This is a genomic window from Microcoleus sp. CAWBG27, assembly GCF_020883145.1.
Classification (GTDB): Bacteria; Cyanobacteriota; Cyanobacteriia; order Cyanobacteriales; family Microcoleaceae; genus Microcoleus.
Genome location: NZ_JAHREU010000024.1, coordinates 1 through 57,671, shown reverse-complemented (window position 1 = coordinate 57,671; position 57,671 = coordinate 1). Strand labels below are relative to the sequence as shown.

General features: G+C 45.5%; 43 protein-coding genes (1 of these 43 running past the window's edge). 26 read left to right on the top strand and 17 right to left on the bottom strand.

The features are described 5' to 3' along the window. From QZ938_RS15485 to QZ938_RS15475, 3 genes are all read left to right on the top strand, one after another. Positions 1 to 204, top strand: the 3' portion of a protein-coding gene (locus QZ938_RS15485; RefSeq protein WP_293354347.1) for a type II toxin-antitoxin system ParD family antitoxin. The gene continues 54 nt to the left of window position 1, outside the view; 204 of the gene's 258 nt are visible here — the last part of the coding sequence; its start codon lies off the left edge, out of view; its stop codon occupies positions 202 to 204. A 106-nt stretch (positions 205 to 310) separates the two neighbouring features. Further along, positions 311 to 520: a toxin-antitoxin system, antitoxin component, Xre family protein gene (locus QZ938_RS15480; RefSeq protein ID WP_293147427.1), complete on the top strand. Its 210-nt coding sequence runs from the start codon at positions 311 to 313 to the stop codon at positions 518 to 520. Next, the gene (locus QZ938_RS15475; protein ID WP_293147429.1) at positions 507 to 851 is read left to right on the top strand and encodes a type II toxin-antitoxin system PemK/MazF family toxin; all 345 of its coding nucleotides are present in this window, start codon (positions 507 to 509) and stop codon (positions 849 to 851) included. Before QZ938_RS15480 ends, QZ938_RS15475 begins: the two co-directional genes overlap by 14 nt. A 92-nt stretch (positions 852 to 943) precedes the next feature. Here the strand turns inward: QZ938_RS15475 and QZ938_RS15470 are convergent, their stop codons facing one another. Together QZ938_RS15470 and QZ938_RS15465 are read right to left on the bottom strand one after the other, a co-directional pair. Then, on the bottom strand, positions 944 to 1,303 hold the full coding sequence (locus tag QZ938_RS15470) for a DUF5615 family PIN-like protein (RefSeq protein ID WP_293147430.1): 360 nt from the start codon (positions 1,301 to 1,303) through the stop codon (positions 944 to 946). Continuing rightward, positions 1,287 to 1,538, bottom strand: coding sequence for a DUF433 domain-containing protein (locus QZ938_RS15465; protein WP_293147432.1), 252 nt, complete (start codon positions 1,536 to 1,538; stop codon positions 1,287 to 1,289). Before QZ938_RS15465 ends, QZ938_RS15470 begins: the two co-directional genes overlap by 17 nt. 233 nt (positions 1,539 to 1,771) lie before the next feature. Between QZ938_RS15465 and QZ938_RS15460 the strand changes: the two genes are divergently transcribed. After that, positions 1,772 to 2,095 carry an addiction module toxin RelE gene (locus QZ938_RS15460; RefSeq protein ID WP_293354345.1) on the top strand — a complete coding sequence of 108 codons (324 nt, stop codon included), beginning with the start codon at positions 1,772 to 1,774 and terminating at the stop codon, positions 2,093 to 2,095. Beyond that, a complete protein-coding gene (locus QZ938_RS15455) occupies positions 2,092 to 2,349 on the top strand; it encodes a type II toxin-antitoxin system Phd/YefM family antitoxin (RefSeq protein ID WP_293354343.1) in 258 nt (85 codons plus the stop codon). Before QZ938_RS15460 ends, QZ938_RS15455 begins: the two co-directional genes overlap by 4 nt. 361 nt (positions 2,350 to 2,710) lie before the next feature. On the opposite strand, the gene QZ938_RS15450 is transcribed toward QZ938_RS15455, so the two are convergent. After that, positions 2,711 to 8,446, bottom strand: a complete 5,736-nt coding sequence (locus QZ938_RS15450; RefSeq protein ID WP_293365575.1) for an Ig-like domain-containing protein — start codon at positions 8,444 to 8,446, stop codon at positions 2,711 to 2,713. A gap of 626 nt (positions 8,447 to 9,072) precedes the next feature. After that, positions 9,073 to 9,957, bottom strand: coding sequence for a 4-hydroxybenzoate solanesyltransferase (locus QZ938_RS15445; RefSeq protein WP_293147442.1), 885 nt, complete (start codon positions 9,955 to 9,957; stop codon positions 9,073 to 9,075). A gap of 226 nt (positions 9,958 to 10,183) precedes the next feature. Between QZ938_RS15445 and QZ938_RS15440 the strand changes: the two genes are divergently transcribed. From QZ938_RS15440 to QZ938_RS15430, 3 genes are all read left to right on the top strand, one after another. After that, positions 10,184 to 11,800 (top strand): Ppx/GppA phosphatase family protein, encoded by a 1,617-nt coding sequence (locus tag QZ938_RS15440; protein ID WP_293348368.1) that lies wholly within the window; start codon positions 10,184 to 10,186, stop codon positions 11,798 to 11,800. A gap of 269 nt (positions 11,801 to 12,069) precedes the next feature. Then, positions 12,070 to 12,621, top strand: coding sequence for a transposase (locus tag QZ938_RS15435; RefSeq protein ID WP_293348365.1), 552 nt, complete (start codon positions 12,070 to 12,072; stop codon positions 12,619 to 12,621). Between the two features lie 262 nt (positions 12,622 to 12,883). Next, positions 12,884 to 14,317 (top strand): YdiU family protein, encoded by a 1,434-nt coding sequence (locus QZ938_RS15430; RefSeq protein ID WP_293348362.1) that lies wholly within the window; start codon positions 12,884 to 12,886, stop codon positions 14,315 to 14,317. A 211-nt stretch (positions 14,318 to 14,528) separates the two neighbouring features. Here the strand turns inward: QZ938_RS15430 and QZ938_RS15425 are convergent, their stop codons facing one another. The 3 genes from QZ938_RS15425 to QZ938_RS15415 all read right to left on the bottom strand — a co-directional run bounded on the left by QZ938_RS15425 (position 14,529) and on the right by QZ938_RS15415 (position 19,463). Further along, positions 14,529 to 16,859 carry a serine/threonine-protein kinase gene (locus QZ938_RS15425; protein WP_293348359.1) on the bottom strand — a complete coding sequence of 777 codons (2,331 nt, stop codon included), beginning with the start codon at positions 16,857 to 16,859 and terminating at the stop codon, positions 14,529 to 14,531. Positions 16,860 to 16,864: 5 nt separating this feature from the next. Further along, entirely contained in the window at positions 16,865 to 17,026 is a 162-nt protein-coding gene (locus QZ938_RS15420; protein WP_293348356.1) for a hypothetical protein, read from the bottom strand. A gap of 238 nt (positions 17,027 to 17,264) precedes the next feature. Next, complete coding sequence (locus QZ938_RS15415; protein WP_293348353.1) at positions 17,265 to 19,463, bottom strand: tetratricopeptide repeat protein; 2,199 nt, start codon at positions 19,461 to 19,463, stop codon at positions 17,265 to 17,267. Between the two features lie 790 nt (positions 19,464 to 20,253). Between QZ938_RS15415 and mnmE the strand changes: the two genes are divergently transcribed. Then, positions 20,254 to 21,639, top strand: a complete 1,386-nt coding sequence (gene mnmE / locus QZ938_RS15410; RefSeq protein WP_293348350.1) for a tRNA uridine-5-carboxymethylaminomethyl(34) synthesis GTPase MnmE — start codon at positions 20,254 to 20,256, stop codon at positions 21,637 to 21,639. A gap of 378 nt (positions 21,640 to 22,017) precedes the next feature. Here mnmE and QZ938_RS15405 read toward each other — a convergent pair whose 3' ends face one another. Next, on the bottom strand, positions 22,018 to 23,556 hold the full coding sequence (locus QZ938_RS15405) for a SagB/ThcOx family dehydrogenase (RefSeq protein ID WP_293348347.1): 1,539 nt from the start codon (positions 23,554 to 23,556) through the stop codon (positions 22,018 to 22,020). 229 nt (positions 23,557 to 23,785) lie between these two features. On the opposite strand from QZ938_RS15405, the gene QZ938_RS15400 reads away from it, so the two are divergent. The 4 genes from QZ938_RS15400 to QZ938_RS15385 all read left to right on the top strand — a co-directional run bounded on the left by QZ938_RS15400 (position 23,786) and on the right by QZ938_RS15385 (position 29,183). Beyond that, positions 23,786 to 24,307: a pentapeptide repeat-containing protein gene (locus tag QZ938_RS15400; RefSeq protein ID WP_293348344.1), complete on the top strand. Its 522-nt coding sequence runs from the start codon at positions 23,786 to 23,788 to the stop codon at positions 24,305 to 24,307. Between the two features lie 294 nt (positions 24,308 to 24,601). Then, positions 24,602 to 24,943, top strand: coding sequence for a hypothetical protein (locus QZ938_RS15395; protein WP_293348341.1), 342 nt, complete (start codon positions 24,602 to 24,604; stop codon positions 24,941 to 24,943). Positions 24,944 to 25,084: 141 nt separating this feature from the next. After that, a complete protein-coding gene (locus QZ938_RS15390) occupies positions 25,085 to 27,163 on the top strand; it encodes a dynamin family protein (RefSeq protein WP_293348338.1) in 2,079 nt (692 codons plus the stop codon). Between the two features lie 334 nt (positions 27,164 to 27,497). Continuing rightward, positions 27,498 to 29,183: a dynamin family protein gene (locus tag QZ938_RS15385; protein WP_293348335.1), complete on the top strand. Its 1,686-nt coding sequence runs from the start codon at positions 27,498 to 27,500 to the stop codon at positions 29,181 to 29,183. Here QZ938_RS15385 and QZ938_RS15380 read toward each other — a convergent pair. Together QZ938_RS15380 and QZ938_RS15375 are read right to left on the bottom strand one after the other, a co-directional pair. Then, positions 29,150 to 29,476: a hypothetical protein gene (locus QZ938_RS15380; RefSeq protein ID WP_293147466.1), complete on the bottom strand. Its 327-nt coding sequence runs from the start codon at positions 29,474 to 29,476 to the stop codon at positions 29,150 to 29,152. The genes QZ938_RS15385 and QZ938_RS15380 overlap by 34 nt on opposite strands. Positions 29,477 to 29,578: 102 nt before the next feature. Further along, complete coding sequence (locus QZ938_RS15375) at positions 29,579 to 29,968, bottom strand: VOC family protein (protein ID WP_293335052.1); 390 nt, start codon at positions 29,966 to 29,968, stop codon at positions 29,579 to 29,581. 354 nt (positions 29,969 to 30,322) lie between these two features. On the opposite strand from QZ938_RS15375, the gene ilvC reads away from it, so the two are divergent. Further along, on the top strand, positions 30,323 to 31,321 hold the full coding sequence (gene ilvC, locus QZ938_RS15370) for a ketol-acid reductoisomerase (protein WP_293147470.1): 999 nt from the start codon (positions 30,323 to 30,325) through the stop codon (positions 31,319 to 31,321). 315 nt (positions 31,322 to 31,636) lie between these two features. Here ilvC and QZ938_RS15365 read toward each other — a convergent pair whose 3' ends face one another. Together QZ938_RS15365 and QZ938_RS15360 are read right to left on the bottom strand one after the other, a co-directional pair. After that, complete coding sequence (locus tag QZ938_RS15365; protein ID WP_293147472.1) at positions 31,637 to 31,855, bottom strand: hypothetical protein; 219 nt, start codon at positions 31,853 to 31,855, stop codon at positions 31,637 to 31,639. A gap of 665 nt (positions 31,856 to 32,520) precedes the next feature. After that, positions 32,521 to 34,179, bottom strand: a complete 1,659-nt coding sequence (locus QZ938_RS15360) for an alpha/beta hydrolase (RefSeq protein ID WP_293348332.1) — start codon at positions 34,177 to 34,179, stop codon at positions 32,521 to 32,523. A 278-nt stretch (positions 34,180 to 34,457) separates the two neighbouring features. On the opposite strand from QZ938_RS15360, the gene QZ938_RS15355 reads away from it, so the two are divergent. After that, positions 34,458 to 40,187, top strand: a complete 5,730-nt coding sequence (locus QZ938_RS15355; protein ID WP_363318777.1) for an AAA family ATPase — start codon at positions 34,458 to 34,460, stop codon at positions 40,185 to 40,187. 71 nt (positions 40,188 to 40,258) lie between these two features. Here QZ938_RS15355 and QZ938_RS15350 read toward each other — a convergent pair whose 3' ends face one another. Beyond that, positions 40,259 to 41,656 (bottom strand): amidase, encoded by a 1,398-nt coding sequence (locus QZ938_RS15350; protein WP_293348329.1) that lies wholly within the window; start codon positions 41,654 to 41,656, stop codon positions 40,259 to 40,261. Between the two features lie 658 nt (positions 41,657 to 42,314). Beyond that, a complete protein-coding gene (locus tag QZ938_RS33055) occupies positions 42,315 to 42,662 on the bottom strand; it encodes a hypothetical protein (RefSeq protein WP_363318776.1) in 348 nt (115 codons plus the stop codon). Between QZ938_RS33055 and QZ938_RS15345 the strand changes: the two genes are divergently transcribed. After that, on the top strand, positions 42,637 to 43,686 hold the full coding sequence (locus tag QZ938_RS15345) for a type IV pilus twitching motility protein PilT (protein ID WP_363318775.1): 1,050 nt from the start codon (positions 42,637 to 42,639) through the stop codon (positions 43,684 to 43,686). The two genes, QZ938_RS33055 and QZ938_RS15345, sit on opposite strands and share 26 nt — an antisense overlap. Before the next feature lie 590 nt (positions 43,687 to 44,276). After that, entirely contained in the window at positions 44,277 to 45,080 is an 804-nt protein-coding gene (locus tag QZ938_RS15340) for a circadian clock KaiB family protein (RefSeq protein WP_293147484.1), read from the top strand. 10 nt (positions 45,081 to 45,090) lie between these two features. Here the strand turns inward: QZ938_RS15340 and QZ938_RS15335 are convergent, their stop codons facing one another. Beyond that, the gene (locus QZ938_RS15335; protein ID WP_293348326.1) at positions 45,091 to 45,630 is read right to left on the bottom strand and encodes a hypothetical protein; all 540 of its coding nucleotides are present in this window, start codon (positions 45,628 to 45,630) and stop codon (positions 45,091 to 45,093) included. 319 nt (positions 45,631 to 45,949) lie between these two features. Between QZ938_RS15335 and QZ938_RS15330 the strand changes: the two genes are divergently transcribed. Then, positions 45,950 to 46,207, top strand: coding sequence for a hypothetical protein (locus tag QZ938_RS15330; protein ID WP_293147488.1), 258 nt, complete (start codon positions 45,950 to 45,952; stop codon positions 46,205 to 46,207). Between the two features lie 263 nt (positions 46,208 to 46,470). Here the strand turns inward: QZ938_RS15330 and QZ938_RS15325 are convergent, their stop codons facing one another. Next, positions 46,471 to 47,682, bottom strand: coding sequence for a lipid-A-disaccharide synthase-related protein (locus QZ938_RS15325; RefSeq protein ID WP_293348323.1), 1,212 nt, complete (start codon positions 47,680 to 47,682; stop codon positions 46,471 to 46,473). A gap of 566 nt (positions 47,683 to 48,248) precedes the next feature. Here QZ938_RS15325 and QZ938_RS15320 point away from each other — a divergent pair. Beyond that, positions 48,249 to 49,412 (top strand): GuaB3 family IMP dehydrogenase-related protein, encoded by a 1,164-nt coding sequence (locus QZ938_RS15320; RefSeq protein ID WP_293147492.1) that lies wholly within the window; start codon positions 48,249 to 48,251, stop codon positions 49,410 to 49,412. 549 nt (positions 49,413 to 49,961) lie between these two features. On the opposite strand, the gene QZ938_RS15315 is transcribed toward QZ938_RS15320, so the two are convergent. Next, positions 49,962 to 51,116 carry an RNA-guided endonuclease TnpB family protein gene (locus QZ938_RS15315; protein ID WP_363318774.1) on the bottom strand — a complete coding sequence of 385 codons (1,155 nt, stop codon included), beginning with the start codon at positions 51,114 to 51,116 and terminating at the stop codon, positions 49,962 to 49,964. Positions 51,117 to 51,429: 313 nt separating this feature from the next. Here QZ938_RS15315 and trxA point away from each other — a divergent pair, with 313 nt between their 5' ends. The 7 genes from trxA (at position 51,430) to QZ938_RS15280 (ending at position 57,186) form a co-directional block, all read left to right on the top strand. Then, positions 51,430 to 51,753, top strand: coding sequence for a thioredoxin (trxA, locus tag QZ938_RS15310; protein WP_006631199.1), 324 nt, complete (start codon positions 51,430 to 51,432; stop codon positions 51,751 to 51,753). Positions 51,754 to 51,941: 188 nt separating this feature from the next. After that, on the top strand, positions 51,942 to 53,003 hold the full coding sequence (locus QZ938_RS15305) for an LOG family protein (protein WP_293348320.1): 1,062 nt from the start codon (positions 51,942 to 51,944) through the stop codon (positions 53,001 to 53,003). A 295-nt stretch (positions 53,004 to 53,298) separates the two neighbouring features. Further along, positions 53,299 to 53,565 carry a hypothetical protein gene (locus QZ938_RS15300; protein ID WP_293213954.1) on the top strand — a complete coding sequence of 89 codons (267 nt, stop codon included), beginning with the start codon at positions 53,299 to 53,301 and terminating at the stop codon, positions 53,563 to 53,565. 156 nt (positions 53,566 to 53,721) lie between these two features. Continuing rightward, a complete protein-coding gene (locus QZ938_RS15295; RefSeq protein ID WP_293147497.1) occupies positions 53,722 to 54,969 on the top strand; it encodes a transposase in 1,248 nt (415 codons plus the stop codon). A gap of 30 nt (positions 54,970 to 54,999) precedes the next feature. Continuing rightward, positions 55,000 to 55,365, top strand: a complete 366-nt coding sequence (locus QZ938_RS15290; protein ID WP_293348317.1) for a hypothetical protein — start codon at positions 55,000 to 55,002, stop codon at positions 55,363 to 55,365. A gap of 167 nt (positions 55,366 to 55,532) precedes the next feature. Further along, positions 55,533 to 56,738, top strand: a complete 1,206-nt coding sequence (locus QZ938_RS15285) for a sulfite exporter TauE/SafE family protein (protein ID WP_293335081.1) — start codon at positions 55,533 to 55,535, stop codon at positions 56,736 to 56,738. Continuing rightward, positions 56,713 to 57,186, top strand: coding sequence for a hypothetical protein (locus tag QZ938_RS15280; RefSeq protein ID WP_293348314.1), 474 nt, complete (start codon positions 56,713 to 56,715; stop codon positions 57,184 to 57,186). Before QZ938_RS15285 ends, QZ938_RS15280 begins: the two co-directional genes overlap by 26 nt. Positions 57,187 to 57,671: the final 485 nt, after the last annotated feature.

Genomic DNA, 57,671 nt, shown 5'->3' with positions numbered 1-57,671 from the left:
CAAGGTGGTTACAGTACAGCTAGCGAGTATTTCCGCGAGTTAATTCGCCAAGACCAAAAACGCAAAGCTTCAGAACGTTTGGAAGCGATGTTATTAGAGGGCTTGGAATCTGCAAATCCTACGGCGATGACGGAGGAAAATTGGATGGAGATTCGTCAAGCTGTGCGATCGCGCATTTCCCAGAATCAGGGGTTGCAGGAATAAAAATGACCTCGTTCCAAAAACGTCCGCAAGTTATCCGCGAGTTGATTGAATTAGCTACTTACCTTAAAGTATATGCTATGTTGTCATTAAAAAAGTGAAAAATAACATGAGTGTCGCCCAAAATCCTGAAACAAAGCTGATGGAAAAAATCCGCAGTTTACCGCCAGATAAAATCACGGTATTAGAAGATTTTATCGACTTCCTATTAACGCGAAGTGAAGCTCGTCTTCTCGTTTATACAGCGACTAAACTCTCAGAAGCAGCTTTTGCTAAAATTTGGGATAACCCAGAGGATGCGGAATATGACGAGTTATAATTTTGGTGATGTGGTTTTAGTTCCGTTTCCTTTTACCGATCAAACTACAAATAAAAAACGTCCAGCAGTTGTGATTAGTTCTGACGTTTATAATGTAGAATATCCCGATCGCATTCTGATGGGTATAACGAGTCAAGTTAGCAGTAGCCCGAAAGTCGGTGATATCACGATCGCAGATTGGCGAGGGGCTGGGCTTCTAAAAGCGTCTATGATTAAGCCTGTTATTACGACAATTGAGGTGCAACTGATTATCAAAAAACTGGGAAGGCTTCAAGATGTAGATATCCAGTCTTTGAAAGAGGGATTGATTGGAATTATAGGTAATAATTGAGCGATCGCCCTTCTGAATTGTTAGAAAGGGCGATCGATCTTTTTTAACCGCAGATGGACGCAGATTAACGGGGATGTCAGAAGGGCGATCGATCAAGGACTAATGGAAACAACATCCCCAGCATCATTAATGCGAACTGCGGAACCTGCTGGCAGCGACGATATCATAGTGCTAACTTGTCTCATTAAAGGTACAAGATGGTCGGGTCTCGTACTGCTAGAATCTAACACCACAATTGTAATAGCACGATTTGCTAAATTTTGTTGATAGGGAAGATTTTTATCAGCCGTGATAAAAACATCAAAAGGATGATTCTCCGATCGATCCAGAATTTCCCTGTCTTTTAGCCCTCTCCACCCCATATCATAAACATTGCTGATTGAATGACCCTCGTCTAAGAAAGGCTGCTTGAGTTTTTGACTCAAAAGATTTTCATCAAGCAATATAAGCATTTGAATCACTTTCTAGCGAGAGCATCATCTTAGTGAGATTTTCTAGCACTTTAATTGCTTGACTTTCTAGGTAAGGAAAATCATTAATAAATTCTGTGAAACCGCTTTCACCTTCTAGGTAATCGAAAAAAGTTTTTAAGGGAACGCGAGTTCCGACAAATACGGGGACACCGCTCATAATTTCTGGATCGCGGTGAATAATTCCTTTTCTTTGCAGTAATTCTTCTATTTTCACGGGCTTTACTCCTTTATATCAAAAGAAGTGGGCAAGTCTAGCTGTAACTGATCGGTAATTATATCATAATTTAGAAAAAGAGATCGCCATTCTGAATTATTAGAAAGGGCGATCGATCTTTTTTGACCGCAGATTAACGCGGATTAACGCTGAGGTAAGAAGGGCGATCATTCATTTTATGAATGACGATCGCCCTTTTGGTCTAATATGAATGATCATGACCTTAACTAAGCATGACACCTCAGCAGAAGTTTGAAATTATCTTTACACGGCCAGTATTCCAGCATCTCGCAGCGATCGATCGCAAGTATTATTCATTAATCCGCAGTACAGTAGAAGAGCAGTTAAGCTATGAACCAGAGGTAGAAACGCGCAACCGCAAACCGCTAGTCGAACCTTCTGAACTAGGTGCTACTTGGGAGTTGCGATTTGGACCGAGTAATCGGTTCCGAGTGTTTTATGAGACTAACCTTGATACCTATGAGGTTTATATCTTGGGAATTGGGGTAAAAGTTGGCAATCAGTTATTCATAGGAACAGAGCAGACTGAATCATGAAAATAGTTTCTTTAGCTGAAATTATAGCAAAATTTGCTGATTACTTGAGTGCCGATCGCGGAGAGCCAATTTTAATTACTGAAAATGGTCAACCAGTAGCGGCAATGACTTTAATTAAAGATCCTGAAGCTCTGGAGCGTTTCTTGTTGGCTAACAATCCAAAATTCAATCAAATTTTGGATAAATCTCGGCAAAGTTTGAAAGAAGAGGGAGGATTGAAGTCGGAGGATTTCTGGAATTTAGTGGATGAATGAGCTTTGTTGGAGACTCAAAAAAGTAAACTTAAGAAAGATCGATCGCCCTTCTGAATTATTAGAAAGGGCGATCGATCTTTTTTGACCGCAGATGGACGCAGATTAACACAGATGCAAGAAGGGCGATCGATAGTTTGATGAATTATGGGCGATCGCCCTTCTGAATCTAGCTGAGAAAGGACGATCGCCTTTGTCTGCCATATTCCGCACCCTCAACAGTCAGAATAGCTATACAAATAAAGTCCGACAGGAAATTAATTCCCTGTCGGACTTTATCAAAACCGGATTTCTTAGCTACTTTTTCCCGTTTGGATTGACAGATCGTACTTATATAATGCAGCGCCAATCCTTCAGGTTATTGTTAGATAAAGAAATTCGTAACGGGAATGCTGCCCAAAGCGGGTAACGTCCCGGTAGATCCGGTTAAGTTGATAACTAAATCGTTACCAGCCTGAAAACCAGCAGTACCATCATTAATCACAAGGTAAGTACCGGCGATCGAAGCCGTTGTGACTGTAACTAAAGCAGCGCTATTAATTCCGAGAGCTTGGTTTCCGGCTAATGCTCCATTAGCATCGGTAAACACTTGAGTTACAACATTTTGTAAGGTAGTAGCAGCGCTGTTAGCAGCACGGCTAAAGCTACTGGGCGCATTCATCGCGGCTCCACCTTGAGTCAGCAAGTCGATTTTATCACTGCCGATCGCTAAATCGGTAATGCGATCGCTCCCGGATACAGGGGATTGTCCAAACTGGAAGAGGAAGGTATCCGCACCCGTACCACCCGTTAGAGTATCTTGACCGGCCCCCCCGTTGAGCGTATTATTGGCCGCGTTACCTGCAATAGTGTTGCCTAAGCCGTTGCCCGTGCCGTTAATCGCCGTAGTGCCAGTTAAGGTAAGGTTTTCCACTTCTGCCGGTAAGGTGTAGGTGACAGAAGATTGCACCAAGTCGGTTCCTTGAGCTGCAAGTTCAGTGACGACATCTCCGACACTATCGACAACATAAATATCGTTCCCCAATCCACCTTTAAGTTGGTCGTTTCCGAGCCCTCCATCTAAAAGATCGTTATCATTGCCACCATCTAGGGTGTCGTTTCCTGCACCCCCGTTGAGGGTGTCGTTGCCGGCTAATCCATTGATGATATCTGCATTGGCAGTTCCGGTTAAGTTATCAGCGCCAGCAGTGCCATTAATAGCCGCGGTCCCCTGAGTTTTGAAATTCCAAGTGCTATTTCCGGTAATACCAGCATAATTGTTGCCAGCAATATCTTTAATTGCACCGTTGGCAATTTCCACGTAATAATCAGTGCCTTGCCCTAAATCTGCTGTGGGATTAATCGTGAGTTGAGTACCGCTAACTGTGACATTAGCAGCAGTTGCCGCGATGGTTTCTACAACTGAATTATCAGACAGTTTCTTGATAACAAGATTGCCAGTGCCTTTTTTAATGGCTTCGCTGAAGTTGACAACTAAGTTAGCACCAACGGCAACGCCTGTGGCATTATCGACGGGAGTGAAACTGCTGGCTGTGGGTGCGATGGTATCGGCTGGTGCAACAGTTTTGAAATTCCAAGTGCTATTTCCGGTAATACCAGCATAATTGTTGCCAGCAATATCTTTAATTGCACCGTTGGCAATTTCCACGTAGTAATCAGTGCCTTGCCCTAAATCTGCTGTGGGATTAATCGTGATTTGAGTACCGCTAACTGTGACATTAGCAGCAGTTACCGCGATGGTTTCTACCACAGAATTATCAGACAGTTTCTTGATAACAAGATTGCCAGTGCCTTTTTTAATGGCTTCGCTGAAGTTGACAACTAAGTTAGCACCAACGGCAACTCCTGTGGCATTATCGACGGGAGTGAAACTGCTGGCTGTCGGTGCGGTTGTATCGGCAGTAATAACTGTTCCTGTTCCTTGGAAGGTATAACCAGGAGAAGTATTTTTACTACTAAAGTTGACCTTGGCATTACCTGTAGTAAAAGTAGGTAACGCAGTGAAGTTGGCTTTGTATAGGGTGGTCGGTGAAGCCACGTTTGGCCAAGCTGCACCAGAGAAATTCAGCCAAGCCACATTAATTACTTTATCAGTGGAGGCGTCGTTATCTTCATCCAGGGTGTCTGTTTCTGGAGTACCGATAGTAGGTGCTACGGGAGTTGACAATACCCCTGGATTCGCAAAATTGACAAAATTAAGCTTAGAAGAGTCGTAGTGCAGTTTAAATCCGAAGGAGGATGCCAGGGTGCTGTTGTTATCCGATGTAGAATACCTGGCATCAATTGCAACGGAACTACCCGGAGCTACATTCTGAGTGGTGGCGATCGCGGTAATATTTTGGGTAGCGCCACTATTAGTAATTACGCTATTACTAGATGCAGGGGCTGTGGGCAGATAGGAGCTTAAGAATTGCTGAATCTGAGTCGCAGTAGTGCGAGTAGCACCAGTACCAATGACTCCATTAGTTAGGGTAGTACCAGTAAAACCAAACAGATATCGAGCAATCAAAACCCCGTCCGTGGCTCCCTGTGCAGTACCGTTGCCATCGGCATCTAGCATCGTCGTCCGACCATTTTCTAGGTAAGTTTGTATGTCTGTAGCAGTAGTGCGAGTAGCACCAGTACCAATCGCCCCATTCGTGAGGGTAGTACCAGTAAAACCAAACAAATGGCGTGCAATCAAAACCCCGTCGCTGGCTCCCTGGGCTGCATTATTACCATCAGCATCTAAACTGACCGGTGGTGCCAGAGTCAAGACTGCGGATGTGGGTGAAAAGCTATATCCAGGGGAGGCGTTATTACTGCTAAAGTTAATGTTTGTGCCTGTGTAAGTGGATGATGCCGTGAAGTTAGCTTTGTATAAGTTAGCGGGTAGAGGAGTATTCGGCCAAGCCGTACCAGAGAAATTCAGCCAAGCCACATTAATTACTTTATCGGTGGCGGGGTCATTATCTTCGTTCCCGGTGTCTGTCTCTGGAGTACCGATAGTCGGCGTTACGGGAGATGACAGCGGATTCGTAAAATTGACAAAGTTGAGTTGTGAGGAGTTGTAGTGCAGCTTAAATCCGAAGGAGGATGCTAGGGTGCTGTTGTTATCGGATGTCGAATATTTGACATCGACTCCAACGGAGTTATTTGGCCTGAAGCCTTTGGTAGTTTGATTTCCGGCGGTAGCACTATCAAAATCAGGTGTAATTGTCTGTAGTAGCCCGCCGACGGTTTTGAAATTCCAGGTGCTATTGCCAGTAATACCAGCATAATTGTTGCCAGCAATATCTTTAATTGCACCGCTGGCAATTTCCACGTAGTAATCAGTGCCTTGCCCTAAATCTGCTGTGGGATTAATCGTAAGTTGAGAGCCACTAACTGTGACATTAGCAGCAGTTGCCGCGATGGTTTCTACAACTGAATTATCAGACAGTTTCTTGATGACCAGATTGCCAGTGCCTTTTTGGATAGCTTCGCTGAAATTGACAACTAAGTTAGCGCCAACGGCAACTCCTGTGGCATTATCGGCGGGGCTGAAACTGCTTGCTGTGGGTGGGGTGATATCGGCAGCGGTGGCAGTTGTGAAATTCCAAGTGCTATTTCCGGTAATACCAGCATAATTGTTGCCAGCAATATCTTTAATTGCACCGTTGGCAATTTCCACGTAGTAATCAGTGCCTTGCCCTAAATCTGCTGTGGGATTAATCGTGAGTTGAGTACCACTAACTGTGACATTAGCAGCCGTTACCGCGATGGTTTCTACAACCGAATTATCAGACAGTTTCTTGATGACCAGATTGCCAGTGCCTTTTTGGATAGCTTCGCTGAAATTGACAACTAAGTTAGCACCAACGGCAACTCCTGTGGCATTATCAACTGGAGTGAAACTGCTAGCTGTGGGTGGGGTTGTGTCTGAAGGGGTTGTGGCGTTTTTGTACAGTTTAGAGATGTTGCCTGAACTTGAGTAACCAGTCAACAGGAAATCCTGTTTGCCGTCTCCGCTGTAGTCTGCCCAGGCCACGGAACTGCCGTAAACACCAGGAAGGGAAATACTGGTATCTTCAGTAAAACCACTGCCCGTGTTTTTGTACAGTTTAGAGATGTAGCTGCCTGAACTTGTGTAACCAGTCAACAGGAAATCCTGTTTGCCGTCTCCGCTGTAGTCCGCCCAGGCCACGGAACCGTAGCCAACACCAGGAAGGGAAGTACTGGTATCTTCAGTAAAACCACTGCCCGTGTTTTTGTACAGTTTAGAGATGTAGCCTGAACTTGAGTAACCAGTCAACAGGAAGTCCTGTTTGCCGTCTCCACTGTAGTCTGCCCAGGCCACGGAACTGCCGTAAACACCAGGAAGGGAAATACTGGTATCTTCAGTAAAACCACTGCCCGTGTTTTTGTACAGTTTAGAGATGTAGCCTGAACTTGAGTAACCAGTCAACAGGAAATCCTGTTTGCCGTCTCCGCTGTAGTCTGCCCAGCCGACGGAACCGTAGTAAACACCAGGAAGGGAAATACTGGTATCTTCAGTAAAACCACTGCCCGTGTTTTTGTACAGTTTAGAGATGTAGCCTGAATTTGAGTAACCAGTCAACAGGAAATCCTGTTTGCCGTCTCCGCTGTAGTCTGCCCAGGCCACGGAACTGCCGTAAACACCAGGAAGGGAAATACTGGTATCTTCGGTAAAACCACTGCCCGTGTTTTTGTACAGTTTAGAGATGTAGCCTGAATTTGAGTAACCAGTCAACAGGAAATCCTGTTTGCCGTCTCCGCTGTAGTCTGCCCAGGCCACGGAACCGTTGCTAACACCAGGAAAGGAAATACTGGTATCTTCAGTAAAAGAGCCTGAACTTGGGTTGCTACTCAAAGCATTATTAACGTTTAACCGACCTCCTGAAACAGTCTTACCACTCAAAGCGGAAATAGGATCGGTTGTTTGCAGCAGCTTGTCTTTAACTTGCTGTGCTGTCCAAGTGGGATTTTGAGACCATAGCAACGCCGCCGCCCCGGTGACATGGGGAGATGCCATTGATGTCCCAGAGATAGTATTGTAGGTAGAGTTAGGCCAGGCGCTATAGATATCAGAACCGGGTGCTCCTAAATCAACACTGGTGGCTCCATAGTTGGAGAAATAGGAGAGTCCATCGGTGCGGGTGGTTGAGGCAACAGAGATAATATTAGATAGGTTGTAGCTGGCAGGATAAACAGGAGCTGCATCATTGTTATTTCCATAATCATTACCTGCTGCTGCAATAAATAAAGCTCCCTGTTGTCCGGCAGTATTGATGGCATCGGATAGGGCTTGACTGTTGCCTCCGCCACCCCAAGAGTTATTAGTAAGTTTGACTCCCTTCGCCGTTGCATAGTTAATTGCCAAAATCGCGCCGGATGTATCGCCCGAACCAGCATCACTGAAAAACTTAAGTGGCATAATCTTGGCATTCCAAGCAACCCCTGTCACTCCAACGCCATTATTCCCTTTTCCGGCAATGGTTCCCGAAACATGGGTACCATGTCCGTTCACATCCATTGGGTTATTATCGTTATTGCCAAAATCCCAGCCACGAGTGTCATCTATATATCCGTTATTGTCGTTATCGATGCCATCTCCGGCGATTTCCCCTGGATTTGTCCAGATATTGCCCACTAAGTCGGGGTGGTTGTAATCAACCCCCGTATCAATAACGCCGATAACTAAGTTGGGGTTTCCTTTTTGAATATCCCAGGCTTCCGGGGCATCGATGTCTGCATCGGCTGTTCCCCCACTTTGACCTGTGTTGTTGAGTCCCCATAATTGGGAATAGCTAGGGTCATTGGGAGTTGTGGCTTGGGGTGTAATTGTGGCTAATTTTTCTTGAGCAGGACTCGTTTTTTGGATATCTTCAAGGGTGATGATATAATCCGGCTCTATGTATTCAATGCGGGGATCGTTCTTATAAGCGGATATTGTTTGTTCAACCTTTCCTGAAGGAATCTGCCAAATGTCAATCCCAAGTTCTGAGGCTTTGGTGACGTTGGTCACTCCGATTTCTGCATACAAGCTGGTAATTTGAGTTGAATTTGTGGTGGGTCTCAGTTTGACTATTACACGATTGGGGTTAAAATTTGTAGCCATGATATCGTATTTTTTCCTTTTTTTCTGGGTGGTGGTTACTTTTGTCTCGCGTTTACAAATGCACGCAAATTCAACTGAAGAGCCAAAGTTTAGAAAGTCGTTAAACTCGCTTCACTTTCGGTCGCTATGTATCTATGAGCACTGCCCCGGAGTCTTGACATTTAGTTGCAAAACTTTACACAGGGTGTGCGATCGCCCGTAGAACATGACACTGTGAGAATTTTATTTTGTAAATATAAAATTTATACCGCTCAATTTTCTAGAACCACCGCACATTGGCGTAGTTTTTCATACTCATGTATGTAGTTAAGTTTTGCTTACTTCACAAGAATAATATTCGTTATTAGAAGCCACCACATCAGCAATATGTCTAAAGAGTCTAGGCCAATTGGCTTAGTAGGTAAGTATATTTACGTAGCTGAAGCGTAAAAAAGGAGGAAGAAGCGATCGCTCCTCCCCCCGGGATGTACGCAGGGCTGTTTCATTCTCAGGTAAATCATCGTTTTGTAGGGGCGGTGGATGGTGCGTGCCCGCCCTCATGGCTTAAATCGATGTGAATCTCTTCTGTCAAGCTTCAATCATTCGAGTTTCACATCAATTACCTGCGGAACAAGCCCAACAATCAACTAAAAAATCTCCCCAACAATCATTCCCGCCAATATCACAAATCCCACCCAAACATTTTGGCGAAAGATTTCACCGTAAACAGGCTTGGGAATATCGGCTTTTCGCAGTTGACTGTACTGCAAAAACCACAAAATTGCCGCCACACAAATTGCTATCCAAAAACCGACGTGCAAGTGCAGATTGATTCCCATTGCTGCCAATAAACCTACAGTACCAACAAAGAAAAAACCCACAGCATTAGTTACGTTATCCCCGAAAAAGATAGCGCTGGAATTGACGCCCACACGCAAGTCATCTTCTTTGTCGCTCATGGCGTAAACTGTATCAAATCCCATCGTCCACAACACTACAGCGCCCCACAGCAACCAAGTTGCTAATTCTAATTTATTAACGGCGGCACTCCAACTAATTAAAACTGCAAATCCCCAGGCAATTGATAACACTAATTGCGGCACTGGGAAAAATCTTTTTGCTAGCGGGTAGCAAATAATTACTGGTACGGCGCCAACGCATAGCCAGAAGCTTAAAGGATTGAGATAAAATGCGAGAATCGCGGCGCAAGCAAAGGAGATTAAGGCAACTCCTATTCCAGTTTGCACTGTTAGGGCGCGGGATGCTAGGGGGCGCGATCGCGTTCTTTCTACTTCAGGATCGATATCGCGATCCCACAAGTCGTTGATCACGCATCCCGCCGCACTTGTTGCTAAGGTGCCCAACACTATCACACCTACCAATGCTGCGGGCGGCTTTCCCTCTGCTGCTAAAAAGACGGCCCACAGGGCTGGAAGCATTAAAATTAGCCGCCCTGCTGGCTTGTCCCACCTCAAAAGCTTCACGACGGTTAGTAATGTGGATTCGGTTTGGCGATCGGGCTCTTGAAGCATTTTAATTTTAGGTTTTAGATTTTTAACATTAAATGTTATCAAATTTTAGGCAAAATCACCTACTATAGCGGTTCTCAAAAAAGTGATGTATGTCCCGATGCCCTCTTTGCCCCATGCCCGATGCCCGATGCCCGATGCCCTAATTCCCGATTTTTGCTGATTTAATATCCTGCTTAACTGGATTCGTGAAATAATTATAAATATCTGTCAACCCCGATACACTCCAATGGTTAATTCACTTGCTGCTGCGGAGTCAAATCGCATTATTGCCGCTATTGATATGGGTACTAACTCGTTTCACATGGTGGTGGCGCGGATCGATCCGAAATTGCCTGCGTTTGCGATTATTGCTAGAGAAAAAGATACGGTTCGGTTGGGCGATTGCGAGGCTAAAACAGGGTGTTTGAAGTCAGAGGTTATGCAAAGGGCGATCGCAACTTTGCGCCGTTTTCAAGGTATTGCTAAAACTTTTAATGCAGAACAAGTTATAGCTGTGGCTACCAGTGCGGTTCGAGAAGCTCCTAACGGGCGGGATTTTCTCAAACAAGTTGCTGATGAGTTAGACTTGAATGTGAGCTTAATTTCCGGACAAGAAGAAGCCCGGAGAATTTATCTCGGCGTACTTTCGGGTATGGAATTTAACAATCAATCGCAGGTGATTATTGATATTGGTGGCGGTTCTACGGAGTTGATTTTAGGAGATAGTTCTGAACCGCGCTGTCTGACGAGTACCAAAATTGGTGCTGTGCGCTTAACAGGAGAATTTGTCAAAACTGACCCGATTAGCCGAGAAGAGTTTGCTTATTTGCAAGCTTATATTCGGATTTCGTTGGAAAGACCGATCGACGAATTGCGATCGCAATTCAAGATAGGCGAAGATCTGCGCTTGATCGGCACTGCGGGAACCATCGAAACTCTGGCTGCAATTAACGCTCGCGAAAAGTTGGGAACAGTTCCGAGTCCGCTGGCTGGATATCAGCTAAGTTTAAAAGATTTGCGCGAGCTAGTCAATCGTTTCCGCAAGCTTTCCTACTCCGAAAGGCTGGCGATTCCCGGAATGTCGGACAAGCGGGCGGAAATTATTCTCGCCGGGGCGTTGATTTTGCAAGAAGCGATGGCACTATTAGGCATGGAATCGCTCACGGTGTGCGATCGATCTTTAAGAGAAGGCGTCATTGTTGACTGGATGCTAAGTCGCGGTTTGATTGAAAACCGCTTGCGCTATCAAGGTTCAATCCGCCAGCGCAGTGTTCTGCACATGGCCCAAAAATATCAAGTTAACTTACAACAAAGCGAAAGAATCGCAGAATTTGCCCTAAATTTGTTCGACCAAACCCAAGGAATTCTGCACAATTGGGGAAGTGAAGAAAGTGAGTTACTGTGGGCGGCATCGATTCTCCACAACAGCGGTTTGTACGTCAGCCATTCGGCCCACCACAAGCATTCCTACTATTTAATTCGCAATGGTGAATTATTGGGATACACTGAAACTGAGATTGAAGTAATTGCCAATATAGCTCGCTATCACCGCAAAAATCCTCCGAAAAAGAAACACGAAAATTTTGTCATTTTGCCTAAAAGATACCGAGAAGTCGTTAGTAAATTGCATCCATTCTTGCGGTTAGCTGTGGCTTTGGATAGGCGGCAGATTGGGGCGATCGCTGATTTCAAATGCGAACACCGCCCGGAAGTTCGAGAATTTCACCTGCGGCTGCAACCACTCAATCCTGGTGACGATTGTGCTTTGGAACTTTGGAGTTTAGATTATAAAAAACCGTGTTTTGAGGATGAGTACAATCTCAAATTAGTAGCGACTTTAGAACCGACTCTCGTTCCTGTTTAAATACAAGGTAGAGCAACTATAGGGTGCGTCAGACGAAAATTATCTGTCTGTCGTCAAAATATTCCGTCTTGACGCACCCTACAATAATTAACACGCCCGTAGGGTGCGTCAGTCGCAGATTATCTATCTCTTGTCAAAAAAATCAGTCCTGACGCACCCTACAATAACGATAATAACCGTAGGGTGCGTCAGGCGAAAAAATTAGCAATGTCAGAAAACATTCAGTCCTGACGCACCCTACAATAACTAACGACTACTAACTCAATATTATGTCGAACTACCGGAGAGCCACCATAGACGGAGCAACCTACTTTTTTACCCAAGTCACTTATCAAAGAATTCCTTGGCTGTGCAGCGATATTGCTCGCGAATCTTTACGAAAATCCATACTCCGAGTCCAGCAACTTTACCCTTTTTCAATTGAGGCAATTGTTTTATTGCCAAATCACATACATTGTATTTGGACACTACCAGAGGGTGATAACAATTATGCAACTCGTTGGAGATTTATTAAAACTTTTGTCACACATGAATGCGCTGATAAATTAGGAATACAAGCCGAAATTAGCGAATCTAGACAAAAACGGAAAGAAAGAAATCTTTGGCAGCGAAGATTTTGGGAACATTTAATTAGAGATGAAACAGACTATGCTAATCATTGCAATTATATTCATTACAATCCAGTCAAACATGGTTTATGCCAGTCCCCCAAAGATTGGCAATATTCTAGCTTCCATCGATTTGTTGCCGAAAGCATTTATCCTGAAGATTGGGGAGCAAATGACATCCCAGATATTCCGGCACATATTGGTCACGAGTAGTGAGTCCGTAGGGTGCGTCAGCCGAAGATTTTCTGTCTATCGTTTACAATTTTTACAACTGACGCACCCTACAATAACTAACCGTAGGGTGCGTCAGCCGAAAATAATCTGTCTCTTGTCAAAAAAATCAGTCCTGACGCACCCTGCAATAACTAACCGTAGGGTGCGTCAGTCGCAGATTCTCTGTCTCTCCTTCCAATTTTTACAACTGACGCACCATACAATAATTGCCAATTTGAACATTTTAATATAAAATAGACAAATGTCAAATCCCTTGCTTTCCCTCAACTACGAACCCGCCCTCGAATCCCTCGGTGGCGACTACTTTGATGAAGTCCCGGCGGCAGATTTTCCGCAGCACATCCTCCGTTTCCGCAACGATCGATTATTGCCGACATTGGGCTTAGATCCCGCACAAGTAACCGACGATGATTTCATTCAAGCATTCGGCAAATTTCACTGCGTGCGTCCCTTTCTCGCACTCCGCTACCACGGCTATCAATTCAACGAATACAACCCTAATTTAGGCGACGGTAGAGGCTTTTTGTACGGCCAAGTTCGCGGCACTGATGGTAGGCTTTACGACTTCGGCACTAAAGGTTCCGGCCGCACTCCCTACTCGCGCAGCGCTGATGGTAGACTCACTCTCAAGGGGGGAGTTCGCGAAGTTTTGGCGGCTGAAGCTTTGCACCGATTGGGAGTTCGCACGTCTCGCTGTTTTAGTTTAGTTGAAACGGGTGATGCTTTGTGGCGGGGCGATGAACCTTCTCCGACGCGATCGTCCGTGATGGTGCGTTTTAGCCACTCTCACATCCGCTTTGGCACTTTTGAAAGGCTAAATTATATCCGTCGCCCGGACTTAATTAAAAAACTTTTAGATTTTGTCATTGAATATTATTATCCTGAACTGCATCTAGAAGCTAGCAATTCTGGTATTTCACCGGAAGAAAAGTATGCGCTATTTTATGCGGATTTAGTCAAGCGTGTAGCCGAATTGGTCGCTCAGTGGATGGCGGCAGGTTTTTGTCATGCGGTGCTGAATACTGATAATATGTCGATTACTGGTGAAAGTTTTGATTACGGGCCTTTTGCGTTTATTCCGACTTATAATCCGAAGTTTACAGCAGCTTATTTTGACTATTACGGTCTTTATGCTTACGGCAATCAACCGTTTATTTGTCACGGAAATTTGGAGAAGCTTCAGCAACCGCTAGCTGCGGCGATTCCTCAAGTTGATATGGATGCTGCTTTGGCTAAGTTTGGTGGGTATTATAATGCTACTTACCGACAGTTGATGCTCAATAGGTTGGGATTTGAGGATTTGTCTGAGGCTGATGGTGATGAGCTTTTGAAGCTGACAATTAAGATGCTGGCGGAGTCTCAAGTTGATTATCATGATTTCTTTTTTCAATTGCGAAGACAGTTCGATCGCACTTGGCGAGATGATGTCAATCAAATCTTTAGCGAGGCGGAACCCGCGGAGTTGTTAGCACCTTGGCGGGAGTTTTATTTTCACGTTTTGCAAGGTTTGTCGGCGGATGATATGGATAAGATGGCGGATAGGTTGCGGAAGCACAATCCGGAACAATCGCTTTTGAGGCCGACGATTGAGGCTGTTTGGGAACCGATCGCTCTTGAGGATAATTGGCAACCTTTTTATGATTTGGTTGAGCGAATTCAAAATCCAGAAGGTTAGTAAGGTACGTTGTTGCGATGAAAGCGCTCTTTGCATATATCTATGAAAGAGCGGATTAAAATCTTCACAAGGTACGTAGTTGCGCTTTAGCGCTCTTTTGGATATATACAAGAAAGAGCCGACTAAAGTCTTCACAAAATATGTTATTGCGATAAAAGCGCTATTTGCATATATAAGAAAGAGCGCTGAAGCGCAACTACGTACCTAATAATTATTTGAGTTTGTCAATCTCAAATTGTGCGTCTTTGTAACCGCCGGTAAGTCCTTGATCGAGAAAGATTTTGCCCGCTTTTTCTAAGTCGCTAATTGCTCCTGCTTTGTCTCCTAAGGAGCGGCGTACCATGCCTCTACCGTAGTAAGCACCAGCATAATTCGGATTGATCCGAATGGCTTGCACGTAATCGCCGATCGCACTATTGGAATTATTTAACTGCTGGTAAACCTTGGCCCGATTGGCGTAAGCTTCAGCATCGTTGGGATTGAGCCCGATTGCTGCGGTAAAATCTGCGATCGCCCCCTGTGTATCCCCCCCGGCACTGCGAGCTAAACCGCGATTGCTAAAAGCATTATAATCCTTGGGATTTAGTATTGTCGCTTGAGTGCAATCGGCAATTGCTTTCGGGTAATCCTTCAAATTTAAATAAGCAATACAGCGATTGTTATAGGGAACCCCATCTTCTTCGCTTAGCGAAATTGCCTGAGTGCAATCGTCAATTGCCGCTTGATGAGCTCCCAAATTCAACTGCGTGCTGCAACGATTCGCGTAAGCATCTCCACTCTTGGGATCGATCGCAATTACCTGACTGTAATCCGCCAATGCTCCCTGATAATCTCCTAGGTGAAAGCGCGCTCTCCCCCGACTGTAGAAAGCATCCACATTCTGAGCATCGAGCTTAATTGCCTCAGTATAATCTCCAATCGCCCCCTGCAAATCGCTGCTCCCAGCCCGAGCCAACCCCCGTGAATGATAAGCTTTAACCAAGTTCGGCTGCAACCGAATTACTTCGCTTAAATCCCCAATTGCCGTCTTGTAATCTTGCATTTCTAAATAAGTCACTCCTCTTTCATAGTAAGCATCAACATCGTTGGGCTGGAGCTTCAAAACCTGAGTGTAATCCTCAATCGCTCCGCGCTTGTCGTTGAAATCGCGACGGGCCAGCCCCCGGTTAAAATAAGCCTTAAAATATTGAGGATTGAGAGCGATCGTCTGAGAATAATCGGCAATTGCTTCTTGATATTTTTTTAAATCATAATTAGCATTACCCCGCTGATAAAAACTCTCACCATTGTTAGGATTTAATTGGATTGATTTGTCAAAAGCCTGCAAAGCTGCTGCCGCATCTTGATTGCGAGACTTTGCTACTCCCTTTTCGTAATATTCCTTGGCTTTGATCGGATTCGGGCGGCTGCAATAATTAAACAGAAATACCATAGCAATCGCCCCGCAGCCAGCGAATATCAGCCACCAAAACCGACTTCCCAAACCTGAAGAAAAAGTATTGGAAGACAGTAAGCTCGACGGAGAAATATTTTTATTTTGAGCCGTATTTCCAGGCTCTTGGCGGTGTTTCAGCTTGCTGAGAGCGGCCAAAACTTCCTCAGCCGATGGATAGCGTTTGCTAAATTGGTGGCAGACCATTTTGTCAATTATATTTGCCAGTGCCGGAGAACATTGAGTTCGGTTTCGCCAAACAATTTCCCCAGTGTGAGAAGGACTCGGATCTTGCAATTTTGGCAAATCCGTACCGGGCAAACCAGTGATAGCTTGGATCGCCATCATCCCGACGGCATAGAGGTCGCTGCTAAATTGCGGGTTGCCTTGAAATTGTTCGATCGGCATATAAGCCGGAGTTCCCGTCGCAATTGTGCGCGGAAATTCTGTATCGTACTCGCTGACGTGATTGGCAACTTCTTTAACCGAGCCGAAGTCAATTAAAACTAATTTGCCGTCTGGTTTGCGGCGGATTAAGTTGGACGGGTTAACATCGCGGTGAATCACTCCCTGAGAGTGTACGAAGGCGAGAACTTTTAACACTTCTTCCAACAGATCCAGCACTCTTTCTTCCCGCCAAGGTTGACCGGCCACAATTTCCCGATTGAGGGCGTGACCGGGTACAAATTCTTCTACGAGGTAGAATTGATTGCCTTCTTCAAAATAAGCGAGTAAAAATGGAATTTGATCGTGTTTTCCCAGTTTTTCTAATATTTCTGCTTCTTGTTTAAATAATCGGTAAGCTGTTTTGAGAACTGTGGAAGTGTTGCTGGGAGGGCGCAGTTGTTTGACTACACATTGAGGGTGACCGGGGCGGCGAGTATCGACTGCTAAATAAGTTTGTCCGAAGGCTCCCGAGCTGAGGATTTGGACTACGCGATAACGCCTGTCTAAAAGTTGACCAACCATGTTCATATCGGAATTTGAGAAGTGGTAATTGGTAATTGGTAATTGGTAATTGCGAATTGGTAACTGGGAAGGAGGAGTTGGTAATGGGTATTTCGTAATTGGTGATTTTGGCTGTTTCCTTTTTTGTTCTTGATTTTTCATTTTTGCTAATCACAGTTGGCAGTTGGCAGTTGGCAGTTGGCAGTTGGCAGTTGACGGTTGACGGTTGACGGTTGACGGTTGACGGTTGACGGTTGACTGATAACGGTTGACGGTTGACGGTTGACGGTTGACGGTTGACTGATAACGTTCGCGAGCTGGGACAGCACTACTGACTAATGACTGATTACTAATGACTGATAACGTTCGCGAGCGGGGACAGCACTACTGACTAATGACTGATTACTAATGACTGATAACGTTCGCGAGCGGGGACAGCACTAATGACTAATGACTAATGACTAATGACTAATGACTAATGACTAATGACTAATAACCAATAACCAATAACCAATAACCAATAACCAATAACCAATGACTAATGACTAATGACTAATGACTAATAGTTTATTTAGAATCTTTGATCTGTGCTTGTGCGTTTTGAAAACCATCGGCTCTTCCTTGTTCTAGAAACAGTGTTGCAGCTTTCTGAAAATCCTCGATCGCCCCAGCCCGATCTTTGAGTTGGCGGCGGACGAGACCTCGGCTGTAAAAAGCGCTAGCATTGTTGGGGTTGAGCCGTAGCGACTGAGCGAAATCCTCAACCGCTAAAGGGTAATTTTTGAGATCTGAGTAAATAGTACCGCGATTGCTGTAAGCTACGGCATCGCTGGGGTTGAGCTTAATTGCTTGAGTGAAATCTTCGACAGCCCCCTGCTTGTCTCCCGAAGCCTCGCGAGCTAATCCTCGATTGCTGTATGCTTTGGGATTGTTGCTGTTGAGTCCGATCGTCAAACTGCAATCTTCGCTGGCCTTTTGAAATTGCTTTAAATTCAGATGAGCAATGCAGCGGTTGTTGTAAGCTGCTTCATCTTTGGGATCGAGGCGAATTGCTCGGCTGCAATCTTCAATCGCTTTGTCGTAGGTTGCTAAATTTAAGTAAGCGCTGCACCGATTGGTATAAGCATCAACTTGGTTTGGTTCCAATTCGATCGCCCTACTGTAATCTTCCATCGCTCCTTGATAATCTGCTAGATTAAAGCGCGATCGACCGCGACTGTAGTAAACCCCAGCTTCCTTGGGGCTAATTTGAATCGCTTGGGTAAAATCCGCCATTGCTCCGGTTTTGTCGCCGTCGGCCGATCGAGCTAAACCCCGATTGCTGTATGCTGTAGCATCGTTGGGATTGAGCCGAATTGCTTGGGTGTAGTCTTCAATTGCCGCGCGGTAGTCGGCCAAATCGTAATAGGCTAAACCCCGCTGATAATATATGTCACCGTTGTTAGGATTGAGCCGCAATACTTGGGTAAAATCTTCCACAGCCCCCCGCTTGTCGCCGGTGTCGCGGCGGGCCAGAGCTCGATTGTAGATGGCTTTGGTGTGGCTGGGATTGACTTTAAGTGCTTGGGTGTAATCGGCAATTGCTTGCTCGGTGGCGCCCATGTCGTAGCGAACGTTAGCCCGCTTGTAGAAAGTTTCGGCATCGCTGGAATTGAGGGCGATCGCTTGAGTATAATCGGCGATCGCGCCTGTTTTGTCACCTTGCTGCGCCTTCACAACACCGCGGGCGAACAATTCTTTGGCCCTCGCCGGACTTTGACTGTGCCAAAAGTAAATTATCAGTGCTGTCAATATCGAAGCTGCGGCTATGGCTGCAAACAGCAACAGTTTGGTTGGGCGCTGTCTCGGCTGAAATTGATTTATCGTGTCGGTGATGATGGTGGCTGGCGATCGCCCAGACTCGGATTTTACCGTGATTTGTTGGAGGTCTGCCAAAACTTCGGTGGCTTCGTGATAGCGTTCCTCGCAGTCGGAGCGCACCATTCGATCGATAATATCTGCTAGAGCCGCCGAACAAGTCGCCCGATCGCGCCAGGAAATTTTGCCTTGGCTTTTCAAGGCACTCAGTTCCTCGGGCGATAGTCCCGTTACCGCAAGCTGGGCGATCGTACCTAGAGCGTAAATGTCGCTATTGTAGCGGGGGTTGCCTTGCGATTGCTCGATCGGCACATATAATGTTTCAGCAGCCAACTCCGGTTTTTTTCCCAAAGGCTTTTTAACAGAGTTTGGGGATGTTGGCGCCAACAAATGAGAATTAACGAGCTCCGGGTTAATTTCTTTGTCTAAGCTAAAGTCAACCAACACAAATTTGCCGTCTGACTCGCGTCGAATTGTTCTGTCTGGTTGAATTCGGCGGTGGATGAAACCGTTGGAGTGTATAAACACCAAAACTTCTAATATGCATGATAGCAAAGCAATTACTTGGTCTTGTGCCCAAGGTTCACCAGGTATTAGTTCTTGGCTTAAAGGTTGACCGGCAATAAATTCTTCTATTAAGTATAAACTTTGGTTTTCCTCAAAATACGCCAATAATTCGGGAATTTTGTCGTGTTTGCCCAATTTTTCTATTATTTCTGCATTTCTTTGAAATATAATTTTGACTAATTCTGGAGTTTGCGAATTTGTGCCGAGGAGCCGCATTTCTCTAACCGTGCATTGCGGATAACCGGGACGGTGAGTATCTGCTGCTATATAAGTTTTTCCCACTTCACTTGAGTCTGTGACTTTAATGATGCGGTAACGTCTGTCGAGAAGTTGACCAATCATGCTCTGCCCTCTACCCTGTTAATGTTCGATTATCGCATGAAACCAGGATAGCAAAAAGATTTGGCGGACTAATTTTTTAAGTTCGATCGCGTCGTCACTCGCGCCCAAAAACGGAAGGAGCATCTCATTTTTGTAAAAAGCATTTTTTCTTTGAGCGCAAGCGTCCCCGCTCGCGTATTGTACAATACGCGAGCTCCCGACAGCACTATAAATACAAAAAATACAAAACTGAGATGCTCCCAAAAACGGATACTTGCTTTCGGACACTCGTCGCCCGCTGCTCAAAATTTCCGACTTTTGTTCAATCTGTAGATTCACTGCGCCGCAAGTCAATCTAAAATCTAAAATCTACAATCTAAAATCGACTGAATGGGACTTTCTGGGCGCTCCAGATGGAGGGGTTCGCTAACGGATTGGCGATCGCACTCAAGCGCGGCGGCCACCCTGTTTTAAGATCTTGGAAAAACCTCTCTGAAATTGTTTATCCTGTCTAATGAGATGAGATATATAGCCTTTTTCAAAAAGATGAGGTATGACTGAGAACTTACATAACCATCCAGACTAGAGGGCCCAAGCCCAACAACGTCCGCGAATCTTTCTGAGAACCGCTATAGCCTTTCTCAAAAAAGTGAGGTATGCGTGCGATGCCTATGCCCTATGCCCTATGCCCTATGCCCTATGCCCTATGCCCTATGCCCTATGCCCTATGCCCTATGCCCTATGCCCTATGCGTACTTCATCTTAGTGAGAAAGGCTATATATATAACTTTTGAGGCTGTGAATCGTAAAAATGTCTGAATCACTAACAAAAGGAGGAACGATCGCAGCAATTGCCACTGCGATCGTTCCCCAACAAGGCAGCGTCGGCATTGTAAGAGTTTCCGGTGCCGCAGCCTTAAAAATTGCCGAAACCCTGTTTCGCGCTCCAGGACGGCAAATTTGGGAATCTCACCGCATTCTTTACGGGCACATCCGCCGTCCCAAAACTCAAGAATTAGTCGATGAAGCTTTGTTGTTAATCATGAAAGCGCCGCGTTCTTTCACCCGCGAAGATGTGGTGGAGTTTCACTGTCACGGTGGGATTATCGCGGTGCAGCAAGTGTTGCAGTTGTGTTTGGAAAATGGTGCAAGATTGGCGCAGCCGGGAGAGTTTTCGCTCAGGGCTTTTTTGAATGGTAGGTTAGATTTAACTCAAGCTGAAAGCATTGCTGATTTGGTGGGAGCCCAATCGCCCGCAGCCGCGCAAAGTGCTTTAGCTGGTTTGCAGGGAAAATTAGCCCAGCCGATTCGCAAATTAAGAGCAACTTGTTTGGATGTGTTGGCAGAAATTGAGGCGAGAATTGATTTTGAGGAAGATTTGCCGCCCTTAGATGAAGCTAAAACTTGTTTGGAAATCAATCGGATTTTGAACGAATTGTCAAGGATTTTGGCGACGGCAGATCGCGGTGAATTGTTGAGAAGTGGTTTGAAAGTGGCAATTGTCGGACGCCCGAATGTGGGAAAGTCGAGTTTGTTGAATTCGTGGAGTAAGAGCGATCGGGCGATCGTCACAGATTTGCCCGGAACGACGCGGGATGTGGTAGAGTCGCAGCTAGTTGTGGGCGGGATTCCGGTGCAGGTGCTCGATACAGCGGGCATTCGGGAAACCGAGGATCGGGTAGAAAAAATCGGTGTAGAGCGATCGCACGCCGCAGCCAAACAAGCCGATTTAGTCTTGTTGACAATTGACGCAGAATCTGGTTGGACAGCAGGCGATCGGGAAATATACGAACAAGTAAAACACCGCCCGCTCATTATAATCATCAACAAAATCGACCTAGTAAAAACAATCCCACAATTACCTTTTACCTCTGAAATTCACCCCGTTGTCACCGCTGCCGCCGCCTTAGATCGAGGTATAGAAGAATTAGAAACAGCCATCTTAGATGCTGTCAGCGGCGGAAATTTGCAAGCAGAAAACTCAGATTTAGCAATCAACCAGCGGCAAGCAGCAGCTTTAACTAGAGCTAAGATTTCGCTAGAAGAATGCACGGCTACTATTGAAAATAAATTGCCTTTAGATTTTTGGACAATAGATTTGCGCGGCGCAATTCAAGCATTGGGGGAAGTTACGGGGGAAGAAGTGACGGAATCAGTTCTCGATAGAATATTTAGCAAGTTTTGCATAGGAAAATAGTAATTTTAATTGATTTATAACGCTGCTCAGAAAGATGAGGTATGTTGTTGGGCTTCAGCCCTTCTTAGTTTCGTAGAAACCCGGTTTCTCGCCTCCCATGAGTAATCTCTAAAAGTCTACTGAGTGGCCGAGACTTCAGAAACTGGCTTTCTTTAGACCTCTTGCATAAGTCTTTGATCGATCCTTCAACCGCAGATGTCAGACAGATAAACACGGATAAACGCAGATAATTTCAGGGTGTTTTCCGATTTTTGCAAGAGGTCTTTTCTAAACTTCTCGTTACTCAACATAAAACTTCCTAAAAACCCGGTTTCTCGCCCGATTTGGGTAAATTTCATTTAAGTCATATGATGTCTGCTAGAACGATCGCACTCATCCTCACGATCGCGGTCTTCCCAGAGTTGTGATATAAAGCACAGCCTCACTCGTAGGAATACCGAGAACGTCATTCACGAGATCGTCAAAAAAGCCCGCAATACCGCTGACACCCAAACGCAGTTGAATCGCTGCTAAATTCAACCGCTGGCCCAAATGACCCGCATCCATGTGCAAATATCGGTAAGCGCGATCGCCATATTTGGCAACAGCCCTATTCAAATCCGCCGTGTGAAACAACAGCGCCCCCGCATCTCTGCCCAAATCTTGCCCCAAACACAAATAATGCAGCTCCCTGCGGAAATTTTTGAACCGAATTTGCCGCAATTCTTGAGCTTTCGGAGCGTAATAATAACAACCTTCTTCTAACCCATGCACTCCCGAAACCGCAATAAAAGTCTGAATCAAACTCAGATCGAAATAGTCTGGATAACCGTCTAATCCTTGGTCGATATAGTGCTGCGACTGATAAGTAAAATCAAGCAATGCTAGCAGTTCGCCCAAGCTCAAAGAAGCACCTGTATAAGCACGGGTAGAACGCCTCTTCAGCATCGTATTTTCTAAAGTTTCTTGATTCACTCCCCAAGGAATTGAAGGTGTGACAGTCGAAACTTTAGTGCAAAATGGAAAGTTATATTTGTCTTCTAAATCTCCTTCACTTTCATCCAGTTTCCAGCCATCTACTCCAGTGGGATCTGATTCTAACTGTGTCGCTTTATGGAGGTATTCTAAAATTTTACCTTCGGAAATTTTCGGGTAATCTATCGTCGTTTTTCCTGCCAAAGCCGTTTTAAACTTTGGCAAATTTTGGTCGATGTCTAGCAAGTCAGCTAAACCAATTAAACAGATCGCTCCTTCTTGCTGCGAGTCGATATACAGTAATTGATTGACAGCTTCGTCTGCGAATCCTCCAATCAGGTGAGGTCGGTAATCGTTGATGGCGCAAGCTAACTCGATATTGCTCAATAAATGACCAGTGTCGAGAAAGATTCGCCGATAAGCTCTGTCTGCGTAACGCCAAGAAGAACGGAAGAAAACAGTGGTAACGGCGATCGCCAATTGGGTATTTTCTAACACTGGCGATCCGAAACAAGCCACTTGCAGGGCCGGCCAAATTTCGCTGTCCCAAAAATGAACCAGCGAATGAGTTCTGCACTGATAGTTGTAGAGTCCCGCCGGCAACTGTGGCGTACCCCGCGAGATTAAATAAACCTCTGCTGGGTAGAGCCCACCGGCCGATGGTGCCGATCGCAAATACAGGTAGCTGTCATCTACCGTCTGCACCTTCGCCGTCAGCCCGTAGCTGCACAGCAACAAACTGGACAACCGATGCCACCAACTGGCATCATCCGGGGAATTTGGATCGTCTGAGGGGTCTTTTAGATAAGGCTTCAGGTCAAAATACGCGCCAATTTTATATTCTTTGAACGGAACTGGTTGCTCTGTCCAATCTAGCTGTCTGCTTTTGGCAGCAATGGTTTGAGGATCGTATTTCGTCCGTTCGTGGTAGTGCTGTGCAATGGAGGGAGGAAGTTCTGGCATATTTCAGTAGAGGATCAGCTTTGGTTTGTTTATCGATCTTGACATTACTAACGGGAAGCATGGTCGAGCAACCCAGAAATTTACAAATATAAAAAAAATCTTAGAAAAAATACGATCGTTGTTACACAAGCTTAACATAAGAAGATGCCTAGGTATAAATACGCAAAATAATAAGCATCAATTATCGTTATGAATTGGCTGCAAAAGCTGTCGTCATTAAGGGATGAAAATGCAAAAGCTAAGCGCTGAGGAATTGCTCGCTCAGTATTCTGAAGGCCAGCGAAACTTTAACGCCGTTGACTTAAGTGGAGATAACTTGTTTCAAGCAGATTTGCCAGAAATAAACCTTTCTGGTAGCGTGCTGACGCGAGCTTATTTGCCCTACGGAAATCTGACTCAAGCCAATCTTTACAAAACACAGTTACAAGATGCTGAATTGGGCGACATTCAACTTTATCAGGCAAATTTGTCGGAAGCTAATCTGTCAGGAGCTAATTTATCTAGAGCAAATTTGCGCCACGCCAATTTGCAAGGAGCAAATTTGTATAAAGCCAATTTACAAGGTGCGGATTTGTACAATGCAGATTTGAGCAATGCCGATTTGAGATATGCTGATTTGAGCCGGACTAATTTGGAGAAAACAAAGTTAACCAAAGCTCAATTAGCTGGCTGCAACTTATTTCGATCGCGCTTAGTGGATTTGTCCGACGCTGAGTGCGATCGCACTACCATCGGCCCCGAAGGATATTGATTTCGCAGCAGTGCATTTGGGCGATCGCCAAAAAGGGCGTCAAGCGCAGCGATCGTCTGCTGGAATCGCCCTTTTTGATATTTCTTAACATTTCTCGACACCGCTGACAATGTAAGTTACAGTCATAGAGAACTTATTGCCCTTCTCAAAAAGATGAGGTACTCATGGGCATAGGGCATAGGGCATAGGGCATAGGGCATAGGGCATACCTCACTTTTTTTAGAACCGCTATATAGCCGTCTAATCTTGACAAGAAAAAACACATATTTCCACATAATAAAAAAGGTCAAACATATGAAAGATCCCGATGAAAAAGCCAGAGAACTCCGACATAAAGAACAACAACTGCGGAAGCGAGAGCAAGAACTTCGACTCAGGGAACTAGAAGCAGAAATTGAACGATCGGTGCCAGAAAATATAACAAGAAAGTACGAAAAAGAAGACAACAATACTCAAAAAAGCAAACTCGAACTATGGCGTCGAAAAATCATAGCAATCAGTCAATTTACAGGCCTGGCAATTGTAGCGCTGGTTGCGCTGCGCGTAGCATCTTGGCTGGGAACTGCGGTGATGGTGGGAGCAATTGCTTTCATTGGTTACAAAATACTTTTTCAAGATAAGAATCCCAAGAATTAACTAACAGAGTATTGTAGTTGTTTCAGGTTTGTAATGCACATTTTTTCGCAAGAAATAGCGAATCAAATAACTTTTGCACGAACACCATCATGAAATGACTTTGTTTTGAAATATCCAGCAGTAAACAATCATAAAACAACCATGAACCTCAAAGTAGAAACTAGCAGCTTTCTCAACGATTTAGAGCGAGTATCTGCCGTGCGCCGAGAAATTGCCGATCGCCTGAGCAACATCGTCACAGCCATAGAGCGATCGGAATTAGCCGGAATCGAAGCATCAGGAAAACTCGGTTTAGAAACAGACAGCGCCGACATCAATCTCGCCAGCAAAAACTTGCGCCAAGGAGTATTTCGGCTGCTCATCTTAGGCGACATGAAACGCGGCAAAAGCACTTTTCTCAATGCCTTAATCGGAGAAAACTTGCTTCCCAGCGATGTCAATCCCTGTACGGCTTTGCTAACAATTTTGCGCTACGGCCCCGAAAAAAATGTCACCGTTTATTTCAACGACGGAAAAAGCCCCAAACAGCTCGATTTTAAAAGTTTCAAACAAGATTACACAATCGACCCCGCTGAAGCAAAACGCCTAGAATCAGAACAAAAACCAGCATTTCCCGATATCGACTGCGCCGTAGTAGAATATCCCTTACCCTTGCTAGAAAAAGGCATCGAAATAGTAGACAGTCCCGGCCTCAACGATACAGAATCCCGCAACGAATTATCTCTCGGTTACATCAACAACTGCCACGCAATTTTGTTTGTACTCAGGGCGACTCAGCCTTGTACAATGGGTGAAAGACGTTATCTAGAAAATTATATCAAAGGTCGTGGATTAAGCATTTTCTTTCTGATCAATGCTTGGGATCAAGTGCGGGAAAGTTTGATTGACCCAGACGATCCTGAAGAAATGGCAGAAGCAGAACAGAAATTGGGGCGGGTTTTCAAAGCTAATTTGGCTGAATATTGTTTAACAGAAGGACACGACATTTACGACGAGCGGGTGTTTCCAATTACCTCAATTAAGGCACTCAGGTTGCGGGTAAAAAACCCGGATGCAAATTTAGCAGGAACTGGTTTTCCTGAGTTTATGGCGTCACTAAATACATTTTTGACCCAGGAAAGAGCCATTTCGGAATTGCGTCCGGCGAGGACTTTGGCGCGTCAAATTTCTGCTCGCGTTCGCGAAGCTGTCGGGCGCCGTTTACCATTGCTTGAAGGGGATGTCAATGAGTTGAAGGACAAGATTAATTCAGTTGAGCCGGAGTTCAATAAACTGAGTCAGATTCGCGATGATTTTCAACAAGAAATTATCCGAGTTAGAGATGGTAAATCGCGGGCGATCGCAGATTCTTTCCGCACCTACGTTCTCAACTTAGAAAATACCTTTGAAACAGACTTTTTGCGGTATCAACCCGAGCTGAGATTTCTGGATTTCTTCAGCCAAGACAAGCGAGAAGCCTTTGAAGCATCGCTCAGACGAGCATTCGAGCAGTACATCAACGACAAACTAGCAGCTTGGACTCTCACGGCTGAACAAGAGATGAATTCAGCATTTTCGCAGTTGTCGCAAAGTGCGGCAACTTACGGAGCATCTTACACAAAAGTGACTGAAAAAATCACCGAAAAACTGACCGGGCAAAAAATCCCCGCAGCAGTCAGCAACTCAAACGAAGATAACTCGCCAGCTTGGGCAAAATGGGCGATGGGATTGTTTTCATTAACGACAGGAAACCTGGCGGGCGTAGCAATGGCAGGAGCTGGTTTCGACTGGAAAAATATCCTGCTCAATTTAATTACTGTATTGGGCGTCAGTACGATTTTTGCGAGTTTTACGGGGATTGTTTTGGGGCCGCTGTACTTGGCTTTGCTGGGGATGGGTGTTGGGGTTTTGCAAGCAGATGGAGCTCACAAACAGTTAGTGAAAGCAGCTAAAAAAGAGTTGGTAAAGTATCTGCCGCAGGTGGCTCAGGAGCAGTGGCAGCCGATTCACGATGCTGTGAAAGAGTGTTTTGATGTTTACGGGCGCGAAGTGGGCGATCGCATGAATGATGATATTAAGTCTCGGAAAGCTGAGTTGGATAATTTGTTGGAACAAAAGCAATCTCGCGAGATTAATTGTCAGGCTGAATCGCAGCGGTTGGAAAAGTTGGAGGCTGATGTTTCTGCTCAGGCGCAGAGTATAGAATCAGTCTATCAAGGTTTCTTAGCATCTGCTAGTTGAAGCTCTAAGGTACGTAGTTGCGCTTCAGCGCTCTTTGTTTATATAGACAAGAGCGCTGAAGCGCAACTACGTACCTTAGATTTGGAAAAGTTGGAGGCTAAGGTATGTTGTTGCGCTTAAGCGCTCTTTGTTTATATAGACAAGAGCGCTGAAGCGCAACTACGTACCTAAGATTTGGAAAAGTTGGAGGCTAAGGTATGTTGTTGCGCTTTAGCGCTCTTTAGTTATATATAAGAAAGAGCGCTGAAGCGCAACTACGTACCTAGGATTTGGAAGAGGACTGAAGTCCTTACTACGAACCTTTTATAAGTCCAAGAATGAGATAATTTTAAATATGCAACAACCCGAAACTTATCAAAATCTAACTAACTATCTCAAATCAGCACTGGGCATTCTCGAATTAGATAAAAACTCCCAACTTTACCGAGATACAAACTCAATTTGCGATTATCTCGCCAAACCAACTTTTCAAATCGCTGTCTTTGGCCCGTTTAATTACGGTAAGTCAACTTTGCTGAATGCTTTGCTTGGAAATCGCGCTTTGCCGATCGATCTTGTGCCCACTACCGGTGCTGCCATTTATGTCAACTACGGCGACGAATTGCACGCAAAAATCACCCTCAAAGACGGTACAGAAGTCAGCGAAGCCGGGACTGATGTGTTGAAACGCTACGCCATCCTCGACGACAACCGACAGATGCGCGATGATGTCGCAGCAGTCAATGTTTACTGTCCCCACCCATTCCTGAAAACGGGTGTGGAATTGCTGGATTTGCCCGGAACTAACGATCGCCAAGAACAGGATAACTTAGTTCGGGATAAATTGCTTTCGGCTGATTTGGTGGTGCAGGTTTTGGACGCTCGCAAATTGATGACTCTGGGCGAACGGGAGCATTTGAGAGATTGGTTGAGCGATCGCCAAATTAACACAGTCGTCTTTGTTGCCAATTTTCTCAATCTACTCGAACCAGACGACCAAAAACAAGTATACAATCGATTGTTGTTTGTTGCCGAAAGTTTTCGCTCCAACTTGCCGAATAACATCAGCAATATCTACCGCGTCGATGCTTTACCCGCTTTGAGGGCGAGGCTGAAAGGAGATGTGGCTGCGGCTCAAACTACCGGAATTGCCATGTTTGAATCGGCGTTGCAAAGTATTGTCGCAAGTCAACAGGAACAACTAGCTGTTAAGTTGCCGAGAATTGAAAATATAGCTACTAAGATTTGTCAATCTTTGCGAGCGAAATCTGAAACTGTCGCCGCCGAAATAACAGCCGCTCAACAAAAGCAAAAAGACCGAATTGAAATTAAACAAAAAGCTGAAAAACTGATTTCACAAGGCTTTCAAGCCAGCGTTTCCGACTTCGAGATTTGGCTTTACCAGCCCACATTTTTGCGGCGCTATCAATCGGAAATGGCGCTGTCGCTTCAGCAAGGAAGTTTTGATGCGTGGAAGACAAAATTTGAGGAAGATGTGCTCAAGCAGCGGGAAACCATTGCAGAATGGGTAAATAAAGCTTGCGAGTTCTTCGATCGCGAACAGCCGATCGCCCTTTTGATCTCGTTTCCCCCATCCCCGCAAATCGCGTTACCAGAACCGCCACCAACCGCCGCAGCCAAAAAGTCGATCGAGGGCGAAGTGACTCCAGTCGCGATCGCCACCGGCTTAGGTTGGCTGTTGGGCGGCCCGATGGGAGCAGCAGTAATAGGCGGTGCCAGCTATATTTTGAAGAAAAGAACAGGCTATGAAAAGCCACCTGAATCGTCAGAAGCTTATCTAAATCAAGTAACAGAAATTTGCAACGAAGCTGCTAAAAACTATCTAATTGGTTTCAGTATCGATACTTTTTTAATGCTGCAACACTACAAGGAAATCGCCGCAAAAGTTATCTGTTTTCAAGACAGCCAAGAACCCCTACAGACAAATATGCAGCAGTATCAGATCCAGTTAATTGATAATTTGTTAGAAAACATCGAATCCAGCTTTCAAAGTACCAAATCTGTAATTAACGGCAAATGATCCGAACCCACATTGCGGACAGTATGAATATTCAACACACCAATTTCTTTCTCTCGCCGCTTTTGAAAAAATCTCACCAGCAAGCTATCTACCACAAAATAACTAAAATAATTGGCAACAAATCCTGCAATTACCAACACACTTAAACCGCTGAGCGTCCCAAAGGAACCGCCTACTTTCCTCAAACCAGACCAGACGGCTGCATCACCTGTTTTACCTGTAGCTACTATGCCGATAAGTAGCATTAAAGCAGGTAATGCGATCGTGATTGTATTTCTGATGAGTTTGTCCATTAGACAATTTTAGATTGTAGATTGGGAATGAATGATTCAGGTTTCCGGGTGCGGATGGCACAGCGATTGAATCGGAGGTGGCTTTAAAAAATTGGCTAATTCTTAAATCTCATAGATTTCTAACGGTAAGTTGTCTGGATCTCTAAAAAAGGTAAACCATTTTTCGGTAATCTCGTCAAAGCGAATTTCTTCTACTTCTATTTGTTGGGATTTTAAGTAAGCAACCGATGCTTTTATGTCTTCAACTGCAAAAGCTAAATGTCTCAAGCCGCAAGCTTCAGGATTGTTAACTCTTTTGGGAGGATGGGGAAATGAGAACAGTTCAATCATTGCACTGCCGTTTCCGACTTGCAAATCTAGTTTGTAAGAATTTCTCTCGGTTCGGAAAGTTTCTTTGATTGTGGAACATCCCAAGACTTCTACATAAAATTTCTTCGATTTTTCGTAATCCGAGCAAATAATTGCCACATGATGTATTGCTTTTATTTTCATTTTGAAAAAGTTACTTGGGTTTTCTGAGATGTAGTAGCATTCTCAATCAGCTTTTATGAACAGGCTTTCCGGCCTGTTCCACAAAGAGTGAATTTTCTTGTGGAACAGGCCGGAAAGCCTGTTAAGAGAGAATGGTGCAAGATGTGAGGTTTTTCTCACAGCACGGTGGGTTATTGACAATTATATTTGACGATCGCAAACTCCGCGACCAACCTGCCTAAATTCAGGGCGAGATTCCTTTATTTTCCCCCACCCAAATCTCGATCGGTAAATTTATGCAAAAAAAGCACCCCACTTTGATAAAATTAGAGTTTTGCAGTCACTCACCCATTTGCATCTCAGGAGACAAGCACCATGGCCCGTATGTATTACGACACCGACGCCAACCTAGACCTCTTAGCCAAGAAAACGGTTGCTATCATTGGCTACGGTTCCCAAGGGCACGCCCACGCGCTCAACCTCAAAGACAGCGGGATGAATGTCATTGTCGGTTTGTATCCCGGTAGCAAATCTGCCGCCAAAGCAACCGATGCAGGTTTAACTGTTCACCCGGTAGACAAAGCAGCCGCCGCCGCTGACTTCATCATGATTTTATTACCCGATGAAGTTCAAAAAACTATTTACAAAGAACAAATCGAACCTAACCTTTCAGCAGGAAATGTTTTAGCATTTGCTCACGGTTTTAACATTCACTTCGGCCAAGTTGTCCCTCCAGCCGACGTAGACGTAGTAATGGTAGCGCCCAAAGGCCCCGGACACTTGGTGCGCCGGACTTACGAACAAGGCGAAGGTGTGCCGAGTTTGTTTGCAGTATATCAGGATGCTTCGGGCCAAGCGCGCGATCGGGCAATGGCCTATGCTAAAGGTATCGGCGGCACCAGAGCAGGCATCCTCGAAACCACTTTCCGCGAAGAAACAGAAACCGACCTTTTTGGCGAACAAGTAGTTTTGTGCGGCGGTTTGAGCGCCTTAATTAAAGCTGGATTTGAAACCTTAGTTAACGCTGGATATCAACCGGAATTAGCTTATTTTGAATGTTTGCACGAAGTTAAACTTATCGTTGACTTAGTAGTAGAAGGAGGCCTCGCCAAAATGCGCGACAGCATCTCCAATACCGCAGAATACGGCGACTTAACTCGCGGCCCCCGCATCGTCACCGATGACACCCGCGCCGAAATGCGTAAAATTCTTAGCGAAATTCAATCCGGCCAATTTGCGCGCGAATTTGTTCTAGAAAACCAAGCCGGCAAACCGGGCTTTACTTCGATGCGCCGTCAGGAAGCAGAACATCCGATTGAAGAAGTTGGTAAAGATTTGCGCGCTATGTTTAGCTGGTTGAAAAAGCAGGCATAATCGATTTTAGATTTTAGATTTTAGATTTTAGATTTTTCGTTTTATCTAAGATCTAAAATCGCCAATCTAATAGTAATTTTCAAAAGTAGTCGTAGGGTGTGTCGCCACGAAAAATCCCTAAATAAGACAGAGAATCTCACAGCGACGCACCTGACAAGCAGCAGAAATAAACCCAACACCACTGAACAGACAAAAATCGGTCAATTGGTTCTTTCTTTGTCTTCCAACTTCCATCGGATTTCTGTCAACTGTCAACTGTCAACTGTCAACCCTTCTCTAAGCAAACTGTCAACTGTCAACTGTCAACTGTCAAAACTATCGACTAGGGCTTTTTTGCAAGTCATCAATATCTTTCTCTCTTTGCTTATTTACCTCTTTCGGCTTTACCCATGACGGCCACAAACTGACGAAGAACTTTCTACTTGCTAAGCTGGTATCTCTTACAGGTTTGGGGAGAAAAGTTAAACTGTCACCGTAAAGGGTAAACAGCGCTACAAACAGCAGCACTATCGGGATAATATTTTTTTTAGGCATGGCAGTTTGGGATTTGAGTTTATAAAAGTCGTTGTTTATATTTTGCCCTGGCGCGAACCAAAAATATCAGCGCTCACGAAAAATAAACCGGTGGGCGAAGCGGGCGCCCAGACAGACGATGCACATATTCCGAATCCTCCCTAACGCCCCTTAATAACCAGGGTGGTTGGTACGTTGTTGGGATGCGAGCCTCCTTTAAACATATATATATATAAAGAGGGCTGAAGCCCAACAACGTACCTAATTTAGGGGACAAGATTTCGAGCTTTCTTCCTCCTCCAAGTAGAGGGATGCAATGGTAAGTAAGGTTCGTAGTGCGGACTTCAGTCCGCAAAAAGCTGCGGACTAAAGTCCTCACTACGAACCATTTTTTCAAGGTAATGCACCGGATATGATATTATTAGGTAACTACTAAAGACTCTGCTGTAAGTAAGGTTCGTAGTGCGGACTTCAGTCCGCAAAAAGCTGCGGACTAAAGTCCTCACTACGAACCATTTTTTCAAGGTAATGCACCGGATATGATATTATTAGGTAACTACTAACGACTCTGCTGTAAGTAAGGTTCGTAGTGCGGACTTCAGTCCGCAAAAAGCTGCGGACTAAAGTCCGCACTACGAACCATTCTTTCAGGGTAATGCACTGGATATGATATTATTAGGTAACGACTAACGACTCTGCTGAATAAAACTTTGCACGACTGCATTAGTTTCCGGAGAGATTTCTGTTACCAGGCGCACCGGAATTGCATTTGTAGAAGCAAATTGCGCGTATTCTGGGGTGAGAAAGACTGCATATTTGTCAGCTTCGGTCGTTAGTTGAGCGGCAGTGGCTAGACTGATAGCTTTAATATAATTGCGGATGCTAACTGCTTTCTCGCCGACAACTTCATCGCCAGAAATTACTGTACTCGGTCTGCTAACTTGGTCTAAGGTTGTACTCGGATCTTTGACGCTTAAGTGGGTTCCTCCTACAAAGCCCACTAGCCATTTGGGACTGGAAATTTTGGTGAAGCCGGCAATTTGTTCGACTAAGGCGGGTGTGGTTTTGTCGGCTGAAGATGCTACTATTAATGTAGGGATTTGAATGGCACTTAAACCAGTTTCTCCAAATAGTAATGATGTGGTGGGATTCATGACGATCGCCCTTTTAATCCTCACATCCCGCAATTGATACCGTTCTTGGGGCAATCGGGCCGCCGCGCATTGAATGCCTTCGCCCAAGCTAAACCCGATTAAATCCCCCTGACAGCGCTGTTTGAGCCGGCTCAATTGCAGTTCGGCACCGGCTACGGACAAGGCTGTGGCGCCACCGAAGGAATAGCCCACGATCATCGATCGCTCGATCGCAATTTTCCCCTGCAAGTTATCATCCGTTTGGTTCAATTTTGCCAGTTCGTCGAGCACAAAACTGATATCTTTAGGACGGTCTAAAAACTCTCCAGAAGCGAGCAACTGAGACTTACCCGCGATCGCAGCCTTGGTATTTGTTTCGTTGCTTCCCGGATGTTCTACAGCAGCTACCACGTAGCCGTAGGACGCCAAATGCTCGGCTAAATAACGCAAATCCGTCCGCACCGAACCCAAACCGTGAGAAAACACGATCGTCGGTTTGTCGGCCGTCGCTGCTCTCGACCAATAGACATCAACAGGAATACGCCGATTGCGGGCGCTATCGTTCAAATCTAGCTTGAGAACCCGAACCGAATTCGGGCCGGGTTGGGTCGGGTCGAAAGGCGGGTTAAAGGCGGGTTTAGTGGCTGTTAATTGAGGTGCGATCGCGGCCATAAACCTCTGAGTTTGCCAAAAACCCGAGTTTAAATTGCTTAAAACTGCGAAAGCTCGATCGAGATCCACGACTACCCGCGAACTCGGATAAGATTCAATGAAACTCAATACAGATAAGCCTTCCGGCGCATTCGCTCCCAGCACCAAAGCCGCTCGCAGCGCTTCCACACCCGCACCGTCGCCCCTGGGTATCACTGTAGTCAAATCCGTCAAAATCGCAGTCCCGATGCGCGTATTTAGCAAGTTGCTCAAACCAACTACATTGAGAGGGATTTTCGCTTGAAGTGCTCCCAAAATTTGACTGCGCTGTGCGTCAGACAGCAGATTCGCGTAGGCTTGCAGTCTGGGGGGGACTTTTCCGGTTTTTGCGAGCTCGCGCAAATCCGCCACCGAAATAGACGATTCTAAAGGGCCTTTGCGGACAACAACTGTTTCTGTAGCTTTTGCAGGGGATATCATAGCGCCGAAAGTGCCGATCGCGATCGCGCTACAAACACTCGCCACTGAAGAAAACCATCTGAAATTTTGTGTGATGCTCATTTTTACCTGATTGAACTAGAAACCATATCACCATATTCTCAGAATTGTCCCAGATACAGATAAATTCTGTTCAAGTGTTGATAAATTGTCTGGGAATGCGATCGAAAAAACCTCTCGGTATGTTTAAATGTCGATCGTCGCGATCCTATTAAGTATAATTGTCAATCAAACATGGCAATTTAGCTTAAGGGACTAAGCTAAATTGCGGTTGACATCATATTTTGTGTTTACTATCATAATAAATAAAACCCTGTGATATCCCTGACCTTTGCATCAGAATGATAATTTTTCGAGTGCAGTGCGATCGTCCCAAGCGCATCATATCGTTTCCCCCAGCCTTGAAAAAAATCAATTTACCGAATAGCAAGGGTTTGAAGCCCTTACTCAGGTCGGCAGATTGCGATCGGAACGGAGTTGAAATCTCCGTTCCGATCGCTTCGCTGTCAACTGTCAACTGTCAACTGTCAACTGTCAACTGTCAACTGTTTAACTCAGCTATCAGAATGATTTCAATGAATACCTTTGCACTTCCAGGTTACCAAATCAGCACCTCCATATCCGACGGCTTCAATACCAGCATTTACCGGGGAATTAGAGAGTCAGACGAACAACCAGTCATCATCAAAATCCTCAAAGCAGAATGTCCCACCCTCGAACAAATTACCCGCTTAAAAAACGAATATAAAATTAGTCAGCATTTACAGGTAGACAGCATCGTCAAATATTACAGCCTCGAAACCTGTCAAAACCGTCTCGCCCTAATTGCAGAAGACTTTGGCGGCCGCTCCCTCAACCAAATTATCTCGAAAAAGCTTGACTTAACAGCATTTTTAAGTATTGGCATTCAACTAGCATCAGGACTCAGCTCGCTGCATCAGAACGGCATCATCCACAAAGACATCAAACCCTCCAACATTATCATCAACCTGGAAACAGGAACAGTCAAGATTACCGACTTCAGCATCGCTTCCAGGCTGAGTAAAGAAAACCCTCAAATCAACAGTGCTAACTTAGTTGAAGGCACAGTCGCCTATATGTCTCCCGAACAAACCGGGAGAATGAACCGCAGCTTAGATTATCGCAGCGATTTCTATTCCCTAGGCGTCACATTATACGAAATACTGACAGGCGAATTGCCGTTTAACAGCAACGATATTTTGGAACTCGTACACTGTCATATTGCCAAACATCCCGTACCACCTTGTGAATACAGCAGGAATCCAGAAAAGAGCGATAAGATTCCGCAAGTTGTTTCGGATATTGTGATGAAGCTTTTGGCAAAAAATGCCGAAGATAGGTATCAAACAGCAGAGGGAATTCAAGCAGATTTAGAAAACTGTTTGAATTCTTGGCAGACAACTGGGGAAATTGCTTATTTTGTACCGGGACAGTTGGATCGATCGCGACAATTGTCAATCCCTCAAAAACTTTACGGACGAAAAGCTGAAGTCGATCGCCTGCTGGCTGCTTTTGAAAGAGTTAGCGGGCTTGCAGGCTCACAACCGCCAGAAAGTTCAGAAAATCTACAAGCTCCTACGCAAAGCGAAATAGTCCTAGTTTCCGGTTATTCTGGGATTGGCAAAACCGCCATTGTCAATGAAGTTCACAAGCCAATTGTGCGACAGCGTGGCTATTTTATTAACGGCAAATTTGACCAATTTAAGCGCAACATTCCCTATGCAGCTTTGATTCAAGCTTTCCACTCCTTAATCGGGCAGTTGCTGACTGAAAGCAGCGAAAAATTGCAAGCTTGGCGAGAAAAGTTAGCGGCGGCTTTGGGTGCAAACGGTGCTGTGATTGTTGATGTAATTCCAGAAATTGAGCTAATTATTGGCAAGCAGCCGGAAGTACCACAATTGGGAGCTACCGAATCTCAAAATCGCTTTAATCGAGTCTTTCAAGAGTTGATCGGTGTCTTTACTCATCGAGAACATCCGCTGGTAATATTTTTAGATGATTTGCAGTGGGCAGATTCGGCTTCGCTGAATTTAATGCAGTTGTTGCTTGGTAATTCCGAAAGTCAATACCTGCTTTTAATTGGTGCTTATCGGGATAATGAAGTTAATCCGACTCATCCGCTCGTACAGGCGATTGAACAAATTGAAAAAACTGGTACTCCTGTTAATAATATCATCTTGCAACCGCTGGATTTTGAGAATGTTCGGGAATTAATTGCCGATACTCTCACGGCTAACGACAAGGTGAGATTGCTGGCTGAGTTGATTTTCCACAAAACCGGCGGTAATCCTTTCTTCATCACGCAACTTTTGCAAGCCCTTTATCAAGAGAATCTGTTACACTTTGAGTTGAGCAGCGGTAGTTGGCAGTGGAGTTTAGCAGAGATTCAGGCGATCGGCATTACGGACAAAAGTGTCGTGGAATTGGTAGCCAGCCGCATCGAAAAACTGCCGGAAACCACGCAGCGAGTCTTAAAATTGGCGGCTTGTATTGGCGACAGGTTTACCCTCGACGTTTTGTCAATTGTCAACGAACAATCCCAGACGCAAACTGCTAGCGAACTCTGGGCGGCGCTGCAAACTGGATTGGTTCTCCCGTTGAGTAATGCTTACAAGATTCCGCTGGTTGGAGGCTGGGGATTGGACAATTTGCGATTGCTTCTTGCGGCTTCCCAATCAAAGATTTCCTACAAATTTCTGCACGACAGAGTGCAGCAAGCAGCTTATTCTCTGATTCCCGATGACGAAAAGCAAACAACACACCTAAAAATCGGTCAACTACTGCTAGACAATACTCCTGCTTCCGAGATTGAAGAGAATGTGTTTGATATTGTCAACCAACTGAATGTCGGCTTTGAATTACTCGCCGAAAAAGCCGACAAATATGAACTAACAAAACTAAATCTGATCGCTGGGAAAAAAGCTAAAGCATCCAATGCTTACGAAGTCGCTGTCACGTATTTTAATGTCGGCTTGGAACTCATTAACTTCCCTCTGTTCCCCGTTAATATGGGATCGAGTTGGGAAACTGATTATGACTTGACGTTGAATCTGCACGTTGAAGCAGCGGAGGCGGAGTATCTGAATACTAACTTTGGGCGATCGCACGAATTAGCAGAGGTCGTTTTGCGACAAGCTACAAATATACTCGACAAAGTTAAGGTTTACGAACTGCAAATCCAGTCTTATATGTCTCAAAACCAGATTCTAAAAGCCGTCGATACTGGTTTCCAAGCTTTGAAAATATTAGAATTTCCCCTATCGGAAATCCCACCAGAGGGTTTGGCAGGAATTAAGTTACCTCAGCTTGAGGAACTAAAAAATATTCCGGTAATGACTGATGAATATCAGTTAGCTATCATGCGGATACTCTCGGTTATTCTTACTCCTGCTTTTGCTGCAAAACCGGAACTATTGCCACAGATAATCTTCACAATGGTTCATTTTTCGATTAAACGGGGTAATTCAGCACTAGGAGCGATCGCCTATAGTTGGTACGGCTTGCTGCTGACTGGAGCATTAGGAGAGATAGATGCTGGATATCATTCTGGACAGCTAGCTTTGAAGCTATTAGACCTATTCAATGCTAAACAACTAAAATGCAAAGTTTACCACATATTTAACACTTTTATCCGTCACTGGAAAGAACACGCTAAAGAGACAATTGCACCATTAATAGAGAGTATTCAAAGTGGCATCGAAACAGGAGATCTAGAATTTAGTAGTTATTCTGCTATCAACAGTTGTTCTTGTCCATTTTTGATGGGAGAGTCGCTGGAAATTGTACAACAAAAACAAGTGCAATACTTGAATTTTGCCCGCGATATAAAACAAGAACTTTCGATGGAGTTGCTAGGTATTTGGGGGGAAATTGTTTTGAAATTGCGAGGTATATCAGGGAATAGATATGGATTTATAGGTGAAAAACATACGGAACAAGAAATATCACTTAGTGTGAAAAAGCTTAATCCCATGTCAATTTTTAATGTGTATTTTGCTAGAATGCTGATTTTTTACTTGTTCAAAAAGCCCGATAAATCAGTTGCTAACGCATCTTTGGCGACAGAATATGCACAAGCAGCAATTGGCTATATGATGATAGGCACGCACAATTTTTACTATTCCCTGGCACTCCTCGCTGTGTATCCAACTGCTGACAATTTAGAACAAGAAAAATACTTGAGGCAGGTAGCAGCCAATCAGGAAAAAATGCAGCATTGGGCGCACCACGCCCCAATGAACTATCAGCACAAGTATGACCTGGTAGAAGCAGAAAAAGCGCGATTTTTCGGGAAAGCTTGGGAAGCAGCCGATTATTATGACAAAGCCATTCAAGGCGCAAAAGAGCAGGGATATATCCAAGAAGCAGCACTCGCCAACGAACTTGCAGCCGAGTTTTATTTTGGCTGTAAAAAAGACAAAATTGCTCAAGTCTATCTCACAGAATCATACTACGGTTACATTCACTGGGGAGCCATAGCAAAAGTCAAAGATTTAGAATCCAGATATCCCCAATTAGTGACCCAAACCCTCAACAGACAAATCAATTACTGCGATTTAACTGTCACCGCCACAACAACAGCCATCAACAGCGAGTTTAGCAAAATATTAGATATCGGCACATTCATCAAAGCATCTCAAACTATTGCCAGCGAAATTGTGCTGGATAAATTGCTCGCGAGTTTAATCGAGATTTTGTTAGAAAATGCCGGGGCTCAAAAAGCAGTGCTGATGCTCTACAAAGATGGCAATCTTTTGATCGAAGCCACTTCCAATACCGATCAAAATCAAGCCGTCGTGTTGCAATCCTTGCCCGTGGAAATTAGTCAAGATTTGCCCATCTCGATAGTCAACTATGTTGCCAGAACTCAAAAAGACTTGGTTTTAAACAATGCAGCCTCAGAGGGCTTGTTCACCAAAGATCCCTATATTGTAAGCAGTCAGCCTCAGTCAATTATTTGTAATCCCATTATTTATCAGGGCAAACTCACAGGTATTCTTTACTTGGAAAACAACTTAGCTATCGGTGCATTTACAGCCGAGAGATTGCAAGTTTTAAAAGTGCTCACTTCTCAAGTTGCTATCGCCATAGAAAACGCCCAACTCTACGCAAAAGAACAAGAAAAGTCGCAGCAACTCGCACAATCTTTGCACCAATTGCAGCAAACCCAAGCCCAACTCGTACAAACTGAAAAAATCTCAAGTTTGGGGCAGTTGGTAGCAGGAGTCGCTCACGAAGTCAATAACCCCGTTAGTTTTGTTTCGGGCAATCTCCATCATGCTAATGATTATGTCAAAGACTTGATTTCCATTGTCAATCTTTACCAGCAGAATTATCCGAATCCAGTCCCGGAAATTGTGGAAGCAGCAGAAAATATTGAACTCGATTATCTGATGGAAGATTTGCCGAAAATCTTGGGTTCCATGCAGCTAGGAACCGATCGCATCCGCGATATCATGCAATCATTGCGGAACTTCTCGCGCATTGACGGCACCCGCAAAAAAACCGCCGACATCCACGCAGGCATCGACAGTACGTTGATGATTTTACAGCACCGCTTGAAAGCTAAACCCGAACGTCCAGCAATTCAAGTGATTAAAGAATACGGCTATTTGCCTGCGGTTGAGTGCTACAGCGGACAACTCAATCAGGTGTTTATGAATTTGCTGTCCAATGCGATATACGCTTTGGATGAGTCAAATGCCGATCGCACTTATGCTGAAATTGAAAAGCATCCGAATATTATCACAATTTACACCGAAGTCAAGGATGCTAAGGAAGAAGGAAGGAGGAAGAGGGAAGAAGGAAGAGTGGGGAAAACTGACAGTTTTGCGGTGATTCGGATTAAGGATAATGGGCGGGGGATGCCTGAAGCAACGCGGTGTAAATTGTTCGATGCGTTTTTCACCACTAAGCCCGAGGGGAAAGGTACGGGATTGGGATTGTCGATTAGCTATCAAATTGTAGTCGAAAAACACGGCGGTGCGATCGAGTGTATTTCTGAACCGGGAAAAGGTGCGGAATTTGTCATAGCAATTCCCTTAAATTAGGCAATCTTAACCGGTTCGTAGTGAGGACTTTAGTCCTTTCTTTGATGCGGACTAAAGTCCTCACTACAAACCTATTGAAAATCCAAAACAGGGAAAGGTTTCGCCGCTTCTATCTGCGCTGCTAAAGCAATTAAAGTTGCTTCCGCCGCCGGCCGCCCGATAATTTGAATTCCCACCGGCAAACCGTTATCATCTAAGATGGCTGGAAGTGCGATCGCAGGCAAACCACTCGCATTAAATGGCGGACAAGGAGCAACCCAATTAATAATCCGCTGCAAAGTTTCCTCACAACTCAAATCCGCCCACTCCCCGATGCCAATTGGCGAGTGCATATAAGTCGGCAAAACTAACACATCAAAATTTTCAAAGAATCCCACAATCCGCCGTGAAATTACCTGCATTTGATTCACCGCCCGCAAATATTCCCCAGCCGCAACAGTTTTTTCCAACAACCAGCGATTCATCGGTTCCAAAACCTTGCCTGGAATGCCGCTTGCTGCCGCCCCTGACTGCCAAATTACTGTAAACGGTTCGATTAAACCTGTAAAATCCGGGCATCCCGGTTCGATATCGTGACCCAAATCTGTCAGTAATTTTACGGTATCGAGTACCGCTTGCTGACACACAGGCGCTGCCTCACCCACGGGAGCAATACTGGTAGAAAAAGCAACTCGCAGTTTGCCCAACTTTTGGCCGGAAGCCTCTAAAAACGTGGGATTTGGGTCTGGTAGCCAGTACGGATCGCCGGTGGTGTAGCCTGACATTACGTCCAACAGGGCGGCGGCGTCAGCCACGGTGCGGGCGAGAGGGCCGTTGGCAGAAATTCCGCTTAGGTAATCTCCGACTGGCGCCCAGGAAACTCGCCCGCGCGAGGGTTTAATGCCCACTAAACCGCAGGCGGAAGCTGGGCCTCGGATCGAACCGCCGCCGTCTGAACCTTGGGCGATCGCACATAAACCCGCCGCTACGGCCGCCGCTGAGCCGCCGCTAGAACCTCCGGGCGTGTATTCTAAATTCCAGGGATTGCGCGCGGGCCGGAAACCTGGGGGTTCACTGTAAGGTAATGAGCCTATTTGAGAGGTTGCTGTTTTCCCCAGAATGTTAAATCCGGCTGCTTCGATCCGCCAGACTACTGACTCGTTGTAGGGAGATATGTTACTGTGCAAAGCCTGAACCCCGTAAGTACACGGAATGCCGGTAACTGGTGTCAAGTCTTTGATGCCGATCGGCACTCCGAAAAAAGGCGGCAATTGCTCTGACTTGTTTAAGCCTGCTAGGTGTTCGGTTTGCGCTGTCGCCAGCTCGATCGCCCGATCGGCAGTTACTGTAAAATAACTACCAAGTTGATGGTTTAATCGATCGATCCGTTCCAAATACACATTGGCAATTTCTAGGGGCGAAATTTCCCGATCGCGGATCGACTTCGCCAAATCCAGGGCTGAACTAAAAGCCCGATCGACAGAATTCATAGGTGTAAGTCCTGAATAGTTCGGTCAAGTATCTATTTATACTGTTTTTTGAGGAAAAGTCTTTCCCTTTAAAAAAATATTCAAAAATGTCGAAAATCCATATTCGATTGTAGGGCCAGAGCGATCGCCCGCGTGCAAACAGCAGAATATTTCCTTGCTGCGACCCCCTCTTGAGATAAACTGATCGGAACAGTTAAGCTTTTGTGCAAGAAACGCTCTTCGGGCGATCGGCATTGTCTAACTTCCACAAATCATCAGAAAATGTGGGTGGAAACCCCGTTCCTTCGGCAAGCTCAGCGCAAGCCTTACAGAACGGCTTTATATGTGGGAAGTGTGTTAAAATAGACACACACACGTTGACCTCTAAAGTAAGGTGAAACTCCTAGCAATTGGACTTTGTAGTTAAAAGACGTTTAACCGACATGGTTAAACTGGTATCCAATAATACCCTACCTCTAGCCTTTGCAAGTAAAGACTCTGGGGCGACTGAATCACTCACAACAAATCAAAGTAGCCTCAATGCTAGAAATAGCGGAGAGAGTAGTGGGAATTGGCACCCCCTGTCGCGCTGCGGTAGAGTTCGAGTAAGCAGCTCTACGAGTAGCGGTTCGAGCAATGTCCAACGGTGGATATCTCCTTCTAAAGAATCTCAGTGCGTTTACGCGCCTTGAGTGTCAACTGTTCGAGTCAGCCTTCTCACCAAATTCCCAGTAGCGCATATGACACAACAGCATCCGCCAGCTCCTCGTCCGCCCGTACCCGGAGCTCCCCCACCCCCAGGGCTGCCACGCCCTCCAGCTCCAGGCATTCCCAGAGCAGCAGGAATGCCACCAGCACCGCCACCACCAGCACCAGCAGCACCGCCACCACCCGCACCAGCAGCACCGCCACCACCCGCACCAGCAGCACCGCCACCACCCGCACCAGCACCCCAATCAACCGCCACACCTAAAAATTCCAGCAACAACAAAATTCCGACTTTGAAAGAGTTGGTAATGCGAGCCAAAGAAGAAGGAGTATCCGATCTTCACCTCGGAGTCAACGAATTCCCGCGCTTCCGAAACCGGGGCGAGATAGCCGATATCGGCTATCCACCGTCGGATTTAGATACGTTTTTTGGCTGGCTGCGCGAGTGCATGAGCGATGAAGAAATTGAAATTTTCCAAAAAACCCTAGACTTTGACGGTGCTTTCGACTTCGGCTTCGTCCGCATTCGGATCAGTTGCATGGACTCCTTGGCCGGCCCGGCGATGGTGCTGCGGCTAATTCCTGCCAAAATAATGACGCTGGAGGAATTAAACCTGCCGCAAGTCTTTAAGAAAATATGTGGCTACCACAAAGGGCTGATTTTGGTGACGGGCCCCACAGGTTCTGGCAAATCGACCACCTTGGCCGCCATGATCGACTACATCAACAAAAATAAAGCCTACAACATCATCACGATCGAAGACCCGGTAGAATTCGTACACGAAAGCAAAAAATCCTTGATCAAGCACCGGGAAGTCGGCAGACACACCCTCAAGTTTATGAGTGCTCTCAAAGGTGCTCTGCGGCAAGATCCGGATATGCTGCTAGTAGGAGAAATTCGGGACAGAGAGACGGTGGAAATTGCCCTCAAAGCCTCTCAGACAGGTCACTTAGTTGCAGGAACTCTGCACACCAACAGTGCAGTTAAAACCCTGAACCGGATTCTGGATATGTTCGGGGCGGAAGAACAGGACGCCATACGGGTTTCAATTTCCGAATCCCTAGTGGCGATTATTGCTCAACTGCTGTGCAAAACCACAGACGGCAAACGGGCTGCTTTCCACGACGTGATGATCAATACCGACGTGGTTAAGGAATACATTCTGAAGGGACAGAATGAGGAAATCAATCAAATCATGATCAAAGATACTTATGAAGGCATGACGACGATGAATAAGTCGCTCTACGGCCTTTATCAAGAAGGTAGAATTACTGAAGAACTGGCTGTAGAAAACTCACCGTTCCCCAACGAAATGGCCCAGATGCTCCGAGGTCGAGTCTAAAGGTCGAGTGTTAACAGTTAACTGTTATTAATTAATAGTTAACTGTTATTAGACTTGCATTGCAAAAATCGCTCTCAAGTCTTGAAATTATCTGCGTTGATCTGCCTTGCATCTGCGGTTGATCTATCAATCAAAGATTTTTGCAATGCAAGTCTATTGGTACTTCATTGACACTCTCAGGGAGTCAACGCCACGCTCGATTCTACTGACAGAATTAGACAAGCGTGTATTACCTAAATCTAATCTCGTTACGGCCGTCAAACGCCGTCTACCTAGTCACCAATCGTCAAGCGATAGTTACTAGCTAATGATTGTTATTTCCAATGCTTTCAGAATCCATCACGCTTGCCAAGACACGGTACGCTCAACATCCTGCCATCCCACCGCTCTTTTTGTGTTACCTCTCACTCTTGCGTACTAAGTTGCAGGGATTTCTCCGATACTAGGATGTTTCAACACGTAGATGTTTTTGTTCTTACTCACAATTCAAATTATACCACATTTTCAAGAACACGGGGACTGAAGTCCCTCGCGTCGCTTTCCTCTCAGGTCTAAAGACGCGCTCGTTTCCCGCATCCCGTATTATTTTTATGAAAGTCGATCGCCCGATTTTGCCAGAATTTTTCAAAGGCATTGCACTGTTTACACCAGGGGGAGACTTAATCTATTGTATAGACTCCCGCAAGCAAACTCAGTGGCACTTGCAGTTGTGCGTTGCTCTCCAGGAGATACTCGGTTTGTCGGAACCGCCGCATTTTCTGATACCTTGCTACACGGCAACAGTTGACTGCTGGCGCGATCGCACCGATCGACAGTTGCGGGTGGCAGCCGAGGCATACCCCCCGGTGCTGCGACATCAAACGCTGCTAAATGCCATTTTTGGCACGAGCGACTTGGTTTGGGAAGCCCGCAGCGACGAAATCTGCGAACCAATGGCGATCGCCACTTATCACGAACAATTCCCCGAACTTTGGGAAAATCACGACTTAGTTGTACGATATCCGATCGACGTTGGGCGATCGGACTCTGGCAATTCTGCGATCGTACCTCCCTCCCACTTTCGGCAATCTCCGCTGTTCCCGGGAACCAAACCAACAGGACTCACCCCACCGCCACCAACCCAAGGGTACGTTTTGCGGCTGTTTGTTTCCGGGAGCAACCCCAGCACCGAACGCACCCTCGAAACTTTATACCAATTCCTAGAGAAATGTCTCGATCGCCCCTACACTTTGAAAGTAATCGATGTGTTAAAACATCCCGAACAAGCAGAAGCAGATCAGATTTCAGCAACTCCCACTTTAATTAAAATCTGGCCGAAACCCGTGCGGCGAATAGTCGGCGAATTGAACGATGCCCAAAAAATAGTCAGATTGTTGAGCAATTCAGAATTTTAGATTTGTGCGATTATTGAATACTGGCGATCGCCGGTTGACTCACCATCGAATTAACAAGATCCAGCAACTGCTGTTGAGACACTGCACTCCCCGATACCGCAACGGCATATCTGAGTCCTTCCTGTTCCCAAGAAATAGTTCTGCCACCACCTTTTGCTAAATAGTAGCCACGAATTCCACCACTCAAATTAATTGGCGAAATATCCTTATCTTGCCCAGGCCAATTTTTAGAATTAGCGGGTGAAACCACAGCGAATACTCCGACAGTGCAAGACGAAGCATTCGCAGATTTAGCGCAGTCCGGCTTAATTCCGATATTAACTTTAAATACTTTACCATCCGACTCAATGAAAGGATAAAGCTGTATCGGAGTAGCGGGGATAGACGCAGGCAGCCGCATTTTCAAACCTTTGGGCAATTGGCGGCGAATGTCGTCAATCAGCGGCCTAAAAACAGAGGCTGGTTGGGCGATCGCAGATTCCACCGCCAATAAACCGCTTCCTAAAACTGTCAGACTGACTAAACCAGCGAACAGAGCTTGCAACTTCATCGATAGATTCCCTGAAAATAACCGTTTAATAATACAGCTACAAACTCTCGACTCCGCCTCACCCAATCGGATGATTTATTATCCCCCAATAGTATGACTATCCCTTTTCTCAGTAACATGAAGTACACTTTGTAATTGGTAATTAGTAATTAGTCATTAGCCATCGATCGCCTGCGTGCTTCAATTACTTAGCAATCGCTATAAATAGGAGTATAATAATAAAATTATTTAAAACTTTCACGATATTCTTATTATTAATAATTTCCATCGGCATTACGGAAGCTTACTCCATCATTGCGACATTCACAACCCCAATATCTTGCATTACTCAGTACAAATTAACGATTGGGAATCTATAGGATGGAAACCAATTCACAGCAATAGCAAAAAAAATACGGCAAGATTAGCAATTTGGCAAATTGATTGGGATAGATTTCAAACTGCCAAATGGATATTATATCGGGAAAAGGAACGCATCAATCAAGCATTGCATATTTCTGTAGCAGAGTTTCACGAACGCTGGCAATATGAACTCTATCGATTCAATTGCGAACATTGGGCAAGACTTTTCAGTTGACAGTTGACAATTGAGGGCGACCTCTACCTGGAAGGAAGAGGATTGGAGTAATGAATCGTCTTTTTTAAATTTCTCCCGAGCGGGGTTGGTGCTTTCAACCAATTCTTTCTGATAACAACAGGGGATGCGAGAAGCCCATCCCTGTCCTAACTAAATTTAGCAAGTAAGAATTACAGGCGTTGAGTATTAACTGTTTAAAACCTCGCTGTCAAATGCTTTCCTGCCAACTGCTAACTCTCAATTGTTTAAGCAGCATACTCCAATTAATCAGAAAGATATTTGGTTAAGCGATCGGCAATTTGGCTGCTACCGCCCGATCGCCCCATTCTTTCTAAGCCATTTTTTACGCAAGTCTCTAAATATTTTTTGTTTTGCAAAGTGCGATCGACTGACGCGGCAGCTTCTTTGATAATCTCAGGATTTGCTGGTTCTGTGCCAATAACTTGCACTGAATCACCTAACAGCCGGTTTTGAGCCTCGGCAAACCGATAGGTAAATGACGGGCCGTTACCAGGGATGGTAATTACTGGTTTTCCTAAGCCTACGGCTTGTTCGATCGCAGTTCCCGTCATCCCAATTACTAAATTAGACTGCTGCAAAATGTCGGCGAAAGCATCGGAGTAGCAAATTACTTCAACTGTTGCTGCTTTTTCACTATCCTGCTGTTTGATTTCTTGACAAACTAACTTTCCTTCTCGGTGCAGCCATCCGGAGCGCGCTGCAATATTATCTAATTCCAGCATTAAACTTGGAACTAAGGCTGCTCGAAACTGCACTGGTAAGGTAGAGTTGGCGGCAATTTCTTTGACCAATTTTAGCAGCAAAATCAGGTTTTCCGTGGCTTCGGGGAGCCGCGAACCGGGCAGAAGGGCGATCGTCCTAACTCCAGGCTTTAACTGCAAATCTTTGCCTGTAGCATTGAGGTTGTCCATGACAGGATTGCCGACAAATATCGCTCTCTCGAAACCCTGTTGGTTTAAGTCCGCAGCAGTCAAAGCATCCCTGGTGAAAATAGCCAGACATTGCTCGGAGGAAAGCAAATAATTCAAGAGGAAACCCAAATCGGCTAGCCCTTCGTAATAAGTAGAATGAGCCGACAGAAAAATTATATACGGGCGGCCTGTGGCATGGGCGAACCCCGCCGCGACAATATCCCCAGTCGTTACCACCAAATCGCATTGCTGCGAATGCGCCGAAGCAGCCTTGACTTGCTGCAAAGTCAAACGAAGTAGCCCCGCCCTCAAATCTTTGAGGAAAAATAGGGGATTCATGTAAAAAACTCCCCCAGATGGCATGGGACTGGTGGGCCCGATAATTGGTACTGTCGATCGACTGTAAGCAGCCCCATCACCGACAATGGGCATCGCTGAAACCTGAATCTCTGGCGCAGATGCTCTCAAAGCATTGACAATTTGACAGTTAATCGCGTCTTCCCCGTGGCCGTTGCTGAGGAAAAGTATTTCCTTGGAGTTCATGGGAATGAAAATTATTGATGAGCTTTTGTTAAAAACCGTGAGAGGATCGCGACCGGCAACCGAGCTACGATTTTGTTAACAAGGCAGACGGGAATTCCCCCACTATACCGTACTCGGTTAGTGGGGGATGAAAGGCGTGTGAGTCGTACTCGATGAACAAATAGATAATTGCTTAGCAGAAACATTTCGAGAATTGGTACAATCGGTTTGGAGGTCGATCACCCCGCGCGGCGTCTAAAAGGCCGTTGCACTCGAGCAAGCGTAAGTACGCTTCGCACTATCCACTAAAAGAAATCCGCCACTGAATATATCAAACGCCATGTGGGTTTCCGACTAAAAACATTTCTGCCTTCGGAAGGAGGGTGGCTGCCTGGGCATCGTGCAAGGGATGTGAGAGTCAGGGCAAGACGGCTTGTCAAACCTCTAGACGCTGCGTAAGACCGAAACATAAGGCAAGCTTGTGTCGAGGCGGTGGCGGTTGAAACAGGAAGCCCCCGTCATAGCGGTAATCCGCTTGACGGTGGGTACTTCACTCTAATTTAAATACATTGTGGAAGTGAAACAGCGTGAATATTGAAATTGGGCGGGGCAAAAGCGCTCGCAGAGCTTACGGCATAGATGAAATCGCGCTCGTACCGGGACAGCGTACCCTCGATCCGAGTTTGGCAGATACTAAGTGGCAGATTGGTGGGATCGATCGAGAAATCCCGATCATCGCCAGCGCCATGGACGGAGTAGTCGATGTCCGCATGGCCATTTTGCTGTCGGAATTGGGAGCAATGGGCGTGCTTAACCTAGAAGGAATTCAAACCCGCTATGCTGACCCCCAACCCATTTTAGAGCGCATCGCTTCTGTGGGGAACCACGAATTTGTGTCTCTGATGCAGCAACTCTATGCCGAACCCATTAAGCCAGAATTAATCGAGCTCAGAATTAAAGAAATTAAAGCTGGAGGAGGGATTGCCGCCGTCAGCGGTACACCCGCAGGTGCGAGCAAATACGGCTTAAAAGTTGCTGAATCTGGAGCCGATATATTTTTTGTGCAGGCTACTGTAGTCTCGACTGCTTTTCTTTCCCCAGAGTCGATCGCATCTTTGGACTTGACCCAATTCTGTCAAGAGATGCCAATACCCGTAATTTTGGGCAACTGCGTCACCTACGAAGTCGCCCTGAATTTAATGAAAACTGGCGCCGCAGGCATTCTCGTGGGCATCGGGCCGGGGGCTGCTTGCACATCTAGGGGGGTATTGGGTGTCGGCGTTCCCCAAGCGACAGCGGTAGCAGACTGCGCCGCTGCGCGGGACGACTACTATCGCGAAACTGGCAAATACGTGTCGATAATTGCGGACGGTGGTTTAATTACCGGGGGCGATATCTGCAAGTGCATTGCCTGCGGCGCTGATGGAGTGATGATTGGTTCGCCCTTTGCTAGGGCTGCGGAAGCTCCGGGCCGGGGCTTTCACTGGGGAATGGCGACTCCCAGCCCGGTTTTGCCGCGAGGCACTCGGATTCGGGTGGGGACTACTGGGACTGTGGAGCAAATTTTGCGGGGCCCAGCACTGCTCGATGACGGTACGCACAACTTGCTTGGAGCGCTGAAAACTAGCATGGGTACCTTGGGCGCTAAGGATATTAAGGAGATGCAGCAAGTGGAAGTGGTGATTGCTCCTTCTCTGCTGACGGAGGGTAAAGTCTATCAAAAAGCTCAGCAGTTGGGTATGGGTAAGTAGATTTATCGATTGAATACCATCGTACCTTGACAAAATTTGTGCGATCGTCTCGAAATTTACAGAATGTTGTGGAATTATCGAGAAGGAGGTGTCACAATATAAGAAGCGGAGACGCATGTTTCCGTTCACTCCTCACACCACACTCCGCCCGGACTACTGTTCGGGCGGTTCCTTTTTGACCCCAAGCGCTCCCCTTTACTGACTAGGTACGGGGTTAAGGCTGTTCGATCCGGAGAGGGAAGAGGGGAAGAGGCGGAGAGGGGGAGAGGCGGAGAGGGGGAAAGGCGGAGAGGGGGAAAATTTTTTGGTGGCAGAATGCCGAATTCTAACTTCCATTTCTCGAATTTTTTCAGAAGCCTTCTGTTAAAATCGTCGCTCCGACCCACAAAGGGATAGCGTGCCACGTACAATCGTCGTGCAGAACTCAGAATAGTGGACTCCTGTTTGAACTCCGAGATTCAATGCTGCAAGTGAACTAACCACCCCAACTGCTATGCGGTATGGGGTAGGCTTCCCAATTCATCAGCAACCGCCTCTACAGTAGTAGACTTACGCCCATACCGATGAAGGTCTTACATTGCCTCCAAGGGCAGTATCGCTGGTTCCCAACGACAATATCCGCAAGCCTTCATTCTTGATATTGATAGCAGCATTGATATCCCGGTCATGATGTTCCCCGCAATGCGGACATTCAAACATCCTGATCGATAAATCAATCTTGGCTACTTTCAGCAGTGTGTTAGAGCAAAGATGTGAGGAAGGAAAGAATCTACCCACTTCTAGGTAAATCTTGCCGTCTTGCTCCGCTTTGTATTTGAGCATGGTTTGGAACGTTCCCCAACTTACATCGCTGATTGCTTTAGCTAGGTTGTGATTCTTGACCATGTTTTTCACTGCCAAGTCTTCCACCACAATCACTTGGTTTTCGTTGACTATCTTGCGGGATAGCTTATGGAGGAAATCTTCTCTCACTCTAGAGATTTTGGAATGCACTTTCGCTAGTGCTTTTTTAGCCTTACGACGTTTGTTCGTCGTTTTATCCTTTTTGCGGGACAACTGACGCTGCTTTCGCTTCAGGTTGCGCTCATGCTTTTTTAGATGACGAGGGTTTTGAAACTTTGAACCGTCAGAAGTAACGGCAAAATCAGTCAGTCCCAAATCAATCCCAATGGCATGACCTTCGCTATTCGATTCTGGTTTTTCAGTACCATCATCTAGCAACAAGGAAGCGTAATAGCGACCATCTGTCATCCGGGATAGCGTCACAGTTTTGAGTTTCTTTCCCTCAGTTTCCCGATGAATTTTCGCTTTAACTGTGCCCAGATTGCCGGGGAACTTAATCTCGGAATTGCTGAGGATTTTAACGTTTGCAGGGAATTGAATCGACTGGCGACCGTGCCTATTTTTGAAAGTTGGGTAGCCTGTGCGACCATCAAAGAAATTGATAAACGCACCAGACAGATTCAGAACAGAAGATTGAAGGCATTGAGAGTAACACTCTTTCAACCATTCGTATTCTTTCTTCCAAATCGGAATCATTTTCTTCATGTCATAAGCCGATACTCCCTTTCCCGTGTCTTTGTAGGTTTGGGACATCGCAGCCAAAGATTGATTCCAAACCCAACGAACACACCCGAAAGCCTGTGCAAGATGGGCTTCTTGAATGTCGGTGGGATAGATTCTGACCTTGACTGCTTTCAACATGACTATGTTTATCGTGCTTCTATGAGTATGATAACACCCGCAAGACAAAAGCTTCTGGTTTGCCCAATAGACTGACTGGCTGTTTCCTCCGTCTCCGCAACTCTATTGGCTACGCCAATTCGTTCAGGGAGCGTCGTCAACAGCCCTGGCTTTCATCCCACACCAATCGCAGCGCTATCGCGCGAGGGATTCCCGCGCCCGTTAGCTAAATCTAAAATCTAAAATCTAAAATCGTAAAATCGACTGACGCAAGTGGTTACACTTTTTGCTAAACTTGTTATCCGAGAAATAGTATTTACAAGGATGGCTAGGGATGTCAGCAGCCGCGCAAGTAACCGACTCTACCTTTAAACAGGAAGTGCTCGATAGCGAAGTTCCAGTTCTAGTGGATTTTTGGGCTCCCTGGTGCGGGCCCTGTCGGATGGTGGCGCCCGTCGTAGACGAAATTGCCCAGCAATATGAAGGGCAGGTGAAGGTAGTAAAAGTTAACACCGACGAGAATCCTAATGTGGCAAGCCAATACGGTATCCGCAGCATTCCGACGCTGATGATATTTAAGGGCGGTCAGCGGGTTGATATGGTGGTTGGGGCAGTTCCGAAAACTACTCTGGCCAACACTCTGGAAAAGTACATTTAACCAAACTGCGAGAGGTTTCGGGCTGTTTTTTGGGGCCGCGAAATCTAACTATCTTCAGAACCGGGGCAAAGCTACTGGAAAAGTTATTAGTTGCTAGCAGTGCTATTTGCTGGTGGCTACTGGCTTCTAAATTTGGCTTGCCCCTTAATTTTTAGCAACAACAAATTGTTACCGTTTCGGAAAAATTCATGATTCCTTCTGGTCAAGGTTTTGAGTCCCTCCAAGCTGATGCGATCGACTTAATCGATCGCCTGCCAATGTTAAAGCACTCTGAGTGGATCGAACGATCGCTCTCGACGATCGTGCAAATGGCTGGAGAGGAACTCGATCGCCTCGATTGGAAGATTATGGCGTCGTCGCTGCGAGATATGGAGAGAGCTTTTTCCATGTTTTATCCTTACCGCCACGTTCGCAAAATTGTGATTTTTGGTTCGGCGAGGGTGTCGCCGACATCGGCGGAATATTTGCTAGCCAGAGATTTTGCACGGGCGATCGCCCAGCAGGGATTTATGGTGATTACTGGTGGCGGTGGGGGGATTATGCAGGCGGGGAATGAGGGGGCGACTGCGGAACGTTCTTTTGGGCTCAACATTCAGTTACCTTTCGAGCAGAGTTCTAATCCTTTCATTGCGGGCGACTCCAAGTTGCTCAATTTTAAATATTTTTTCACCCGCAAGTTATTCTTTCTCCGGGAAAGCGATGCTTTGGCTTTGTTTCCCGGCGGTTTCGGCACTCTGGATGAGGCTTTTGAGTGTCTGACTTTGACTCAAACTGGCAAGTTTGGGCCGGCCCCTTTGGTTTTGCTCGATCGACCCGGAGGCGATTATTGGCACGATTGGGATTATTTTGTACAAAAACAATTGCGTGGTCGGGGTTTGATTTCAGCCGACGATCGCAGCCTGTACACAATTACAGATGATATAAATGTCGCTTGTGAGGCGATCGCGAGTTTTTATCTGGTTTATCACTCCTGCCGCTACGTGGATGGAAAACTGGTAATTCGCTTGAAGTCTCAACTTTCTGACGAGAATGTCGATCGGTTAAATACTGAGTTCAGCGATATTTTGGTAGACGGTAAAATCGAAAAAAGTCAAGGTCTGCCCGCCGAAGCCACAGATGAAACCTTCGCTTTACCGCGTCTAGTTTTGCATTTCAACCAGCGGGATTCGGGGCGGCTTTATCAGCTAATTGCTGCGATTAATCAAATGGGAGCGACATCTCCGGCGGCAGCGCATCCAGAACAAAAGTAGTTATAACAGTTGACAGTTGGTAGGGGCGGTGCCCCCGTGCCCGCCCTCTTAATTAGCAGTTGACAGTTATGGTACCCGAATCAAACCGTCGATCGATCGCGGGTGCATCTGATTTTTGCAAATATATTCGTAGGGGCGAAGCATTTCGGCAGTCAATCTCTGGTTCTCACTCATAAATTATGTGCCGAAATGCTTCGCCCTTGCCAAATTAAGATGCACCCTCGATCGCGGGGTAGCTTGCGTCAGTCAGATGGGGTAGAAGTCCTAAGAAAGTAAAAAATTAAGGGCAAAAGGTATGGCTTACAGCGATTTTAGTTTGGCAAGTGTCAAAAAATCTTTAAATTTAACGATTTCGCCCAGACAAGATTTGTTTTCCGCCGTACCTGATTTACAATGCAGCAATTATTTAACAGAAACTTTAGCTTATAATGTGCCTTTTGCTCTGGCGAGCAATACGGAAAAATCGCGATCGGAAATGATTATTGCGCCGATTTTGCTGGAACTTACCTCGAACAGCAAGAAGGCTCACACTGTACCTGTACGTTTGTCAGTGTCGAGATGAATTGCGCGTGAGTTGAGGAGTGTAGTCTGACCACATTTGAGCGCAGCGAAAACCGGGAAGACTACGACGACGAAACGAGCAAAATATTCTGTTTTTGGTGAAACAATCATCAAAAATGTGTTACTATGAATATGTAAACACGGTAAGGTCGATACCATGTATAGAGCAGTTAAGATGAGAATTTATCCTACAGGCGAGCAAGAATCATATCTAGCTCAATGTTTTGGCAATACTAGATGGTTGTGGAATCATATGCTTAATGCAACAACCACCGCGTACAAAGAAACAGGCAAGGGGCTTTCTAAAGCAGCTATGGATAAGTTGCTTCCGGGACTAAAAAAAGAATTTGAATGGTTGGGACTAGCTTATAGCCAAGTTTTACAACGAGTAACATTCAATCTTTCAAGTGCGTTTGTCAATTTCTTTGAGGGTCGTGCTAAATTCCCTAACTTTAAATCTAAACATGGTAAGCAATCAATTCAATATCCCCAAAATATCAAACTGATGCCAGAGGATTCTGTTATTAAGTTTCCCGGTAATCTGGGGTTAATGAAAACTGTGTTTCACAAACAACTACCTGATGCTAAATTCACGACTGTAACAATATCGAGAAATGCAGACGGCAGGTACTACGCATCTATTCTTTTTAACCAAAATGACAATCCGGTAGTTGCAATTAGGGAAGCTATCGGCGTTGACTTAGGATTGAAGCACTTTGCTATAACTTCCGAAGGCTCAAAATATGACCTACCTAAAAAGCAATTAGCCAAACTAGAAAATAATAAAAAATGCAAACATAAAAAATTAGCTAAAAAGACAGATAAAACTTCTAATAAACGTCGTAAAGCTAGACGAATATTAGCCAAAGTTTCTAGCAAAATAGCTAGAATTCGTGAAGACTTTCTACACAAGCTATCTCGCAAAATAGCCTACGAAAACCAAGTTATTTGTGTAGAAGATTTGGCAGTTAAGAACATGGTAAAAAATCCCAACTTGGCAAAATCGATATCAGACCAAGGATGGGGGATGTTTCAAACCATGCTCAAGTACAAAGCTGAGAAATTTGGTCATACCTACCAAGAAATAGGACGTTTTTTCCCATCTTCTCAACTTTGTAGCGAGACTCTACTACCAATCCCGATGCTACAGAAAGGCTATGATTCATTGGGCGTAAGGTTTGTAGATTGTCCTCACTGCCAGAAACAGCATGATAGAGATATTAATGCTGCAATCAATATTAAAAATGAAGGTTTGCGACTTTTGGAGTTAGGAACTAGCTCTTCTGCCCTTGGAGGGGATGTAAGACCAAAGTTATCAGGACGTAAAAAAGCCATGAAGACCGAGGCAATCCCCAATGAATTGGGAAGCCTACACCCTATCTGTGCTCAGATGGGTGTTGGGTAGTTCACCAGACTGTTTCCCGATCGCATTAGTTTGTTTTCGGGTGTCGATTTTACGGTTGATAGCGACTTGGGATTAAACGGGAGTTGCGATTTTCTGATTAGCCGATCGGTAGAACTTTTGATTCTAAGCGCACCTGCGATTTTAATCGTTGAGGCAAAAAAGGAAAATATTAATGCTGGGTTGGGTGAGTGCGTGGCCGAAATGTATGCAGCGCAACTGTTTAATGAGCGCGAGGGAAATCAGGTATCAAAGATTTATGGAGTGGTGACAACGGGAGAAATTTGGAAGTTTTTGATACTGGAAGGGCAATCAGTTAAAATAGATTTATTAGAGTATTTTTTGAATGAAGTTGATAAAATTTTGGGGATTTTGGCGATCGGCATTCAAAACAGTTGAGAGTTGACCACAATCAAAAGGGTTTGTAGTGAGGACTTTAGTCCTTAGGAATCAAGGACTAAAGTCCTCACTACAAACCAGATCGCGGGTAATTGACCAGACATGACATAAGCAGTAAAAACCAATCTAAAATCTAAAATGTAAAATCTAAAATCCCCTGACTCAAAATGCTAGACATCCTGCTAATTGCAACTTTAGGATTTCTCGGCAGTTTCGGACACTGCGCTGGAATGTGCGGCCCGCTGACAGTGGCTTTTTCCCTGTCAAGTACCGACAAAGATAAATTAGCTTCCTTCCGCTTTCACCTGCTATTAAATGTGGGAAGAATTGTGGCTTATGCTTTAGTTGGCGCTGCAATTGGCGGAGTGGGTTCGGTATTGATTGCAGGCGGGCAAATGGCAGGTATCGGTAGCGGGTGGCGGCGGGCGATCGCCATTATCACCGGTACAATGCTAATTTGGTTTGGATTGGTACAAATTAAACCGGGTTTGCTCCCACGTTTGCCATTGCTGCACCCAGTTTCGCACGATCGCATCAGCAGTGCAATGACCAAGATTTCAACTCAAAACAACTGGTGGATACCGTTAGCTTTGGGTTTGCTTTGGGGTTTAATTCCCTGCGGTTTCCTGTACGGGGCGCAAATCAAAGCGGCAGAAACCGGAAACCCAATTTTGGGTGCGGCAACGATGTTTGCTTTTGGAATGGGCACGCTGCCAACTATGCTGGGAGTGGGATTTTTTGCTGGCAGATTCAGCACCGACAAACGCAGTCAACTGTTTCGTGCGGGCGGTTGGGTGACAGTGGCGATCGGGATCATTACTCTGTTGCGAACCGATGAAATGGTCGATCTGACAGGCCACGCAGCGCTAATATGCTTGATGCTAGCACTGATTGCGCGTCCGCTCAGCAAGTTTTTGCCGCCACTGTTGCGCTACCGTCGGGCTTTGGGTGTCGGTGCGTTTGCGATCGCCCTTGCCCACACGTTTCATATGCTAGATCATACGCTGCAATGGAATTTTGACGCTGTATCTTTTATGCTGCCGCAGCATCAATTAGGGATGGCATTGGGAATGCTGGGACTGCTGTTGATGATACCGGCGGCGGTGACAAGTTGCGATCGCATTCAGAATTATTTAGGGAAGCGGTGGCGGCAAATTCATTTGCTAACAGTACCCGCTTTCTTGCTGTGCGCCCTTCACGCAGCCCTCATCGGTTCCCACTATCTCGGCGGTTTTGAATGGAAGTTGTACGATCGACTGCTGACAGCCGTCTTAGCCGCGGTTGCGGTGTTAGTTTTGTTAGTGCGATCGCGCTTATTTTGGTCAATTTTATCACTGGATAATTTCTATGTTGCACCTGTCAAACAAAAGTAAAACTTTAGGATTGTTAGTCTTCTTGGGATTGCTAATAGAAACAGGAATACTTACCCTACCACAGCAAAACACAACTGCGATCGCCCACGAAGTCGAAATCTCGGGAGATGTCGCCGCTACCTTTCACCTAGAACCAAACCACAATCCCCGCGCCGGAGAAACAGCCAAAGTATGGTTTGCCCTAACTCGCAGGGGCGGTCAAATTATCCCATTAGAGCAGTGCAACTGCCAGCTAGCCGTTTATCCAAAAAATCACAAACAGGGGAATAAACCGCTGATGGAACCGCCTTTAAAAGCCGTATCTGCCGAGCGATACCAAGGCATTCCCGGAGCAGAAATTGTATTTCCCAAGGCAGGAATCTACGAGTTAAAACTCAGCGGAACGGCGAAAGCATCGGCTAAATTTAAACCCTTTAAAATCAGTTATAAAGTCACCGTTCGCCAATAGAATATCCCCTAAAAAACATGAATCTTGTAGGGGCGGGTTCACCGAAATAACTGCCAAAAACAAACAATCTCGTAAACCCGCCCCCACCCAACCATAAATTCAAATGTACCTATTTCTTTAAACCCTTTAAAATCAGTTATAAAGTCACCGTTCGCCAATAGAATATCCCCTAAAAAACATCAATCTTGTAGGGGCGGTTTCACCGAAATAACTGCCAAAAACAAACAATCTCGTAAACCCGCCCCCACCCAACCATAAATTCAAATGTACCTATTTCTTTAAACCCTTTAAAATCAGTTATAAAGTCACCGTTCGCCAATAGAATATCCCCTAAAAAACATCAATCTTGTAGGGGCGGTTTCACCGAAATAACTGCCAAAAACAAACAATCTCGTAAACCCGCCCCCACCCAACCATAAATTCAAATGTACCTATTTCTTTAAACCCTTTAAAATCAGTTATAAAGTCACCGTTCGCCAATAGAA

Excerpts from the sequence above, each read along its gene's own strand:
- QZ938_RS15480 (WP_293147427.1), top strand. The coding sequence starts at position 311 with ATGAGTGTCGCCCAAAATCCTGAAACAAAGCTGATGGAAAAAATCCGC.
- QZ938_RS15475 (WP_293147429.1), top strand. The coding sequence starts at position 507 with ATGACGAGTTATAATTTTGGTGATGTGGTTTTAGTTCCGTTTCCTTTT.
- QZ938_RS15470 (WP_293147430.1), bottom strand. The coding sequence starts at position 1,303 with ATGCTTATATTGCTTGATGAAAATCTTTTGAGTCAAAAACTCAAGCAG.
- QZ938_RS15460 (WP_293354345.1), top strand. The coding sequence starts at position 1,772 with ATGACACCTCAGCAGAAGTTTGAAATTATCTTTACACGGCCAGTATTC.
- QZ938_RS15455 (WP_293354343.1), top strand. The coding sequence starts at position 2,092 with ATGAAAATAGTTTCTTTAGCTGAAATTATAGCAAAATTTGCTGATTAC.
- QZ938_RS15450 (WP_293365575.1), bottom strand. The coding sequence starts at position 8,446 with ATGGCTACAAATTTTAACCCCAATCGTGTAATAGTCAAACTGAGACCC.
- QZ938_RS15445 (WP_293147442.1), bottom strand. The coding sequence starts at position 9,957 with ATGCTTCAAGAGCCCGATCGCCAAACCGAATCCACATTACTAACCGTC.
- QZ938_RS15440 (WP_293348368.1), top strand. The coding sequence starts at position 10,184 with ATGGTTAATTCACTTGCTGCTGCGGAGTCAAATCGCATTATTGCCGCT.
- QZ938_RS15435 (WP_293348365.1), top strand. The coding sequence starts at position 12,070 with ATGTCGAACTACCGGAGAGCCACCATAGACGGAGCAACCTACTTTTTT.
- QZ938_RS15430 (WP_293348362.1), top strand. The coding sequence starts at position 12,884 with ATGTCAAATCCCTTGCTTTCCCTCAACTACGAACCCGCCCTCGAATCC.
- QZ938_RS15425 (WP_293348359.1), bottom strand. The coding sequence starts at position 16,859 with ATGAAAAATCAAGAACAAAAAAGGAAACAGCCAAAATCACCAATTACG.
- QZ938_RS15415 (WP_293348353.1), bottom strand. The coding sequence starts at position 19,463 with ATGATTGGTCAACTTCTCGACAGACGTTACCGCATCATTAAAGTCACA.
- mnmE (WP_293348350.1), top strand. The coding sequence starts at position 20,254 with ATGTCTGAATCACTAACAAAAGGAGGAACGATCGCAGCAATTGCCACT.
- QZ938_RS15405 (WP_293348347.1), bottom strand. The coding sequence starts at position 23,556 with ATGCCAGAACTTCCTCCCTCCATTGCACAGCACTACCACGAACGGACG.
- QZ938_RS15400 (WP_293348344.1), top strand. The coding sequence starts at position 23,786 with ATGCAAAAGCTAAGCGCTGAGGAATTGCTCGCTCAGTATTCTGAAGGC.
- QZ938_RS15395 (WP_293348341.1), top strand. The coding sequence starts at position 24,602 with ATGAAAGATCCCGATGAAAAAGCCAGAGAACTCCGACATAAAGAACAA.
- QZ938_RS15390 (WP_293348338.1), top strand. The coding sequence starts at position 25,085 with ATGAACCTCAAAGTAGAAACTAGCAGCTTTCTCAACGATTTAGAGCGA.
- QZ938_RS15385 (WP_293348335.1), top strand. The coding sequence starts at position 27,498 with ATGCAACAACCCGAAACTTATCAAAATCTAACTAACTATCTCAAATCA.
- QZ938_RS15380 (WP_293147466.1), bottom strand. The coding sequence starts at position 29,476 with ATGGACAAACTCATCAGAAATACAATCACGATCGCATTACCTGCTTTA.
- QZ938_RS15375 (WP_293335052.1), bottom strand. The coding sequence starts at position 29,968 with ATGAAAATAAAAGCAATACATCATGTGGCAATTATTTGCTCGGATTAC.
- ilvC (WP_293147470.1), top strand. The coding sequence starts at position 30,323 with ATGGCCCGTATGTATTACGACACCGACGCCAACCTAGACCTCTTAGCC.
- QZ938_RS15365 (WP_293147472.1), bottom strand. The coding sequence starts at position 31,855 with ATGCCTAAAAAAAATATTATCCCGATAGTGCTGCTGTTTGTAGCGCTG.
- QZ938_RS15360 (WP_293348332.1), bottom strand. The coding sequence starts at position 34,179 with ATGAGCATCACACAAAATTTCAGATGGTTTTCTTCAGTGGCGAGTGTT.
- QZ938_RS15355 (WP_363318777.1), top strand. The coding sequence starts at position 34,458 with ATGATAATTTTTCGAGTGCAGTGCGATCGTCCCAAGCGCATCATATCG.
- QZ938_RS15350 (WP_293348329.1), bottom strand. The coding sequence starts at position 41,656 with ATGAATTCTGTCGATCGGGCTTTTAGTTCAGCCCTGGATTTGGCGAAG.
- QZ938_RS15340 (WP_293147484.1), top strand. The coding sequence starts at position 44,277 with ATGAAAGTCGATCGCCCGATTTTGCCAGAATTTTTCAAAGGCATTGCA.
- QZ938_RS15335 (WP_293348326.1), bottom strand. The coding sequence starts at position 45,630 with ATGAAGTTGCAAGCTCTGTTCGCTGGTTTAGTCAGTCTGACAGTTTTA.
- QZ938_RS15325 (WP_293348323.1), bottom strand. The coding sequence starts at position 47,682 with ATGAACTCCAAGGAAATACTTTTCCTCAGCAACGGCCACGGGGAAGAC.
- QZ938_RS15315 (WP_363318774.1), bottom strand. The coding sequence starts at position 51,116 with ATGTTGAAAGCAGTCAAGGTCAGAATCTATCCCACCGACATTCAAGAA.
- trxA (WP_006631199.1), top strand. The coding sequence starts at position 51,430 with ATGTCAGCAGCCGCGCAAGTAACCGACTCTACCTTTAAACAGGAAGTG.
- QZ938_RS15305 (WP_293348320.1), top strand. The coding sequence starts at position 51,942 with ATGATTCCTTCTGGTCAAGGTTTTGAGTCCCTCCAAGCTGATGCGATC.
- QZ938_RS15300 (WP_293213954.1), top strand. The coding sequence starts at position 53,299 with ATGGCTTACAGCGATTTTAGTTTGGCAAGTGTCAAAAAATCTTTAAAT.
- QZ938_RS15295 (WP_293147497.1), top strand. The coding sequence starts at position 53,722 with ATGTATAGAGCAGTTAAGATGAGAATTTATCCTACAGGCGAGCAAGAA.
- QZ938_RS15285 (WP_293335081.1), top strand. The coding sequence starts at position 55,533 with ATGCTAGACATCCTGCTAATTGCAACTTTAGGATTTCTCGGCAGTTTC.
- QZ938_RS15280 (WP_293348314.1), top strand. The coding sequence starts at position 56,713 with ATGTTGCACCTGTCAAACAAAAGTAAAACTTTAGGATTGTTAGTCTTC.